This is a genomic window from Paenibacillus medicaginis (assembly GCF_042138635.1).
GTDB classification, from domain to species: Bacteria; Bacillota; Bacilli; order Paenibacillales; family Paenibacillaceae; genus Paenibacillus; species Paenibacillus medicaginis.
Map to the genome: position 1 here is coordinate 1 of NZ_JBHIRY010000038.1, position 45,968 is coordinate 45,968.

General features: G+C 47.5%; 35 protein-coding genes and 2 tRNA genes. 30 read left to right on the plus strand and 7 right to left on the minus strand.

Translation table 11 applies throughout. The annotated features are described in order from the left end of the window. Positions 1-93: 93 nt before the first annotated feature. The 9 genes from ACE5LO_RS24425 (at position 94) to glmS (ending at position 11,165) form a co-directional block, all read left to right on the plus strand. Positions 94-167: transfer RNA gene (locus tag ACE5LO_RS24425), tRNA-Pro, on the plus strand. A gap of 10 nt (positions 168-177) precedes the next feature. Continuing rightward, positions 178-251: transfer RNA gene (locus tag ACE5LO_RS24430), tRNA-Gly, on the plus strand. Between the two features lie 380 nt (positions 252-631). Further along, on the plus strand, positions 632-3,424 hold the full coding sequence (ppc, locus tag ACE5LO_RS24435) for a phosphoenolpyruvate carboxylase (protein WP_375522540.1): 2,793 nt from the start codon (positions 632-634) through the stop codon (positions 3,422-3,424). A 121-nt stretch (positions 3,425-3,545) separates the two neighbouring features. After that, the gene (gene sigW / locus ACE5LO_RS24440) at positions 3,546-4,112 is read left to right on the plus strand and encodes an RNA polymerase sigma factor SigW (protein ID WP_375522541.1); all 567 of its coding nucleotides are present in this window, start codon (positions 3,546-3,548) and stop codon (positions 4,110-4,112) included. A gap of 138 nt (positions 4,113-4,250) precedes the next feature. Next, a complete protein-coding gene (locus ACE5LO_RS24445; RefSeq protein WP_375522542.1) occupies positions 4,251-4,865 on the plus strand; it encodes a zf-HC2 domain-containing protein in 615 nt (204 codons plus the stop codon). Between the two features lie 227 nt (positions 4,866-5,092). Further along, the gene (gene cdaA, locus ACE5LO_RS24450; protein WP_375522543.1) at positions 5,093-5,926 is read left to right on the plus strand and encodes a diadenylate cyclase CdaA; all 834 of its coding nucleotides are present in this window, start codon (positions 5,093-5,095) and stop codon (positions 5,924-5,926) included. Further along, positions 5,923-7,371, plus strand: a complete 1,449-nt coding sequence (locus ACE5LO_RS24455) for a CdaR family protein (RefSeq protein WP_375522544.1) — start codon at positions 5,923-5,925, stop codon at positions 7,369-7,371. The genes cdaA and ACE5LO_RS24455 overlap by 4 nt, the downstream gene beginning before the upstream one ends. A gap of 41 nt (positions 7,372-7,412) precedes the next feature. After that, the gene (glmM, locus tag ACE5LO_RS24460) at positions 7,413-8,753 is read left to right on the plus strand and encodes a phosphoglucosamine mutase (RefSeq protein WP_375522545.1); all 1,341 of its coding nucleotides are present in this window, start codon (positions 7,413-7,415) and stop codon (positions 8,751-8,753) included. A 579-nt stretch (positions 8,754-9,332) separates the two neighbouring features. Further along, positions 9,333-11,165: a glutamine--fructose-6-phosphate transaminase (isomerizing) gene (gene glmS, locus ACE5LO_RS24465; protein WP_375522546.1), complete on the plus strand. Its 1,833-nt coding sequence runs from the start codon at positions 9,333-9,335 to the stop codon at positions 11,163-11,165. 96 nt (positions 11,166-11,261) lie between these two features. On the opposite strand, the gene ACE5LO_RS24470 is transcribed toward glmS, so the two are convergent. Next, a complete protein-coding gene (locus ACE5LO_RS24470; RefSeq protein WP_375522547.1) occupies positions 11,262-11,807 on the minus strand; it encodes a TetR/AcrR family transcriptional regulator in 546 nt (181 codons plus the stop codon). A 295-nt stretch (positions 11,808-12,102) separates the two neighbouring features. Between ACE5LO_RS24470 and ACE5LO_RS24475 the strand changes: the two genes are divergently transcribed. Further along, entirely contained in the window at positions 12,103-12,966 is an 864-nt protein-coding gene (locus ACE5LO_RS24475; RefSeq protein WP_375522548.1) for an aldo/keto reductase, read from the plus strand. 83 nt (positions 12,967-13,049) lie between these two features. Further along, positions 13,050-13,457 (plus strand): cupin domain-containing protein, encoded by a 408-nt coding sequence (locus tag ACE5LO_RS24480; RefSeq protein ID WP_375522549.1) that lies wholly within the window; start codon positions 13,050-13,052, stop codon positions 13,455-13,457. A gap of 218 nt (positions 13,458-13,675) precedes the next feature. Here the strand turns inward: ACE5LO_RS24480 and ACE5LO_RS24485 are convergent, their stop codons facing one another. Continuing rightward, positions 13,676-14,695 carry an alpha/beta fold hydrolase gene (locus ACE5LO_RS24485; protein WP_375522550.1) on the minus strand — a complete coding sequence of 340 codons (1,020 nt, stop codon included), beginning with the start codon at positions 14,693-14,695 and terminating at the stop codon, positions 13,676-13,678. Positions 14,696-14,839: 144 nt separating this feature from the next. Here ACE5LO_RS24485 and ACE5LO_RS24490 point away from each other — a divergent pair, with 144 nt between their 5' ends. Further along, positions 14,840-15,724: a LysR family transcriptional regulator gene (locus tag ACE5LO_RS24490; protein WP_375522571.1), complete on the plus strand. Its 885-nt coding sequence runs from the start codon at positions 14,840-14,842 to the stop codon at positions 15,722-15,724. Positions 15,725-15,784: 60 nt separating this feature from the next. Here the strand turns inward: ACE5LO_RS24490 and ACE5LO_RS24495 are convergent, their stop codons facing one another. Continuing rightward, complete coding sequence (locus ACE5LO_RS24495) at positions 15,785-18,088, minus strand: glycosyl hydrolase (protein ID WP_375522572.1); 2,304 nt, start codon at positions 18,086-18,088, stop codon at positions 15,785-15,787. Positions 18,089-18,291: 203 nt separating this feature from the next. Further along, entirely contained in the window at positions 18,292-18,837 is a 546-nt protein-coding gene (locus ACE5LO_RS24500) for a TetR/AcrR family transcriptional regulator C-terminal domain-containing protein (protein WP_375522551.1), read from the minus strand. Between the two features lie 187 nt (positions 18,838-19,024). Here ACE5LO_RS24500 and ACE5LO_RS24505 point away from each other — a divergent pair, with 187 nt between their 5' ends. The 12 genes from ACE5LO_RS24505 to ACE5LO_RS24560 all read left to right on the plus strand — a co-directional run bounded on the left by ACE5LO_RS24505 (position 19,025) and on the right by ACE5LO_RS24560 (position 34,384). After that, the gene (locus ACE5LO_RS24505) at positions 19,025-20,068 is read left to right on the plus strand and encodes an NAD(P)-dependent alcohol dehydrogenase (RefSeq protein WP_375522552.1); all 1,044 of its coding nucleotides are present in this window, start codon (positions 19,025-19,027) and stop codon (positions 20,066-20,068) included. Positions 20,069-20,592: 524 nt separating this feature from the next. Further along, a complete protein-coding gene (locus ACE5LO_RS24510) occupies positions 20,593-22,344 on the plus strand; it encodes an SgrR family transcriptional regulator (protein WP_375522573.1) in 1,752 nt (583 codons plus the stop codon). Positions 22,345-22,487: 143 nt separating this feature from the next. Beyond that, positions 22,488-23,525 (plus strand): autoinducer 2 ABC transporter substrate-binding protein, encoded by a 1,038-nt coding sequence (locus ACE5LO_RS24515; protein WP_375522553.1) that lies wholly within the window; start codon positions 22,488-22,490, stop codon positions 23,523-23,525. Next, positions 23,515-25,383 carry a cache domain-containing sensor histidine kinase gene (locus ACE5LO_RS24520; protein ID WP_375522554.1) on the plus strand — a complete coding sequence of 623 codons (1,869 nt, stop codon included), beginning with the start codon at positions 23,515-23,517 and terminating at the stop codon, positions 25,381-25,383. Before ACE5LO_RS24515 ends, ACE5LO_RS24520 begins: the two co-directional genes overlap by 11 nt. Beyond that, a complete protein-coding gene (locus ACE5LO_RS24525) occupies positions 25,352-27,007 on the plus strand; it encodes a response regulator transcription factor (protein WP_375522555.1) in 1,656 nt (551 codons plus the stop codon). The genes ACE5LO_RS24520 and ACE5LO_RS24525 overlap by 32 nt, the downstream gene beginning before the upstream one ends. A 111-nt stretch (positions 27,008-27,118) precedes the next feature. Next, a complete protein-coding gene (locus tag ACE5LO_RS24530) occupies positions 27,119-28,627 on the plus strand; it encodes a sugar ABC transporter ATP-binding protein (protein WP_375522556.1) in 1,509 nt (502 codons plus the stop codon). A gap of 23 nt (positions 28,628-28,650) precedes the next feature. Then, on the plus strand, positions 28,651-29,703 hold the full coding sequence (locus ACE5LO_RS24535) for an ABC transporter permease (protein WP_375522557.1): 1,053 nt from the start codon (positions 28,651-28,653) through the stop codon (positions 29,701-29,703). A gap of 4 nt (positions 29,704-29,707) precedes the next feature. After that, on the plus strand, positions 29,708-30,691 hold the full coding sequence (locus tag ACE5LO_RS24540; RefSeq protein ID WP_375522558.1) for an ABC transporter permease: 984 nt from the start codon (positions 29,708-29,710) through the stop codon (positions 30,689-30,691). A 50-nt stretch (positions 30,692-30,741) separates the two neighbouring features. Further along, positions 30,742-31,785 carry a rhamnose ABC transporter substrate-binding protein gene (rhaS, locus tag ACE5LO_RS24545; RefSeq protein ID WP_375522559.1) on the plus strand — a complete coding sequence of 348 codons (1,044 nt, stop codon included), beginning with the start codon at positions 30,742-30,744 and terminating at the stop codon, positions 31,783-31,785. A 203-nt stretch (positions 31,786-31,988) separates the two neighbouring features. Then, on the plus strand, positions 31,989-32,750 hold the full coding sequence (locus ACE5LO_RS24550; protein WP_375522560.1) for a GTP cyclohydrolase II: 762 nt from the start codon (positions 31,989-31,991) through the stop codon (positions 32,748-32,750). Positions 32,751-32,987: 237 nt separating this feature from the next. After that, positions 32,988-33,968 carry an aldo/keto reductase gene (locus ACE5LO_RS24555; protein ID WP_375522561.1) on the plus strand — a complete coding sequence of 327 codons (981 nt, stop codon included), beginning with the start codon at positions 32,988-32,990 and terminating at the stop codon, positions 33,966-33,968. A 26-nt stretch (positions 33,969-33,994) separates the two neighbouring features. Next, positions 33,995-34,384 (plus strand): MerR family transcriptional regulator, encoded by a 390-nt coding sequence (locus ACE5LO_RS24560; protein ID WP_445993915.1) that lies wholly within the window; start codon positions 33,995-33,997, stop codon positions 34,382-34,384. 175 nt (positions 34,385-34,559) lie between these two features. Here the strand turns inward: ACE5LO_RS24560 and ACE5LO_RS24565 are convergent, their stop codons facing one another. The 3 genes from ACE5LO_RS24565 to ACE5LO_RS24575 all read right to left on the minus strand — a co-directional run bounded on the left by ACE5LO_RS24565 (position 34,560) and on the right by ACE5LO_RS24575 (position 36,716). Next, positions 34,560-35,183, minus strand: a complete 624-nt coding sequence (locus ACE5LO_RS24565) for a GNAT family N-acetyltransferase (RefSeq protein WP_375522563.1) — start codon at positions 35,181-35,183, stop codon at positions 34,560-34,562. Positions 35,184-35,188: 5 nt separating this feature from the next. Beyond that, the gene (locus tag ACE5LO_RS24570; protein ID WP_375522564.1) at positions 35,189-35,341 is read right to left on the minus strand and encodes a hypothetical protein; all 153 of its coding nucleotides are present in this window, start codon (positions 35,339-35,341) and stop codon (positions 35,189-35,191) included. 490 nt (positions 35,342-35,831) lie between these two features. Next, positions 35,832-36,716: a helix-turn-helix transcriptional regulator gene (locus ACE5LO_RS24575; protein ID WP_375522565.1), complete on the minus strand. Its 885-nt coding sequence runs from the start codon at positions 36,714-36,716 to the stop codon at positions 35,832-35,834. Between the two features lie 125 nt (positions 36,717-36,841). Between ACE5LO_RS24575 and ACE5LO_RS24580 the strand changes: the two genes are divergently transcribed. The 6 genes from ACE5LO_RS24580 (at position 36,842) to ACE5LO_RS24605 (ending at position 45,561) form a co-directional block, all read left to right on the plus strand. Beyond that, positions 36,842-38,788: a glycoside hydrolase family 127 protein gene (locus tag ACE5LO_RS24580; protein WP_375522566.1), complete on the plus strand. Its 1,947-nt coding sequence runs from the start codon at positions 36,842-36,844 to the stop codon at positions 38,786-38,788. A 159-nt stretch (positions 38,789-38,947) separates the two neighbouring features. Beyond that, a complete protein-coding gene (locus tag ACE5LO_RS24585) occupies positions 38,948-40,687 on the plus strand; it encodes a sensor histidine kinase (protein WP_375522567.1) in 1,740 nt (579 codons plus the stop codon). A 6-nt stretch (positions 40,688-40,693) separates the two neighbouring features. Continuing rightward, on the plus strand, positions 40,694-41,827 hold the full coding sequence (locus ACE5LO_RS24590) for a response regulator transcription factor (protein ID WP_375522568.1): 1,134 nt from the start codon (positions 40,694-40,696) through the stop codon (positions 41,825-41,827). A 192-nt stretch (positions 41,828-42,019) separates the two neighbouring features. Then, the gene (locus ACE5LO_RS24595; protein ID WP_375522574.1) at positions 42,020-43,693 is read left to right on the plus strand and encodes an extracellular solute-binding protein; all 1,674 of its coding nucleotides are present in this window, start codon (positions 42,020-42,022) and stop codon (positions 43,691-43,693) included. Positions 43,694-43,770: 77 nt separating this feature from the next. Further along, positions 43,771-44,661: an ABC transporter permease gene (locus ACE5LO_RS24600; RefSeq protein WP_375522569.1), complete on the plus strand. Its 891-nt coding sequence runs from the start codon at positions 43,771-43,773 to the stop codon at positions 44,659-44,661. 15 nt (positions 44,662-44,676) lie between these two features. Continuing rightward, positions 44,677-45,561, plus strand: a complete 885-nt coding sequence (locus ACE5LO_RS24605) for a carbohydrate ABC transporter permease (protein WP_375522570.1) — start codon at positions 44,677-44,679, stop codon at positions 45,559-45,561. Positions 45,562-45,968 lie beyond the last annotated feature (407 nt).

A 45,968-nucleotide genomic window follows, 5' to 3' on the forward strand; every position in this document is an offset into this window, starting at 1 on the left:
TCCCCTTAGCTCAGCTGGATAGAGCGTTTGACTACGAATCAAAAGGTCGGGAGTTCGAATCTCTCAGGGGACGCCATATTTACTTCAAGTTATCGGGACGTAGCTCAGCTTGGTAGAGCACCTGGTTTGGGACCAGGGGGTCGCATGTTCAAATCGTGTCGTCCCGATACTTCATATGCGGGTGTAGTTCAATGGTAGAACTCCAGCCTTCCAAGCTGGTAGCGTGGGTTCGATTCCCATCACCCGCTCCATTGTGTACATACAAAGCCGTGAGGCTTTTTTTGTATTTTACTAAGAAATAAGCTGGAGAAAGCATGCGGTCTGTTTTGCGTTCTCCTTTTTCTGTATCCATTTATATATCCCTGTTTTAAGCCCCGGAATATGTATCCATAAAAAAGTATAAACTACAGATTGATGATTAAGGAAAATCATTTATAATATAGATGAAATTACCTTAAGCATAATTATTTTCTTTTCTGAATAAAAAATCATCCCAGTTATAAATAATAAAGTTCTTTTTCCTCGAAATTTTCCGTTTAAAATTAAAGCTTTTCACCGATTTTTATTGTATGATGTTAAGAAAGTGTCAATTTTTCGTGGTGTGAATATCGGATAAGATGGGAGGAAAAGCATGACTGAGCTTACGTTGACCGCAAATAAAAGCCAATCCAACAATCTCCTGCGGCGTGACGTTCGTTTTTTGGGTACGATTCTCGGGGAGGTCCTTGTACATCAGGGAGGTAATGAGCTTCTTGACATCGTAGAGAGAATAAGAGAAACGAGCAAATCCTTACGGGCCGAATTTTTGCCTGAGCTTTTCGATGATTTCAAATCCATGATCGGGAATCTGGAGCCGGAAATCCGGCATCAGGTTATCCGGGCCTTCGCCATATATTTTCAATTGGTGAACATTGCGGAGCAGAATCACCGTATTCGCAGAAAGCGTGACTATGAACGGTCTGCCGGTGAGGAGATTCAGCCAGGCTCTATCGAAAAATCTGTTCAGGAGTTGAAGGAGCAAGGATTCACGGCAGAGGATGTACATTCCATACTGGGGGAGCTTTCCCTGGAGCTCGTGATGACCGCCCATCCGACAGAGGCCGTGCGGCGTGCCATCCTGGATATTCACAAGCGCATATCTGATTATGTTATGCAATCGGATGATCCGACGCTGACCTTCCGTGAGCGTGAACAGCTTCGTCAGAATTTGTTGAATGAGGTCATTACACTATGGCAGACCGACGAGCTGCGGGACCGCAAGCCAACAGTATTGGACGAGGTCCGCAATGGCATGTATTTTTTCCATGAGACGCTGTTCCATGTTCTTCCTGATGTATATCAGGAGCTTGAACGTTGTCTGAATAAATATTATCCGGACACAAGATGGCATATTCCGACATATCTCCGCTTTGGTTCCTGGATTGGCGGGGACAGAGATGGTAATCCCTCTGTTACCTCTGATATTACGTGGGATACGCTTCAGATGCAGCGCAAGCTGGCTGTGCGGGAGTATCAGCGTATTCTGTTTGACCTGATGAACTCGCTGAGCTTTAGCACAAGCATTGTGACTGTGTCCGACGAGCTTCTGGCTTCCATTGAGCAGGACAAAACAAATGTTACTCTGAAGAAGATGGAAATCTGGCATAATGAAAAAGAACCGTACCGGATTAAATTAGCCTACATGATCGCCAAGGTGAATAACGTGCTTGATGATACCAAAAAGGGCACCAAAGAGCAGTATGCAAGCGCTGCAGAGCTTATTGCAGACTTAAATATCATCGACAGCAGCCTGCGTATACACTTTGCTGATTATGTGGCGGATACTTATATTCAAAAGGTAATACGTCAGGTCGAGCTATTCGGTTTCCATACGGCAACTCTGGATATCCGCCAGCACAGCCAGGAGCATGAAAATGCGATGACCGAGATTTTGGCGAAAATGAACATCACGCCTGATTACAAAGCACTTTCCGAAGAAGCGAAGATTGAGCTTCTGGGCACTTTGATGAATGATCCGCGCCCGATCACCTCCCGCTACCTGGATTACAGTGAAAGCACACGGGAATGTCTGAGCGTCTACCAGACCATCTATAAGGCGCAGCAGGAATATGGTAAACAATGCATCACCAGTTACCTGATCAGTATGACACAGGGCGCGAGCGATATGCTGGAAGTGATGGTACTGGCCAAAGAAGCCGGCTTGTTCCGCAAGGAAGTGGACGGCACGATCATCTGCAGCATTCAGTCCGTTCCGCTTTTTGAGACCATCGATGACCTGCATGCGGCCCCGGAAATTATGAGAAGGCTGCTGAAGCTACCAGTTTATCGCCAGTCGGTGGCAGCGATGAACCATATGCAGGAAATCATGCTTGGCTATTCGGATAGCAACAAGGATGGCGGGGTCGTAACGGCGAATTATGAGCTTCGCGTAGCCATGAACGAGCTGACCAAGATGGCGGGCGAGTTCGATATCAGGCTGAAATTCTTCCATGGACGAGGAGGGGCGCTCGGGCGAGGAGGCATGCCCCTTAACCGCAGCATTCTGGCTCAGCCGCCGGGAACGGTAGGCGGAGGAATCAAGATTACGGAGCAGGGAGAAGTGCTTTCGTCCCGTTATTCTTTAAAAGGCATTGCCTATCGCAGTCTTGAGCAGGCGACATCCGCGCTGCTGACCTCGGCCATGTACCGCCGCTCCGGCAAGGAAGAAAAAATGAATGAAGAGTGGGAAGAGATCATCGCGCAGATTTCTGCAGTTTCGCTGGAAAAATATCAGGACCTGATTTTCCGGGATCCGGATTTCTTTACCTTCTTTAAAGAGTCGACACCGCTTCCGGAAATTGGAGAGCTGAACATCGGCTCCAGGCCGTCGAAGCGCAAAAATAGCGACCGCTTCGAGGATCTGCGCGCCATTCCTTGGGTATTTGCATGGACGCAGAGCCGTTATTTACTGCCTGCCTGGTATGCTGCGGGCTCCGGACTGCAGAGCTTCTATCAGGACAAGGAAGAGAATATGCAGGTGCTGCAGACGATGTACCGGGAGTTCCCGTTCTTCCGTTCCTTGATTGATACGCTGCAAATGGCGATCGCCAAAGCGGATCTGCTGATTGCGAAGGAATACGCCAGCATGACGGAGGACGAAGAAGCGCGCCAGCGTATACTCGGACTCATCACTCAAGAGTATGAGCTGACCTCCAGCCTGATCCTGAAAATTACAGGACAAAAGGAAATTCTGGATAATGTTCCTGTTATTCAGGAGTCTATCAGGCTGCGGAACCCTTATGTCGATCCGCTTAGCTACCTGCAGGTACAGCTGTTGACTGAGCTGCGGGCACCAAAAGAACAAATTGGCGAAGACGCAGAGCTGCTGCGGGAAGTACTGCTTACTATCAACGGTATTGCGGCAGGGCTAAGGAATACTGGTTGATGCGTTGGCAGAGGATGTTTTAAAATACACAGTCGGGTGCTCTAACGAGGACCCGGCTGCTCTGTTATTGTTGACAGGATCATAATCATATCAGCCCATCAGCAAGTCTGGGGGAATAACGGTGGAAAACATGGACAGCCGCTTGGTCAGGCTGATTCTTAAAGGGGATCAGTGGGCTTTTGCGGAGTTAGTGGAGCTTTACAAGGATAAAATATTTCATCTGACGTACCGGATGCTGGGCAACCGTCATGAAGCTGAAGATATGGTGCAGGAGACATTTTTACGCGTCTACCGCAATTTGGATAAGTACGATCCCAATCAAAAATTCTCCACATGGATATACCGGATTGCTACCAATTTATGTATTGACCGGTTACGAAGAAGAAAACCTACATATTCACTGGATGCGGAATTCAATGAGCAGGAGGGAAGCGATGGGTATGCCATGCTTGCTAGCGATGAACGCACACCTGAGGGCGAAACTCTGCTGCAGGAGACGCAGACTCAAATCCGGGAAGCCATAGACGGCCTGCCGGCTAAATACAAATCCATTATGGTGCTCCGCTATTTACAGGATATGTCCCTCCAGGAGATCAGCGATGTGCTTAATTTGCCGGTCACGACAATTAAGACTCGGGTACACCGGGGGCGTGAATTTTTACGGAAAAAGCTTGAACACAAACTGTAGCGTTTTTATGAAACGTATCTGCTGCGGCAGCGTATGTAATGTTGTACGGACGGATCTTGCACCATGGGATGCGCGGACAATGATGTGTCTGCATCTGTTGGCTGCAAGTCGGAAGACTACAAGAAAGGATTGGCTCATATGGAATGCAAAGAGGCCGTCTCTTTGATGCACCTATACCTGGATGGCGATCTGTCCAAGCTGGAAAAGAGTGAGCTGCAGGAACATCTGCTGGAATGCCAGGATTGCCGGATGCGGTTTAAAGAGCTGGAGCGGACCGAAATGATGCTGTTCGGAATCCAGCATCCCCTGCCTTTTGTAACGGATGAGCTGACTGATCGGATTTTGAGCGTTATGCCAACACCGAAGCGGCAACAGCCATGGGTCAAATGGATAAAAAGGCATCCGGCTGCAACTGCTGCGGCTTTCTTTCTCGTTGTCATCCTAGCCAGTATTTTAAGTAATTGGGGCCAGAACAGTCAGCTTGTGGTCCGTGGAGACAATCTGGATCAGGTCGTCATCCATGGCAGCACGGTTATTGTGCCTGAAGGCAAGGCGATTGATGGGGATCTGACAGTGGAGAATGGAACTGCTCAGGTGTACGGGGATGTAGAAGGAAATTTGACAGTGATTGACGGCTCCTATTATCAGGCGTCAACCGCACATATATCGGGACAGGTAAAGAGCATTGATCGGGCTTTGGATTGGGTATGGTATAAAATTTCGAATTTGTTCACAGAAGTGGCATACCGATAAAGCTCGGCCGGAAGGATCTATTTAAAGCGCCTTTTTCCTCGAAAAGGGCGCTTTTTTGAGTCTAAATGTTCCAAAATTTTGCGAAAATAGCTGAAATACACCATTAAAAGCGGAGTTCGGCTTGCAACCTGACCGCGATCGTTATAACCTAGATAAAGAGACCATACTATATACATACCGACGTTTAAAAACAACCCACTTATTACTGACACTGCGGGGGCATGCGCATGCTGGAATATTTTACGAATATGACCTGGAAAGAGTCAATTAAGGACTTAATCGATATTTTAATTGTAACGTACATTATATATCAGATTATTTTACTGGTGCGGGGCACCAGGGCAGTTCAGCTGTTAAAAGGGATCCTCGTGCTGGTTGTCATATGGGCGCTCAGCACCTGGTTTGATTTGTATACGCTGAAATGGCTCATGAACCAGATGTTCACCTTCGGGGTGCTGGCGGTCTTTATTATTTTTCAGCCTGAGCTCAGGCGGGGACTTGAGCAGTTGGGCAGAGGGAAGCTGTTTGGCCGCTCGACTGCCGAGGATGAAGAGCTGAATAAACTGATCGGCGAGATTATCAAGGCGTTGAACTATCTTTCCCGCAGGAAAATTGGTGCCTTGATTGTCTTTGAACGCGAGACTGGTCTGAACGAATATACTGAATCCGGGATAAGAACCCAGGCAGTAGTGAGCTCGGAGCTGCTTATCAATATCTTTATTCCGAATACGCCTCTGCATGACGGGGCGGTCATTATTCAGAACAACCAAATCGCAGCGGCAGCATGTTATCTTCCTCTATCGGAGAATCCTTTTATCAGCAAGGAGCTTGGAACGAGACACCGGGCCGCGATTGGGGTCAGTGAGATGGCCGATGCGGTATCCATTGTCGTGTCTGAGGAGACGGGCCAAATTTCGCTTGCCATTAACGGTCAGGTTGTAAGGGATATTAAGGAAGAATCGCTAATCTCCAAATTGTATGAGGAGCTGCGCCCGGCCGCATTGATGAAGGAAAAGCGCAAGCCGTTCTGGAAGCGGGGGGGAGGCGCCACCAATTCATGATGGACAGATGGTTTAATAATGCAACTTTTTCCAAAATACTGGCTTTGTTGATCAGCATCCTGCTTTGGGCAATGGTCCATCTGGACAGCAGTACGACTTCACCGGGAATTACAACGGCTTATGATAATAAAACAATTAAAGATGTAGCGGTCCAGGCAACGGGACTGGATGACAATTATGTGCTTACCGCCATGAGTACGGACAGGGTGACGCTTCAGGTTAGGGGACAACGCTCATTGTTGACTTCATTTTTTACGGACGATTATAAAGTAACCATTGATTTATCTAATGTGAAGGCGGGGACGGAGACACTGCCGCTGAGAGCTGATCTGCCCTCCGGAGTTGAAGTGATGTCCATTAATCCGTCTATGGTTACGGTAACGGTGGAAGAGAAGAAAACGAAGTCCTTCAATGTAACCATTGCCACGGACGGAGAGCCTGCGGCAGGCATGAGGCTTGGTACTCCTTCCTTGCATCCGGCAGCTGTGGATGTCACTCTGGCGGAGAGCCGACTTGAAGCGGTAGCTTCTGTACGCGGTACCGTGGATGTAAGCGGAGCGAAAGAAAATGTGACCGAACGCAGAATACGGCTTAAGGCATATGATAAGAATGGCCAGGAAATTGAGGAAGCTGTGATTGAACCGGCTACGGTGTCCGCCGAAGTACCGGTTGTTCAGGGTTACAAAACGCTGCCCATAAAAGTTAGCTACACAGGCGACCTGCCTGACGGTCTGGTTCTGGCCAGTGTTAAGCCAAGCGTGACAGAGGCAAGTGTGTACGCTCCAACCTCTGCATTGTCAGGACTAACAGGAAATGTTACTGCGACACTGGATCTCAGCACGCTGACGGAAGCAGGGACCAAGAAGGTTGAGGCCAATCTGACTGTGCCTGTTGGGGCGAAGAGCGTAGCTCCGGCGTCGATTGAGCTGGAGGTTACGGTGGCCCCGGATGGGGAAGTACCCACTATACAAAGGACGATTGAGAACGTTCCGATCCAGACCAACGGAGCTGGCAATTCAGGCAGCATTACGATAGTCAGTCCGGATAGCCAGACTATGAATGTCAATATAAACGGACCTGAGGATCTAGTGAATGAATTGACGAATAACGATATTATATTGGTGGCTGACGTTGCAGGCCTGACCCCTGGGCAGCATGAGGTCCCACTCCAGGTAACGCTGCCGAAGTACATTTCACTTGCAGACGGAGGGGAGCAGTTAACGATTACTGTACAAGTGCAAGAGGGATCGGAACCTGCTGCTACAGACCCGGAAGGGGACACAGGGACGAATTCTGCGGGGCAGAGCAACGAGCCGCCTAATGCCGGAAGCGTTCAGGAGTCGGAGCCTGTGGATGGCCCTGCAGCAGGGGATGCGCCGGAGGGCGGACAGGATGCCAATCAGCAGGGCGGTCAGGATGATGCACCAGATGCAAGTCAGCCTTAAAATAAATAAAGCAGATATATATTAAAGAGGGAGTCATCATAATGGGAAAATACTTTGGAACAGACGGCGTCAGAGGCGTAGCAAATAAGGAGCTGACGGCGGAACTCGCTTACAGCATCGGACGCTGCGGCGGATATGTGCTGGCAGGAAATGTAGAGAAGCCCACGGTGGTGATTGGCATGGACACCCGGATTTCGGGTTTGATGCTGGAATCGGCACTTGTGGCTGGCCTGCTGTCCATTGGAGCGAATGTCATTCGGCTCGGGGTGGTTTCTACACCAGGAGTTGCTTATTTAACACGCATGCTTAAGGCGGATGCGGGCGTGATGATTTCTGCTTCCCATAATCCGGTGGAGGATAATGGGATCAAGTTTTTTGGGGGGGACGGCTTCAAACTGTCGGATGAGACGGAGCTGAAGATCGAAGCATTGATGGATGCTGACGAAGACCGACTGCCTCGTCCTGTAGGAAGTGGTTTGGGGGCAGTTACAGTGGATGATAAATCCCGTTACCTGTATCTGGATTACCTGAAGACGACGGTTTCCAACTCCTTTAAAGGGCTTAAAGTTGTCCTGGACTGTGCCAACGGTGCAGCTTACGAGCTTGCTCCCAAGCTTTTTGCAGAACTGGGCGCGGAAGTCATCGCAATCGGAGCGGGGCCAGACGGCTTGAATATTAACGACCACTGCGGGTCCACACATCCGGAGAAGCTGAAGGAAGAGGTTCTCCGCCAGAAAGCGGACATCGGGCTTGCTTTTGACGGGGATGCGGACCGACTGATCGCCATTGATGAAAATGGGGCAGAGGTAGATGGGGACTTCATTCTTTGCATTTGTGGAGATGCCATGAACCGTGCCGGCAAGCTGAAGGATAGCACGATTGTATCTACGGTTATGAGCAATATCGGCTTCTATAAAGCAACTGAGAAGCTTTCTCTGAAAACGGCGAAAACGGCCGTTGGCGACCGCTATGTCATGGAGGAAATGCGCCGCGGCGGCTACAATCTGGGCGGAGAGCAGTCCGGACACGTGATTTTCCTGGATTATAATACGACAGGCGATGGAATGCTGACCGCCATTCAACTGGTGGATACCCTTGTGGCGTCAGGCAAGAAGCTCAGTGAGCTGAAATCCTTGATGAAGCAATATCCTCAAATGCTGGTTAACGTCCGTGTGCAGGATAAAAGCAATTACCCGGGCAATGCGGCCATCGCGGAAGCGATTCAGAAGGTTGAGCAGAAGCTTGGTGACAATGGGCGCGTGCTTGTTCGTCCCTCCGGCACGGAATCGTTGATCCGGGTTATGGCAGAGGGGCCTGACAAGGCAGAGCTTGAGCGTTATGTCGAAGAAATTGCTGAAGTTGTGAAAAAAGAGCTTGTATAAAGGTACATGTAAGTCTGTGCCCGAGCGCTGCAGAGCATCCTTTTGATTTGAGCGATACGGGCACGGGTATCCATGTGAAAGTAATTCGGTTTCGGAAGGGTACAAAAACCATTGCCAAATCGACATAGACATGCATATAATGTATTAGTATTTTGACTTAAGAAATAGAAAGCGAGGGCAGTGAGGTTTACAACCACTAAGCGCCAGAGCTTGCATTTATGCGCGGGGGAACTGAGGTTCACGGCATAGCAAGCTGACGAGGTGGAGGTGTTCGAAATGTTCGGCGGGGACCTCCCGGTGATGCATCCAACCGTAAACCGGTTTTCGGAAAAGAGATGGGCGACCATTTTTACAACGAACCGGTAAGATGCCACTAAATTATAAAATTATGAATTCATTTCATGAATGTGCGGCCATCAGCAGCTGTGCAGTCCGGGAAAACGTGACATTCGTGAAGATTTTTATTTGTCGATACCGGTTTTCTTTGACGACTTCATAATGAACTCTTTTTCCCGCATGCACCGTATGCTCTTTTTCTTGCTCCCATTCTGTTGAAATGATGATCGGAGGAAATCGAACATGTGTGGTATTGTAGGGTATATTGGAGATAAGAATACACAGGAAATTTTGCTGGATGGCTTGAGCAAGCTGGAATACCGCGGGTATGATTCGGCGGGAATCGCTGTATTTACGAACGAAGGTCTCAAAGTTGCCAAGTCCAAAGGACGCCTCGCCAACCTGGAAGCCAAGCTGGAAGGAACTCCGCTGATCGGCAGCGCCGGTATTGGACATACACGCTGGGCTACACACGGTAAGCCTTCTGACGTAAACTCTCATCCGCATATGGATGAAAGCCGGAAGTTCTCGGTCGTTCATAACGGGATTATTGAGAATTATCTGGAGCTGAAGGAGGAACTGATGAAGGAAGGACATGCGTTTTTGTCCGAAACGGATACGGAAATCGTATCCCACCTGATCGCACGTGAATACCAGGGTGACATCGTCAAAGCGGTACAGAAAGCTATCACCCATATGCGGGGAGCATTTGCGCTGGGGGTATTGACTGAATACGAGCCGGACAAACTGGTTGCAGTTCGCCAGGCAAGCCCGCTGGTCATCGGTGTAGGGGAAGGCGAAAATTTCATTGGTTCTGATATTCCTGCTATTTTGAAATATACACGTAATGTATACATTCTCGAAGACGGTGAGATGGCTGTGCTTACGAAGGATGCTGTCGAACTGTTGACGATTGAAGGGAACTTTATTGCTCGGGAAATGATTCATGTCGATTGGGATGCCGTGACTGCTGAAAAAGGTGGCTATGAGCATTTCATGCTGAAGGAAATTCATGAGCAGCCACGAGCTTACCGGGACACGATGCTTGGACGTATCGATCATGCCAATCATCAAGCCGTTCTGCCGGAGCTGAAGCTGTCTAACGAGCAGATCAAAAATATCCGCAACATCCAGATTGTCGCCTGTGGCACAGCATATAATGCCGGTCTGATCGGCCGTACAGTAATTGAGCAGTTCGCCCGCATTCCGGTTGAGAATGATGTGGCATCCGAATACCGTTACCGTTCGCCAATCATCACGCCGGAGACGCTTGTGATCGTGGTCAGCCAATCCGGTGAAACGGCCGATACACTGGCAGCGCTGCGTGAAGCGCAGGCTAACGGTGCGCATGTGCTCGCTATAACTAATGTGGTTGGCAGCTCCATCGCCCGCGATGCGGACGACGTGCTTGTCACGCTGGCCGGACCTGAAATTGCGGTAGCATCGACGAAAGCATATACTTCCCAGCTCATTGCTTTCTATCTGTTTGGCCTGCACCTTGCGCAAGTTCGCGGTACGATGACTAAAGAAGAAGTTGCTCATGTACTGGCGGCAATGGAAGCTCTGCCTGAACAGGTGGAAGCGATGCTGGGCCAAGCCGATACGATTAAGTCTTATGCTGAGCAAATTGCGAAGCACAAGCATCTGTTCTTCATCGGCCGTGGTCAGGACTACGCTGTAGTACAGGAAGGTTCTCTGAAGCTGAAGGAGATCTCCTACATTCATTCCGAGGCTTATGCTGCTGGTGAACTGAAACACGGCACGCTGGCGTTGATTGAAGATGGCGTACCTGTCATCTCTCTGCTCACCCAGGAAGCCGTGATGGAGAAAACGTTGAGCAACATCAAGGAAGTGAAAGCACGCGGCGCCGAGGTTCTTGCGATTTCTTATGAAGAGCACGCTGCCGAGCTGCTGAAATCCGTGGACCATGTGATTACGATTCCGAAAACTTTGCCGATTTTGACGGCTGCGCTTTCGGTCGTAACGCTGCAATTGTTGGCTTACTACGCTTCGCTCGCTCTGGGTCATGATGTCGATAAACCGCGTAACTTGGCGAAGAGCGTGACGGTGGAGTAATTATAACTGCAAAATAGAACGTGTACCGTATGTTACTTTCAAGGGTTGTTCTGATCATCAGAGCAGCCCTTTTTATTTTTCGTTAAGTAGTATCGACTACAAATTCCTATCTAGCAACACCCCTGTTTGTTCTGCCATGACACGAGGTGGTAAAGGCATATCATTCCTGAACCACCATTCCACAGCCCCCACGACCGCTGCCCCAAAAAATTGAAGAATAACATCTTCACTTAACTCTTGATTTTTTCCTTTAGTTACATCCACTTCAACCTTGTACTCTTCAACCACTAGATCAAGGAACCGACTACGAAAATATGCTGCACTTTTCGTGTTTAACATTGTTGAAAAGAAAATATGATTGTTCGCAAAGTATTCAAACCATACATAGTTCCCTTCTTTAAAAGTCATTTCAGACGCAGATTGACATAATTCTCGGAGATTACTTATATGCTCTTCGATAATCTTAGCAAGTAAGTCAAATTTATCTGTGTAATGGAGATAGATCGTCCCTCGATTAAGATTTGCTCGATCAGAAATATCACGAATTGTAATGTTATCGAAGTCTTTTTCAGCCATTAGCTCAAGAACTGCTTTCTTTATTGCTTCTTGTGATTTCAGTATCCTTCTATCCACTTTAGCCATTTTATAAGCTCACCTTTCTTGGATGATCAACAAATATTTATTACTTGTTGAGTAATCAGCACATCACATAAAATTGCCGATTGAAAGTATCCTGTTCTTGATTAAGAATTATAGATGAGAGTTGATTAAACAATCAATGTTTAATATGTCGAAAAAACATTGGATAACTATGACGAGTTTAGAGGAGGATACATTCATGGATAAATGGTCGAAAGACGAACTGCACAGGATAGCTGAAGCTGATGACTTGCAATCAACACTACCAAAAATATAACCATGCAAAGGAGACAAAAACATGTTTAACGAAACTTACAAATTATCAAATGGTGTTGAGATTCCCAAATTAGGTCTTGGTACCTGGCTGCTTGACGATGAACAGGCAGCACAGGCAGTGCGTGATGCGGTATCACTTGGATATCGCCACATTGATACTGCTCAGGCTTATATGAATGAAGCTGGTGTAGGCGAAGGAATCCGTTCCTGTGGTGTCGCAAGAGAAGAGCTTTTCATTACGACAAAGGTTGCAGCAGAAGCAAAGAACTATGATGCAGTTACGCAGTCCATTGATGAATCTTTAGCCAAAATGGGACTGGATTACATTGACCTTCTGATTATCCACAGCCCACAGCCTTGGAAGGAGTTCCGTGAGGAGAACCGTTACTTCGAGGAAAACAAAGAAGTATGGAAAGCAATGGAGGATGCTTATAAGACAGGCAAAGTAAAGGCAATCGGTCTTTCTAACTTCCTTCAGGATGATATAGAGAATATTTTTGCAAGCTGTGAGATCAAGCCTATGGTAAATCAGATATTGGCACATGTGAGCAATACTCCTTTGCAGTTAATTGAATTCTGCCAGAAGAATGACATCCTGGTAGAGGCATATTCACCAATTGCACACGGTGCGATCCTTGATAATACTGAGGTTAAGGCAATAGCTGATAAGTACGGAGTATCTGTTGCTCAGCTTTGCCTGCGTTATGGTATCCAGTTGGGCCTTGTAGTCATCCCTAAGACGGCAAATCCAGATCATATGAGAATCAATGCAGAGCTTGATTTTGTTATCAGTGATGCGGATATGGAAACTTTGAAGAATGTAGAGCACATCCAGGATTATGGTGAGCATAGCTTCTTCCCGGTATTTGGCGGGAAATTAAAGTAAATCGGTAATGAATAGGGACTTTTTTAACAATGGGTCAGCCCGAGGGATACAAATATTAATGATGTTTTATTGGAGGAACCAAAATGGCAAAACATGAAGAAGTGCAAAATGGCGTGATTTTCCCCGTGGGAGAGAAGAATGAAGCATTTGCAAAGTATTTTGTGGGACAAAGTTACCTAAAAACGTTGGTTGCCGATTCTAAAGTTAATGTTGGAGTTGGGAATGTGACCTTTGAACCGAGTTGCCGGAATAACTGGCACATCCATCGAAATGGGTATCAAATTTTATTAGTAACTGGCGGTGAAGGGTGGTACCAGGAAGAGGGGAAAGCTGCCCAATTGTTGAAAGCCGGTGATGTTATTGTTATCCATGATGGTGTAAAACACTGGCACGGTGCAACAAAAGACAGCTGGTTCGAACATATTGCAATCACTGCAGGTACACCGGAATGGCTGGAGCCAGTGTCAGATGAAGAATATACCAAACTTTAAGTGATAAAAAAACAGTAATTGGCGTTAAAAATAGCCACTATCCCTAAGCTAACAGGCAGCTATACTTAAGACGACACCGATGTACTTGTACGGTGTCGTCTTTTTGTTCGCTGTCCATTTAGTTGTTGAAGAGTTGACCCTGTTCAAGATCCGCGATGAGCCCGGGGTGCAATGCTCTCACATTGCCTGAAAATGTTCAATCCAATACTAATGATGATCTATCCGTTTGTACCAAGCGCTAACAGCCGTTTTAGGTTGTCATCAATAAATTGATTATCGGTACTGTTGATTCCACGACCGGCAAAATGGCCCCAGATCGACTCGATAGGACTAAAAACAGCATTAGGTATACGCTTAGCCTCGTATTCGTTATCGTCCGCCTTGCAGAAGAGATCCGTGCTCCCAGGCATGATGCAGGCGAGCGCTTTAATGCTTTTGAGCGCCTTATCGAAATCTCCGTTATAGGAGGGGTTTGCACTAATATCTGCATTTTGTCCTGTCCATAACATGGCCAGGACATTGTGCGGATCCATCTTCATAAAGCTATCTTCCCAGACACCTGCCACAAAACCTGCCAATGAGTCGAATCCCAGCTCACGATAAAGTTCCTCTCTATAAAACGCATCCGATAAACCCCATCCCGCATAGACACGGCCAACGGCGCGCATGTCTGCAGAAGTCAGCTGGTTTAGTTTACTTGAATCGAAGCGGACTGCAGCCATGAGCGCAGCTTTCATTCCGTCCAGGACCAGATATGTTTGGGGCCAAGGCTTGGCAACTCCGGCGAAAGGCGCAATTCGTTCCACCATATCCGGATAACTTGCCCCCCATTGGAAGGCTTGAATACCTCCCATTGACCATCCTACCACGAGAGCGATCTTGTGAATGCCGAATTTTTCGGTCACCAGCCGATGCTGGAATTGAACGTTGTCATAGATCGTTACCTGCGGGAAATTAGCCCGGTCGAATGGGGGAGGCGTGTTACTGGGAGACGAAGATAATCCGTTGCCCAGCAGATTGGGAACGATAATGAAATATTTCTGCGGATCCAGTGCCATACCATTTCCAATCAACCATTCATTCTGAACATGCGTGTCGCCAAAAGCAGTTGGATAGATGATGACATTATCTTTCTTTTCATTCAATTTTCCATAAGTCTTATAAGCAAGAAAAGCGCCCGGTAACGTCACTCCTGATTGCAAGGTTACGTCACCCAAATCAAAAATCTCATAATCCATCGTATTGTCTCTCCCTTCATCATGAAACTACACATTTTAAAATGTATTTCTTGTACTTAGTATAGGGCTGTGGTACCCTCAATAAAAGTGAATAGAATTCAAAGTAGTCTTCAATAATATTGAAAGTAAAAGGGGGACCGTATGATGGAATTGCGTCAACTGAATACGTTCCGCATGGTTGCATCAACGTTAAATTTCAGTCGGGCTGCGGAAGTGCTGGGCTATGTTCCCTCCAACGTCACGATGCAAATAAAAGCATTGGAGGATGAGCTTGGTGTTCGTCTCTTTGACCGCTTGGGCAAGCAGCTCGTTCTTACAACTGCGGGTAAAAGCTTTTTAACTCATATTCAAAGCGTTCTAGATAAATTGGACGAAGCTCGCAGTGCCGTTCATGACAATGAAGTTCTAAGCGGCACTCTAACGATTAGTGCCAATGAGGTTATTTGCGCCTATCGGCTACCCGTTGTCTTTCGCCTGTTTCGTTCGTGCTATCCGGGAGTGCGTCTCATTTTTCGCTCTGTTTCTAATCAAGAGCTCAAACAATCACTCTTTGAGGGAACCGCAGATATCGTCTTTATGTTGGACGAACCCATTCGCTCAAGCGGACTTGCCGTGGAACCGTTGGTGGAAGAGACTTTCCGCCTTTTCGCTGCTCCGGACCACCCGCTGGCACAACGAACTGAGCTACAGCTGGAGGATTTTCATGGAGAAGTGTTCCTGACGAACGAAAAGGGTTGTCCCTATCGCACCATGTTTGACCGGTCATTTGAGAAAGAGGGTATTGATAGCATTACGTATTTGGAGTTTCAAAGTGCTGAAGCCATTAAACAATGTGCAATTTCGGGAATCGGTATTGCCTTTCTTCCTGAAATCGTAGCGGAAGCTGAAGCTGAGCGGGGCGAACTTGTTGCTCTTCCATGGCAAATTCCGGACTTGCACGTGTATACACAGATGTCATGGCATAAAGACAAGTGGCTTTCACCAATCATTTTATCTTTCATAGAGGCGGCAAGGGAGGTCATGGTCTAACACAACAAAAAGGGCTGGAGCAGGGGACACCCCCCGATCCAACCCATTTTTCTTACTCCTTTACGGCTCAATCCCCCATACAAGCTGACCGTTCATATACCCGGTAACCTGTTCATTGTTTACGAACTGAGTGTTGGAAGCTTTAAATGAGTAATCGTCAGTCTGGTTGTAATTGGACCAGTTGGTTTTGGAGAACCGTGCTTGAATTTCTGCGCTTTCGCCGGGATTAAGCGTTCCAGCCGAACTCGTAAAGCCCATTTCCAGAACATAATCGGCTCCAGCAACCGGAGTCGCCAGTTTAACGAATTTGCTGGTTACATTCGCACTCCCGATGCTGGCCCAGTCGCACCAGAAGCTCTGTGCGTTTTCCCCGTCAATCGTATAGTAATACCGGAGTTTTACGTCACTTAACTGAATCGCCGAATCACCGGTGTTGATTACTTTGAATTTGGGTGAGATTCCGTTGGTGGAGGCACTCGTGCTGCCGTTAAAGGCTTGGACCGTCAAGTCTCCCGCGGGTAAAGGAACACTGCCGCCCACTACATTTACTGTAAGAACAGCGTTTTTTCCTCCGCTGAAATGAAAGGTTAGCGCATTCTGGCCCAGCGGCAGTGTAGAAAGATAGGATTTGCTCAGAACGACAGCAGCGCTTGATTTCGTATAATCCTGTCCCGGTTTAAGTGTATAATTTCCATTCGTTATGCTTGCAAGCTGATGTCCGTTTAAAGTAAGGGATACGGAAATATCCTGCCCTGGATTCTCCGCTTGATCATATGTCGCATTCACGGGCGTAATCGCAGCGCTTGGGGTAGGATTGTCACCCTTTAAATCGGGCAGCTCATCCAACGTGATGACATAGTTGCTTTGATATAGCGTTTTCAGAGTGGCCGGATAATTAAAGGCAGAGCTCATGAGATGCTCGCCATACCAGGGGCAGAAGTAGAGCCAGCCTGCTTTTTCCTCTGTCAGATTCTGTACGCTTGGGACGGTGTCATTCTCCGTCATGGCTACCATTTTCGTGCCGTCGGTTAAATCAACAAGCTGATAGAAAATCGAGGTAATGGCATCCTCATTGGGCACGCCGGACAAACCGTCATGGCGGTTGTAGATTGTATTGTATTTATCATAACCGACAATATCTACCTGATCGTCGCCGGGATACCATGCGGGAGAAGTGTTATACACGTAGCTGTTGTAGGTCCAGATCAAGTTGTGCAAGCCATACGTCTCTGTAAGTTCGGTATAGAGCAGGTCCCACAGCTGTTTGTACACCTCCGCACCTGCCGAAGCCCACCAGAACCACGCGCCTTCCCCATTCAACCCGCCGTTGCCCTCCGCCTCATGATAAGGACGGAAAATAACCGGCACATTGTTGTTTTGCAGAATCTGCAGCTGTTCCGCCAAATCCTCAATGGTCATCATGACGTATTGATATTCTTTCGTACCAGGAACCACCGCATTGGCTGTATTAAAATTGGTTTCCGTCGGCTTGTAGGTGGCATTCTTCCAATCTACAAACTCCCCGAGCTGATAGGCGTTGAAATCTCGTGGCACATTGATATGCCAGCTGGCAGTCGCGATCCCGCCCCGGTTATTCACCCAATCGATCATCCGCTCGGTTGTGCCGTCCTCCCAACCGTAGAGCGGATTATAGTTCATTAAATCGAACCCGCGGATTGCCGGATACTTTCCGGTTAAATTGTGAATCCAATCAAACTCCAACTCGTAATTGCCGTTATTTCCGCCGCCATAAATCTCCTGCTGGCCGGAGATCATATGGTTGCCGTAAACCTCTGTTAAGTAATTCATCAAAGTCTGCGTTTCAGGTGTAGCTTGAGGATCGGTGAGGACAGGCTGCACATCCAGGGGATCAAGATCGGCATAATCCACAGTGAAGGTGTCAAAATAAGCGAATCCCCAACCGGCCTTCAGTTGGATGGTGTTGCTTCCTTGCTTCAGCTTCTGAAAGCCAAAATCGAAATTCGACCACTCGGTCGTGTAGGGCAGCATATACGAACCCTTGGTAACGCCGTTAACTGTTAAATATTGTAGCCTGCCGTCAGGACTCAGCTCCTGCATATAGCGGGTGGAGATCGCATACATGCCGGTTTCCGGGACAGTTACTGTAAAAGTGATTGTGCCGGAATTCTGCATCCAGACAAATCCGCTTCCGGAGAATCCGGGCTTGGGTTGTCCATAAATTTCAGTCACCACTTGAAGATCGGAGGTGAGCTGAGCGTTTTCGCCTTCAATCGTGAAAAGTGCGGTGTCTGCATGAGCGGGCGCTGCCATCAATCCAAACCATCCAAACAGCAGAGTAAATGCCAGCATTATTGCACTTGCCTTTTTGAACCCATTTTTCATTTCCATCCTTCCTCTCCATGTGAAATAGGATAAACAATTACATAATGTATTTCGTGGCAGCGCTTACAAAGTAAACATAGCACATGCACCAAATTTTGTAAATATTTCGACATCGAAAAATTCACAGGTATCATTCAGTTAGTCAGATCAGCATTACTCATCATCGGTTACTGGTATGCAGGGGGGGCGCATAGGCTCCTATATTATAAGTTCCTTTCTAAAAGTTCCCCCACTTTTTGTGCTATTTCCTGCGGTGGATAAGGCATCCCATTTTTTAGCCACCATTCCACTACACCAACATAGGCATTTGCTACAAATTCAACAACGACATCTTCGTTTTGCCCTGAGTTTTTACCTTTCGTTACATCCACGTCTTTTTTGAACTCTTCGATATTATGTTGAATAAACCGGCTGCGAAAATAGGGAGCCCCTCCACTCGCCAGCATCGTCGAAAAAAACAAATAGTTGTTTGCCAAATATTCCATACAGTGCACAGTCGATTCGATCCAATCCGTATCGGCTTCTGCCTCACACAAATCACTCATATTTTTGATATGTTCTTCAATGATTTTATCCAACAGATCAAATTTATCCAGGTAATGAAGATAAACCGTCGCGCGGTTAATATTGGCCCTGTCAGAAATATCCTGAATGGTTATGCTGTCAAAGCTTTTTTCTGACATCAATTCAAGAAATGCTTTTTTAATGGCTTCCTGAGTTCTAACGATTCTTCTATCCACTTTGGCCATGTTATGAACACCATACCTTTCTTGAAATAGTCGACAATCTTTCTTGATTAGTTGTTTAAACAATAAAATTGATTTAATTAACGATTTATATGCCTTGTTTCGCTCATCTTTATATTATAAATTATAGACAGATGTCGAAAATACATCAATCGTAGCTTTTATTCTACCATGTAGGAGGATTTATATAATGATAACTGCCAAAGCAAGAGCTGTTGATGGTCCAGACAAACCGTTTCGAGCTGCAGAAATTAATAGACGTGATCTTGATTCGCATGATGTACTGATTGAAATTAAATATGCAGGCATATGCCATTCTGACATCCATACTGCGCACGGCGAATGGGGACCTGTGAACTATCCGCTCGTACCTGGACATGAGATTGCGGGAATTGTCACGGATGTAGGAGCAGAGGTCACGAAGTATAAAGTTGGTGACCGGGTAGGGGTCGGATGTATGGTTGATTCCTGTGGCGAATGTGTGAACTGCCGTAAAGGAGAAGAACAATACTGTCTTAAAGGAAATATCCAAACATACGCTGGTGTTGACAAATACGGAGAGCCTACTCAAGGTGGCTATTCTACTCACATTGTCGTAACCGAGGGTTTCGTAGTCAGAATTCCAGATAACATTGAGCTTGATGTGGCCGCTCCATTACTTTGCGCAGGTATTACGACATTTTCGCCGCTAAACCATTGGGGAGCTAGTCCGGGTAAAAAAGTGGCGGTTATTGGTATGGGCGGACTTGGTCATATGGCTGTTCAAATTGCACATGCCATGGGTGCGGAGGTCACCGTTCTGTCACAATCATTAAAGAAAAAAGACGATGGCCTGCAATTGGGCGCAGACCACTACTATGCCACAAGTGATCCAGAGACATTCGAGAAACTTGCTGGCTCCTTTGACTTAATAATTAACACGGTAAGTAGCGCAAAAATCGACATGGATGCTTATTTCGCACTGCTCACTCTCGATGGCACCTTGGTTAATGTGGGTGCTCCAGGGGAGCCGTTGTCACTAAACGTGATGTCTCTCATCGGTCATCGCCGTTCGTTCGCTGGTTCAATGATTGGGGGTATTCGTGAGACGCAGGAGATGTTGGATTTCTGTGCAAAACACAACATTTTCCCTAAAATCGAAGTGATTTCAGCCGACCAAATTGACGAAGCCTACGAACGCGTACTAGCTTCAGATGTGAAATATCGATTCGTAATTGATACTAGCACGATCTGAGATATTGGCACGGCAATTACAACTACACCTTCTCAACAACTTTCTGGATAACATATAAATTCTCCGGAGCTTTCCCTGCTGAAATGCTAACGGAAAAACCGTCTTCTCAGATGGACGGTTTTCCGCTTTTCCGTGTCCCCAGGCTCGCCCATATCGATAAAACCCATGAAGTTCGTTTTGTGGGGAAAAGCTTATGAGGTGTGGCTTCGCTCAGTGCTGGCTCCCCGGTTAAGCCGTATTCTCGTGTCCGCCGGGCTTGGCGGTATTGCATCAACTTTTCGTTTATATAATCTTGTTCAAGCATGCTGATCCTCCTCGAACACCAGTTCCTATGATGGCTTTTTTTGTTTGTTTTCTGTCTAATCACATTATGTGCTATTCAAAAGGGGATAAAAAGCGTATACTTGCTCCAATGGATTTCCTCTTTTATTGAAGATGCGGTTTTTTCTTCTGTGAAAGTACATCGATATAGACGTTTTTACATGTGAACGAAGGGGGGAAGCACGCTGCTGGAAGAGAGATACCTGCTGCTGTTCGAGCATTTTGGTAAAGATACGGAGCTGGGAAATCCTGTAGAAGTGAAGCTGGAGCAGCTGTCCGAAGCACTTTATTGCACCCCGCGTAATGCCAAGCTCATTCTTGCAAAGCTCCAGAGTGAGCAGCTTATCGTTTGGTTACCTGGTCGAGGGAGGGGAAACCGGTCCAGAATTGCTTTTAAGGTGGACAAAGAGGCCTACTTGATCGAGTTTTCACAAAGCCTGATTGAAGAGGGGAATTATAAGCGGGCATTTGATCTGATCGGAACCCATGCCACTGGAACGTTGGCCAAACCCAAGTTTCTGGAATGGCTGGATAAGCAATTCGGTTATAAAAAAGGGGAAGCGGGAGAAGGTCAGCATCCCCAGGATACACTCGTGTTCCCGGTATTGAAACCGCCGCTGACGCTTGATCCTGCGGAGCTTTTGGATTCGTTTGATTCGCATTTGATCCGCCAAATTTTTGACCGTTTACTCAGATTTGATGTGCGGCAGGGCTCCATTGTGCCGATGTTAGCCCATGCTTGGAGCTCCAATAGCTGTGCGACGGAATGGACGTTTCATCTGCGCAAAGGGGTGCGTTTCCATAATGGTCAGGAACTGACTTCCCGGGATGTAAAGTTTACACTGGAGCGGCTTCAGAGCGGAACGGCCAACAGTTGGCTGATGCGGGGAGTCGAGAGTATCGAGACGATGGGTCCCCGCGCACTTCGCGTGAAGCTTAGCCGGCCTAACCGGATCTTTGACCGCTTCATGTGCTCGGCGGCAGCTTCCATTCTTCCCTACGGATTTGCCGGCATAGAGGAGGCGAATTATTGGAGCCTCCCGCTGGGAACAGGAGCCTTCAGGCTGATCTCCTGGTCAGCAGGACAAATCGAGCTTGCCGCTTTTGATGCTTATTTTCAGGGCCGGCCTTATCTGGATAGCGTAGATATCGTGATTTTACCGGATGACTGTGCCCTGGAAATGGAGGGAAATGCAAAGGTTCATCACAGCATGGATACGATGCGGATGTACTCCTATGCTAAGGGGGAGGCTTGGCAGGAAATCGAGAAGTTATGTCAGGGATGCACCATGTTGATCTGGAACGTCTCCCGCGAGGGTCCCCAGCAGTCGGAAGCCTTGCGGAGAACGGTGAAAATGATACTTCATCCCGGAGAAATGGTCGCGGAGCTCGGCGGCGAACGGGTGCTTCCCGCTTTCGGGTTCCGTCCCGAAACCAGCAGTTCCCATACGGTTGAACCCATGCGGCCCGAACGTATTCGCAGGGCATTGGAAGAGTCGGGCTACGCCGGGGAGGTTCTACGTTTTGCCTGCCACCCCAAATATAGCGAAGATAGTTTATGGATCATGAACCGGCTCTCCGAATGGGGAATCTCTGCCGAAGCGGCAGATTATGAATCATGGCCCGCTGCCGATTTCTGTATTTCGGGGCTCGTATTCCCGGAAGACGAAGTATGCGAAATCGAAGCTTACGAGCACCGGGATTACATTATGAACTTTTATTTCGACGAAGAGCGAAAGAAATGGATCACTGGCCGGATCGATGAGGCGGTTGCGGCCGAAACCACGGAGCAAAGACGCATGTATTTGAAGGAAATTGAAGACCTTGTTCGGGATGAGGCAACGGTGATCTTCCTGCACCACCGCCGGATAAGTACCTTTATGCATCCTTCCGTTCGAGGCGTAAGCCTGAACTCGCTTGGCTGGATCGACTTCCAGAACGTTTGGCTGGAGTAGGCTAACCAAAAATGCGACAAAACCACCAAGGACTTAACCCTGGTGGTTTTATGTAATGCCATATATGAAGTACATTGGCTGTGCATATATTTTGTGGATTGCTTATAAGATCAAAACATCATAATTGATGTGAGGGGGTAAATATGCTTCGAAAATTGTTGTTACCCATTTTAGTCTTTATTTTTGTAAGCGCTTGCCAAGATGGGGATGGAATTCAATATGACATCATTTATCGGATGAAGGAAGCGAAGCCTCCAATGGAAATAGAAGAAACGCAGCGTAAGTATACGATCGGTATCGTTCCCAAAGTGATGGAAATTCCATATTTCAATGTAGCAAAAGATGGGGCCATGGAAGCTGCACAAGATTTAAATGTGAATATCATTTACGATGGTCCGCCGATCGCTGATGCAGAACAGCAAATTCATGTGATTAAAGAATTGATTGAGCGTAAAGTTGATGTTATTGCGGTCTCTGCTAATGATCCCTTGAAGTTGATTCCTGTGTTAACAAAGGCAAAGCAGCAGGGAATTCGAGTGATAACATGGGACGCTGACACTCTGCCGGAGGCTAGAGAGATGTTCGTAAATATGGTCGATTCGGAAACACTTGGCCGTCATCTTTTGGATACACTGGCGTGGACGATGGGAGAAAAAGGCGAGTATGCGATTATGACGGGATCACGGTCGGCAGCAAACTTAAACGAGTGGATCAACTGGATACAATATCAGCAGGAACAATTTTATCCAAAATTAAAATTAGTGGATATCGTCACAACAGATGATAACCCTCAAAAAGCTTTTGAGGTTGCACAAGGATTAATGGAAGCGCATCCTAATTTGAAAGGAATTATCGGAAATTCATCTGTAGGACCGCCAGCGGCAGCCCAGGCCGTGAAAGAAGCAGGCAAAAGCGGTGACATTAAGGTGGTTGGGTTATCCACTCCGAACCTCATGAAAGCCTACCTGCATAATGGTTCTGCACAGATGGCTACACTTTGGAGTCCCAAGAAACTAGGCTATTTAACGGTTGTTCTGGCCAAAAACATACTGGAAGGCCATATGCCTTTTGACGGTCAAGAAATAGATAATGTCGGGAATATCAGGGTGGCGGGGGATGTAGTTATTATGGGGGAACCTGTTGATTTCACTAAGGAAAATGTTGACCAATATGATTTCTAAGCTGCTTAGGCGATTTCAGTACATCAATTACCGGCTAAGCTCAAAGCTGATCATAGCTTATATTATTTTGACGGTCATACCGATGGCGCTCCTGGGATATTTCTCATTTGTGCAATATAAAAAATCTATTGAAGAACAAATTGGTGAATATATGCCGCGATTTTTAAGGCAGGCCAATGCAAATATTGAAAAGCAGGTTGAAGAAGTGATGGCACTGCCTAAGCTGCTTCTCAATTCGGAGAGTACTTTAGCCATTTTGCGAAAGGATTCTTATCAAAGCCGTGCGGACCAAAATAAAGACAGGTTCACGGTGAACAATTATTTGGCACGAACATATTTGAACGGCATGAATGAGGATGTTATCGGTGTGTTTGTCTTGTCTAAAAACCGGCTGTTTTATAGTTCCAAAATCAAGTTTACCGGTCTGGATTGGGAAAAGCTGCTCATCCCCTATGGTCAAGACATGGATCTTCGTGGGAAAGAGAAAATAACTCTTCCGAATGAAACCAAACTTCGTTTTGAAGGGGGTGTACCGTATGTGCTATTCATGAAGCAGATCCAGGACGTTGATAACCGAAAGGATTTGGGCACGATGTTTATCGCGGTGAAGCTGACGTTTATTGACCGGATCCTCATGGATTTCGAACAGAACAACAATGCGAAAATGTGGATTGCAAATCGTAGGGGCAACATTATTTATCATACTGACCCTAACGCTATCGGCACGACAGATCCTTCAGTCCGGGATTACCCCATTTGGAATGGGAGCTTCCGGGTTAGCAAAGGGAAGGAATTACAGCTTATTAGTGTAACGGAGTCCAAAAGCTTCGATGGGATACTCGTACACAGTATTCCCCTGCAGGATTTAACTGCACGAACAGATATGACTCGAAAAATCACGATCCTTATTTTTATCTGTTTTGTTATGATCACAACCCTATTTGCGGTTATGTTTGTTCTGCGTGTAACACGTCCGATTAAGAGGCTGATCCGGCTGATGAAAGAGGCAGAGAGGGGCAAATTCCAACTTGATCTGAAAACCCACAGCCGTGATGAGGTGGGTACGCTGGCACGCAGCTTTAACTCCATGATGACAACGATCCGAGATTTGATCGAGAAGAATTACGATATCAAGATTCGCCAGCAGGAGGCGGAGCTATACGCCCTGCAGTCTCAAATCAATCCGCATTTTATGTACAATACCCTGGAGACGATCAGTATGGCGATCGAAGAAGGGGAGGCGGACATGGCCGTTGATATGGTCACCCAGCTTGGCCGAATGCTCAGATATTCGGTAGAGAATACATCTAATTTTGTACCCGTTTCTGAAGAGCTCCAGCATGTTGTGGATTATTTGACTATTCAGAAATTCCGTTTTGAAGACCGTCTAGTTTTTGAAATTATACGGAAATCTGATCCAGGTTTCTTTTATATGCCAAAGTTTATTCTGCAGCCGGTCGTAGAAAATGCGATTAAATATGGATTGGAATCACGTGAGAGACTTGACATAGAGATCAGTATCAGCAAAGAATCCGGCACACGCTCAGGTGATACGGCTATCGTCTTCAGGGTACGGGATAACGGACCAGGAATTAAGCGGGAACGTCTCGAGGAAGTGGAGAAGTCTTTGAAAACCGGGACGTTGTCAGGTAAGAAATCCCAATTCGGACTTGGAAACGTGAATGCCCGGATCGTTATGATTCATGGTCCCGAATATGGTTTGCAGCTGCATAGTGTTGATGGCAAAGGTACTGAGGTTACAATACGCATACCGCTAATTACAATGATGGATAGGTTCAATTTGGAGCAGGGCGAGGAGGACAACCATGCAAGCAATACGGACGTTAATTGTGGATGATGAGGCTCGTATTCGGCGAGGAATTGAACGCATGCTTGCTTCATGCGAAGGTAATTGGCAGGTGGCAGCGGTCCTTTCCAATGGTAAAGATGCGTTGGAATACATCCGCCAGACACAAGGAGCCATTGATTTACTTCTAACGGATGTTAAGATGCCGGAGATGGATGGTTTAACGCTCATTAAGAAAGCCAGACAGCACGGTTCCTTTTACCCTATAGTTATCAGTGGACATAATGATTTTGTCTTTGCTCAGACAGCGATCCGGGAAGGCGCCGTTGACTATATTTTAAAACCGATAGACCGTGAACAATTTCGCCAACGAATGGCAGAAGTAAGGAACATTATCGAAAAAAACAGACATGAGCATCAACGATGGAATGAAATGCACCGTAAAGAATTGGAACTGAAACGATCTCGTCAGACGCAAACACTTAGCTATATTACTTCCGCAGGGCTCGATATATCCAGACTGGGGTATTGGGTAAATGATTTTCCGAAAGGTCATTATCTCCTGCTTTATATTAGTTTGGATCCACCGCCAGTTAAAGCTAGAAATTATACCAAGAAGGATTGGGAAGCGTTCGATTATGCTTTGGAAAATATGATTTCCGAGGTGACAGGCAATTTTGACATTGCGCAGGTGAAGCAGGCTTGGTGCTGGAAAGGGGGAAATGCCGACTTTTGGGTACTGATTTATGCTCCGGGAGAGTCATCGGGAACAACGATGGAGGCTGTCGCAAATGAATTATCAACGCGAATTCGCTCAGTCATCCAGTTTCATACGCCATTCACCGTATCGGTATCCTTTGGGAATTGGATGCAAAATCTCTACACATTGCCTGAGGCAAAGCAAAAAGCATTATCCTTAATGAATTATCGTTTGTTGTACGGCAGCAATCAAACATTTCATGATGATACGGCAGAGCGGTTTGTAGAAAAGATGGACATTGATCTTGCAAAATTTGCCCACCGTCTGCGGAGGGCCGTTGAACAAGCGAACAGTCAAGAAGCGAATGATCTGTTGAAACAACTGTTTCAACAACTGGAGCATATTCATTCGCCGCAACCCATACAGCTTGCTGTACAGAATGTATTCATTCAGATTCACTCTGTTGGAATAGAATACATGAGCGGCGTATTTGAACCCATCTCCCTGGAAAAGGGGCTGCAGGCCCTGCACCGTGCGGCCAATCTTCATGAGTTGAAGAGTGAGGTGAGTGCACTCATCCAATCTGTCATCGAATTGATTCGTCATACTCGGCAAAGTGGAAGAGTGAAGCCTGTAGAGCTGGCTAAAGCATGGATTGCCGAGAATTTGAGCAAAGACTTGACAATCCAGGCCATTGCGGACCATGTTTATATGAATCCTTCCTATTTTATGAGATATTTCAAGATGCACACCGGGCTGACCATACTTGATTATGTGACGAAACTCCGAATGGAGAAGGCTAAGGAACTCTTGGTTAATACGAACATGAGGGTACAGCATGTTAGTGAACAGGCTGGTTACCAAAACGTGAAATATTTCAGCCGCCAATTTAAACAACGCTTTGGCTGCACACCTGCTAAGTATCGTGATCAAGTTCTAAAGAATATTGAAGAAACAACCCCCAAAAGTCATTAATGCCCCCCTTCAAGTCATTATTGTACCCTATTATGAAAGCGTTTTAATTAGTAAGCTGTGAATAGAGAACGGCGCTGCCGTTAAATCGATCACAGAATCGGAGGGAAGCTGATGGAGACGGAGTACATTCTGGAGCTAAACGGGATTACAAAGATTTTCCCTGGAATCAAAGCACTGGACAACGTGTACTTCAAGCTAAAGCCGGGAGAAATTCATGCGTTGATGGGCGAGAACGGAGCAGGCAAGTCGACATTCATTAAAGTGATTACTGGCGTTTACAAGCCGGACGGGGGAGAAATTCTGCTGAATGGCCAGCGTGTTGATTTCAAAACTCCGAATGATGCAAAGCATAGAGGGATCGCAGCAATCTATCAGCATGTGACCTGTTTTCCGGATTTGAGTGTAACGGAAAATATATTCATGGGCCATGAAAAGATTCACAAGGCCACCAAGCGGATTCTTTGGAAGGAGATGCATGAAGAGGCCGACAGATTGCTGAAGGAGCTCGGGGCAGGCTTCAGTCCAAAGACGCAAATGGGTGCGCTGAGCGTTGCCGAGCAGCAAATCGTCGAAATCGCCAAGGCGCTTTCGACGGATGCGAATATTATCATTATGGATGAACCGACGGCTGCCCTGACGAACCGTGAAAGCGAAGAGCTGTACCGGATTGCGGAGCAGCTCCGTGACAGAGGCACGGCAATTATTTTCATCTCACACCGTTTCGAAGATATGTACCGGCTTGCCAGTAAGGTCACGGTATTCCGGGACTCCCAATATATCGGGACATGGGATGTAAATGCAATTTCGAATGCCGATCTTATTGTCGCCATGGTCGGCCGTGAAATTACACAGCTGTTCCCAAAGAAGAAGGTTGTGTTGGGAGAAGAACTGCTGCGGGTGGAAGGCTTGGGGAAAACCGGTTATTTTGCCGACGTCAGCTTCACGCTTCGCAGGGGTGAGATTCTTGGTTTGACCGGGCTTGTCGGAGCAGGTCGGACGGAAGCGTGTCAGACACTGTTTGGTATCGAGTTGTACGATAAGGGGAAAGTGACCTACAAGGGGAAGAAAATACGGATACGCTCTCCGCTTGATGCCATGCGGCAAGGGATCGGCTACTTGCCGGAGGACCGTCAGAAGCAGGGACTGGTGCTCGATTGGAGCATCGGCCGCAATATTACGCTTCCAGCCCTGGAACTTATCACGAAGAAAGGCGCAATTCGTGCTTCGGCAGAAGCGGAAATTTCCAAGCGGCTGGCGGAGAAGGTCGGCGTCAAAGCGAAAAGTATCTTTGATTTGGCCAGCTCACTGTCGGGTGGAAATCAGCAGAAGGTCGTTTTTGCGAAGCTGCTTACTGTTAATTTAGAAGTAATTATACTCGATGAGCCGACAAAAGGGGTTGATGTCGGCGCAAAGTCAGCGATCTATGAAATCATTAGCGAACTGGCCTCTCAGGGCTACGGAATTATCATGGTATCGTCGGAAATGCCCGAAATCATCGGGATGTGCGACCGTGTTGCCGTTATGCGTGAAGGAAGGATTACGGCATTTCTCGACCGCCAGTCGATGACGCAGGAAGCCATTCTCCAGGCGTCTATGAGCGAGGAAGCTCTCCTTTATTAAACAAGTTTAGAAGGTGGATACACATGGAGGATAGAGGATTTAACACGCCCGCAGTGGCCGCTGAAGCATTGAAAGGCGCAGCGCTCAAGCAGCGCTCGTTAGCTGCCAGCTTCGCCAAATTCAGAGAGATCGGGCTGCTCGGGTTTATTATTCTGTTGTCTGTTGCCGTTCAGCTGCGCAATCCAAGTTTTCTAACGCTGGAGAACATCAGCGATTTGGCCACGAATACCGCAATCTTAAGCATTCTGGCTGTTGGCATGATGCTCGTCATTGTGACACGCGGAATCGATTTGTCCATCGGGGCGACACTCGCACTGTCGGGGATGATCGCGGCTCTGACGGTTGGCGCGTATCCGGAGCTGCATCCTATCGCAGTTGTTTTGCTCGGTACGGCGTCCGGGCTTGTCAGCGGACTCGTGCTGGGCTTTCTTGTAGCCAAGATCGGTATTCTGCCCATTATAGCGACTCTTGGGATGATGAACGTATTCCGCGGGCTTACGTATATGGTAAGCGGTGGCAAATGGGTGAGCGCCCATCAGATGCCGGAAAGTTTTAAGAACATGGCGACAGGATCGATACTTGGTGTTAATAACCTGATTCTCATCGCAATTATTATTTATGCCTTGGCATACTGCTTCGTACAGCATACACGGACCGGAAGGCAGATTTATGCAGTAGGCAGTAATCCTGAGTCGGCGAAGATCAGCGGCATAAACACAGATAGAATTTTATGGCTGGTTTACTCGATTATGGGCGCGTTGTCTGGTCTCGCGGGTGTCCTGTGGGTGGCCAAGTACGCTTCAGCCCAAGGCGATACGGCGTCAGGCTATGAACTGAGCGTTATCGCGGCCTGTGTACTCGGCGGGGTCAGCATTGCAGGCGGTTCAGGCAAAATTTCGGGGATTATTCTCGGGTCCATACTGCTTGGAATTCTGAATAACGCACTGCCGCTAATCAACGTCTCCCCGTTCTGGCAAATGGGCATTCAGGGAGGGATTATCCTCTTCGCCGTTCTGGTAAATGCGATTGTGAAACGCGGAGTTGACCGCAGTAATCTGATGAGGAGGAACGTCTGAGACTATGGAGACACGAATCATTGCGAACAAACAGGATTTCTCACTGAAACGTTTTTTTCTCCAATGGGAGTGGATGCTGGTTGTCCTCTTTATCGCCATAAATGTTATAAATATGAACTTGTCGGAGTACTACTGGGACCCGGTCAATCTGCGCGATGCGACGATGGGTTTTCTGGATAAAGCATTCATTGTTCTGCCGATGGTTTTCATCATCATTTTGGGCGATATCGACATTTCCGTCGCATCGATTGTGGCTCTGTCGTCGGTCGTCATGGCTGACCTGTATAACTTGGGAGTACCGATGCCGGTCGCCGTCCTCATCTGTTTGGCTGTGGGCATCATTTGCGGATTTATTAACGGCCTGCTCATCGTCAAATACAAAGAATTATCGTCGGTTATCATTACCCTGGCGACCATGATTATTTATCGTGGCATCGCGTACATCATTCTGGAGGATCAAGCATCAGGCTCGTTCCCGCAGTGGTTCAACTATCTGGGATGGGGCTATGTCGGCAGCATACCTTTCATTCTGGTTGTATTCATTGTCTTTGCCGTTCTGTTCGGGCTTCTGCTGCACAAAACGATGTTCGGTCGCAGGGTGTACGCGACAGGCAGCAACATTACGGCAAGCCGTTTCTCCGGCGTCCAGGTGGATAAAATCAAAATCATTGTATTCACACTCGCTGGGCTGATGTCTGCTGTAGCCGCGCTGTTTCTGACTTCACGAATGGGAAGCACGAGACCGAATATGGCTAACGGGTATGAACTGGATGTCATCGCCATGGTCGTGCTTGGCGGTATCAGTACAGCTGGCGGTAAAGGAAGAATGATTGGCGCGGTTCTGGCGATCTTCCTCATCGGGTTTCTGCGATACGGGTTAGGGCTTGTCAATGTGCAGGCGCAGGCTTTGCTCATTATTATCGGTCTGCTGCTGATCTTCGCTGTCGCTGTTCCGAAGCTTAAGCTGGGTCAAGGGAAACGGCACTAACTGCCGGATTGTATATATGAGAAGGTATCGATTAAAGGAGGAAACAGGACGTGAAGAAGCTATTTCAAATTTGTTTGGTAACGGCTCTAATGATCACAATGCTTGCTGCATGCGGGGGAGGAAACGGAGCAGGCGAAAGCGCTCAGTCTAATACCAGTTCAGGGAATAAGAGACATGCAATTATTTTCAAAAATACGGGTAACCCGTACGGCGAGAAATTAATGGAGGGATTCAAAAACGCAGTAGAGGCTCAGGGCAACGAAGCTATTATAAAGGCGCCAGACCAACCAACGGCTGAGGCACAGATTCAAATGATTGAAGAACTCATTTCACAAAAGGTGGATAGTATAACGATTGCCGCAAACGATCAGGATGCGCTGCAGCCTGCTTTGATGAAGGCAATGAATTCCGGCATTCAGGTACTGTCTGTTGATTCCGCTTTGAACGCGGCGAGCCGTAAGGTACATGTTAACCAAGCCGACCCAGAGCGTATCGGCCGGACACTGATTCAAGGAATTTCTGAAATGATCGGCGGTGAAGGCCAAATTGCGATTCTGAGCGCAACCAGCCAGGCGACAAACCAGAACACCTGGATTGAGTGGATGAAGAAAGAGCTGGAGGACCCCAAATACAGCAAAATTGAGCTGGTGAAAGTAACCTATGGCGACGATCTTCGCGACAAGAGCGTATCCGAGACGGAAGCGCTGCTGAAATCGTACCCGAATTTGAAAGGGATTATCGCCCCAACAACTGTAGGTATTGCTGCAGCCGGTAAAGTATTAACGGATAAAGGACTTCAAGGTAAAGTACAGCTTACAGGTCTTGGTCTGCCAAGCGAAATGGCCGAGTATATCGAAAGCGGCGTTAGCCAATGGATGTACCTGTGGAACCCGATTGATGTCGGGTACATGGCGGGTTATACGGCAAATGCACTTGTAAACGGCGAAATTACGGGAGCGGTTGGCGAGAAGTTTACAGCAGGCGACCTTGGCGAGAAGGAAATCGTAGCAGATGGAGATGGCACACAAATCATGCTTGGCGATCCGTTTAAGTTTGACGCATCGAATATTGGAGAATGGAAAGATGTGTATTAGAATCACCGAAAAAAACAGAAAAAGTGTTAGCCCCCGGTTGCAACCGGGGGCTTAAAGGCGGTTGTCTGCTGTGGATGTACGTCGTTAGACGTTTTTCTTCTAGTTGTAAAATAAACTGCATACCAGGGCGTTTTTTGTGCAATATACTACTACATAAGTTGGTTGTTGGAAAATCCAATTCAGACTAACAAAGGAGTATTGTCATGCCGATGGTACAGAACTTTGATCCTGGAATGATTTCGCTTTTACAAAAGAAAATAAAAATGATCAAAACGGACGAAGGGGGCATATATCTTGTCGGCCCCATTAAACTGCCGGTCAACCTACTTGGGGAAACCGCTGAATTCAAGTGGTACTGCTGGCTTAATTGCGACGAGGTGACAGAAGATTTTGAGCGTATTATCGGTAAATTATCGTCTGCCAACTTGGCGGAATTTCAACAATCAAGTGTACTCGTCCAGGGAGATTTTCAAAATGCAGATCATGCGTTGATCCGGTTCCATTCTATCTGTCACACCGGTGATATCTTCGGCAGCAAGCGATGTGACTGCGGATACCAGCTCAAACAGTCGATGAAGCATATTGCTGAGTATGGCAACGGAGCGTTATTTTATTTGGCAAACCATGAAGGAAGAGGCATCGGGCTCTTTAGCAAAGCTCTTGCCTATATTCTGCAGGAAAACGGATATGATACGGTGGATGCTAATCTTAAGCTTGGATTTGTTGATGATTCCCGGGATTATAGTGATGCGATAAAGGTGTTAAAGGCACTGCGGACTAAGCCGGTCACACTGATGACCAACAATCCAAGAAAATTAGAGGCGCTTAGTCAGGCGGGTCTGGATGTAGAAGAACGGGTGCAGCTGTGGGGTGATGTCTCCGAGTATAACGAGAAGTATTTGAAAACGAAAATCGAACGGTCCGGACACTTGAATGAAGGGGAAGGCTGTTGTAACAATGACTAATATTTTAAAAAAGTGATTGTAATCGCTTTATTTCAAGTTTACATTAACTGTGTTCGAAGGATTGTGACCGGTGAAGCGGGCAATGCCTGAGTTTATTTTAGCGTCATGAGATTCATGATGTTTTAATAAGCTCAGGCATTATTTGTTCATCAAAATTTGTATTGACTTGGAGTTAACTCCAGACATTAGACTCTTGGTGTAAGGTGACCCCATTTAAGCAAAGGAGTGAATCGAAGAATGGAATATGTAAAACTCGGTAATACAGGCTTGGACGTATCACGGCTTTGTCTTGGCTGTATGGGCTTCGGTGTAGCAGAGCGGTGGGTGCATCCATGGGTGCTTAATGAAGAGAACAGCCGGCCCATCATCCAAAAAGCGCTGGAGCTGGGCATCAACTTTTTTGATACGGCGAATGTTTATTCCGACGGAACGAGCGAAGAGATCGTTGGACGCGCATTAAAGGATTTTGCGAATCGGGATGAAGTTGTGCTCGCGACAAAGGTCTATTTCCCTATGCATGAAGGTCCTAACGGTGCAGGACTTTCGCGCAAGGCCATTATGAGTGAAATTGACAAGAGCTTGAAGAGACTGGGGACCGATTATGTGGATCTGTACCAGATTCACCGCTGGGATTACAATACACCCATCGAAGAGACGATGGAAGCCTTGCATGATGTAGTAAAGGCAGGCAAAGCGAGATATATTGGAGCTTCCGCCATGTATGCATGGCAGTTCCTGAAGGCGCTGCATACAGCGGAGAAAAACGGATGGACCCGGTTCGTATCGATGCAGAATCATTATAACCTCATCTACCGTGAAGAAGAACGCGAGATGACGCCGCTCTGCAAGGCCGAAAAAATCGGCGTGATTCCTTACAGCCCGCTCGCATCCGGAAGATTGACACGGGATTGGTCGGAAAAAACGCATCGTTCCGAAACGGATCAGGTACAGAAATCGAAATACGATGCCATGGCGGATGCGGACCGGTTGATCGTGGAGAGGGTTGCGGAAGTCGCAGAAAAACGCGGCGTTCCGCGTGCCTACATTGCCCTTGCCTGGCTGCTGCAGAAAGAGCCGGTCACTGCTCCTATTATCGGTGCCACAAAAATATCCCATCTCGAAGATGCAGCAGCTGCCCTGTCGATCAATTTAACTCCGGAAGAAATGGCTTCGCTGGAGGAGCCGTATATTCCTCATCCCGTAGTGGGCGCTCTGTAAACAGGAAAGACGGTGACGGTATGTCGATGACGATTGCGGAAGTAAGTGAAAAGTTCAAGCTGTCACAGGATACGCTCCGCTACTATGAACGTATTGGGCTGATTCCGCCTGTGAACCGTACGAAAAACGGAATCAGGTCCTACACGGAAGAGGACTGCAAGTGGGTCGATTTTGTCAAATGCATGCGGCAAGGCGCCGGCCTTCCCGTAGAAATGCTGATTGAGTATGTCGGGCTGGTGCAGCAGGGGGATGACACCCTGCAGACACGTAAAAATCTCTTGATCGAGCAGCGTAACCGGCTTGCGGACAAAATCGAAGAGATGACGAGCACGCTGACACGGCTTGATGGAAAAATCGTCGGATACGAACAGACGATTTTGCAAAAAGAAAAAACACTTAAAACGCCGGTGGAGTAATATCTGATGAATACGGGTGGGCGCCTCCGTTTCCGTATCGGTATCTTGCCTCCTGTTTGATTGAATTGGTTTACTATTTTTCAGAAAGATGCAAAATCAAAATAAAAAGCCACTCGTAAATGAGTGGCTTGCTATGTACTACAGTTGAATGTATCAAAAAGAGAGGGACACTGGACTATATTTTCTCCAGCTTGTCCAAGTAGTCATCAATATCAAGCCTAAGACTAATTGGTTTCTGATTGTTACTATGATTTACTTGCTCTTTATTTTTTATAAACCCAATTCTTTCATTTGTATAGTATGAGTAACGATGTGAAAAGCAATCTAAGGTTATGAACCTGACTCCTCCAACTTCTTCTCTCATAAGAAGAGCTTTAAACACAGCGTAGTTAATAAGCATTTTCCCAATCCCGCATTTTTGAAAATCTTTATGTACAGCCAGCCTTGCTATTTTTAAGGCAGGGAAAGTTTCATAGCCTATAACTCCTGTATTGCCTCTGTTCCTAATACGTCTCTCACTATAGTCTAACCTGATTGCATCTGAGCACAAAGACATATAACCGATAATTTTCTCATCTTTCTTAACTAAGAAGGTGGTATTATAACCTTCATTTTGCTCTTCTAGTGCTTCATTTTTCAAAAAGTAATTCATATCCTCTGAATGTCTTATTAGTCTCTTTCTTGATCGAGGTGAGATAGCAGTAAACTCACTATGATTTACACAATCAAAATGGGCCAGATTATCTCGATCATCGTGGGACAACCTAGCCAGGATATAACCATCAGTATCAGCAAACATACTTTCTATTTACCTCTTTCTTCAAGAGCCTTAAAATAGTCGATCAGCATTTGCCCATTTTTTTTAGATTGCATAGTTGGTTTTTTTTTCAATGAATTAATCAATTTTTGAGCATCTCTTCCCTTTAATGTTGGGGTGGCTGCAATTTGAGTAGCCATCTTTCTTCCTCCCTTTCTACTAGCCATCATCTATCATCTCCTATAAAAGTCATTGATAGAATGTATGGTGAGATAGGCTAGAGTATTCCAGTCACTTTGAAAATTCACTCAAAGTTTTTTCTAGGAATATTATACCATGAGAAATTCTATCATTTCTACAGAAAATTAAACATTCCGAAGATATTTAAAGCTATCAGGAGATAATTTGATGGATTTCACTAGTTTGAACTGACCTATTAGCTGAAATAGTATGCAATATCAATATAGTCTATACAATAGTTAGATTAACACGTATCTAGAACTTTAATTTACATCCATACCCCTTCCCTGCAGTAATTTTTTCAATACCTTAGCATGTCCATCTGTTCTTCTAAGTTCGTTTGCTGTATTCTTCATAAATGGTCTTGGCTGTACAATGCAAAACAGAAGCCTCCAGCCCCCTTTATAGGTGGTTTGGAGGCTCTCTTTTTTACATGAATAAACGCACTCGTCAATTCATATATTGCTTGCGAAACTGCAGGGGAGACAGGCCTGCGCTATGTTTGAAACTGGATGAGAAGTAAGGCGCATTGCGATAGCCGACCTCTTCCGATATGCGCTCCACGGACCAATCCGTAGTAATGAGCAGCCGCTTGGCCCGCTCCAACCGATAATCGTGCAAATAATCGGTGGGAGTGCGGCTGTACTTCATTTTCATACAACGAATAATGTAATTGGGATGAAAGTGAAAAACAGCGGCCAAAGTTTCGCTGGTGATTTTGTCCCTGTAGTTTTGCTGAATATAAGCTGCGACCCGTTCCGCCAATCGGGCCGATGCTGATCTTACGCCGTTCAACCCTCCTTCCTCTTCCAGCATAGCCAGCAGTTCGGCCAGCAAACGCTGCTCCTCCCAGAAAGAGTGATCCATCGGCAGCGCCAATAACTGCTGTACGAGGCTGAAGGCCGCCTGCGGGTTGGAAAGTTGTGAATGCTTTGGGAGGCGCAGTGTGTAAGGATTGCCAAATGGCCGGGACGAGTGGGATGAATGGAACACCCCCTCGTTACAGGTATTCGTTGCTGGTGAACTTTCATATCTGCCCGCATGCTCAAAATGAACCCAGTAAAACACCGTATCCTGCTCGCAGGGCTTGACCGCATAATGTTCGCCGTTCGGCAGCAGGAGCAATGTATCCCCAGCCGTCAGTGTCCATCGCTGACCATTCTCTCCGATGTGCAGTTCCCCCTTGACCATGATCAGTAAATCGTAAATGCCGAGCTTTCTTCGATTCGGGTGATGATCACCGATTCGGAACTCGGTCAGACCTGATCCCAAATAATAGGGAAGCGGCGGGGTATTCAGTTCAATCACCGCATCTCCAACCGTCTCTCCGCTCATGCAGCTCACTCTTTTCTTTTGTGTCATTTTTTATAAAAAAAGGTTCAATCCTTTTCTATTTCGCCCATTGATCAAAGCATATAATTGAAATTGAAAAGGGTCAAATTCTATAGGAGGAATTTCATATGCAGAAAACGCAAGTTTACATTCAGGATGATTTCTGGGAAGATTATTCCGAACTGATTCGCAACACCGTCATCCCTTACCAATGGGAAGCGCTGAATGACAGAATAGAAGGGGCGGAGCCGAGCTACGCCATCCGGAACTTTCGGATTGCAGCGGGTCTGGAGGAAGGGGGATTTGGCGGTTGGATATTTCAGGACAGTGATCTTTATAAATGGTTGGAAGCGGTTTCCTATTCTCTTCGCGATCGCCCGGATCCGGAACTGGAGCGGATTGCTGATGAAGCCGTTGACCTCATCGGTCAGGCGCAGCACGACAACGGTTATCTGAACACCTATTTCACGATTAAAGAACCCGGAAAGCAGTGGACAAATCTGTACGAAGCCCACGAGCTTTATTGCGCAGGCCATTTGATTGAAGCTGCGGTTGCTTATTACCAGGCTACAGACAAGCGCAAGCTGCTCGATATCTCCTGCCGTTTCGCTGACCTGATTGAAAGTTTGTTTGGCACGGAGCCGGGGCAAATGCGGGCTTATTGCGGGCATCAGGAGATTGAACTGGCCCTGGTCAAGCTATATGGGGTTACGGGAGAAGAGCGTTATTTGAACCTGAGCCGCTACTTTATTGATGAACGGGGAAGCAAGCCAAACTATTTTGTTGAAGAATGGGAACGCCGCGGCAGGACGAGCATTTGGAATCGCGGAACACCTAATCTTGAAATGTATCAAAGCCATCTTCCTGTACGTGAACAAACGGTTGCTGTCGGTCATTCTGTCCGTGCTGTCTATATGTATACCGCGATGGCTGACCTGGCACGCCTAACGGGGGATGACAGTCTGCGCGAAGCTTGCGAGCGTCTATGGGCAAATGTGACCCGCAAGCAGATGTATATCACCGGCGGTATTGGCGCGACTCATCTTGGCGAGGCTTTCACGTTCGACTACGATTTGCCCAACGATACGGTGTACGCGGAGACCTGTGCATCCATCGGTTTGATCTTCTGGGCGCGTCGTATGCTGCAATTGGAAGCGAAAAGTGAGTACGCCGACGTTATGGAGAGAGCGTTGTACAACAATGTGCTCGGCAGCATGTCCAGGGACGGCAAGCATTTCTTTTATGTGAATCCGCTCGAAGTATGGCCGGAAGCAAGCCGGAAAAATCCCGATAAATTCCATGTGAAGCCTGTGCGCCAGAAATGGTTTGGCTGCTCCTGCTGTCCGCCGAACGTGGCCCGTCTGCTGAGTTCGCTTAGCGATTATATTTACGATGTATCCGCTGACGGAGCGACGGTATACGTTCATTTGTACATCGGCAGCGAGATCGGCTTTGCAGCCCCTGACGGCTGCCTTGTGACGTTGCATCAGCGGTCCCAATTACCTTGGCAGGGACGGACCGAATTCTCGGTTTCGCTTGCGAACGGTGCTGGTGCTGCCGGCACTGCATTTGAGCTCGCACTTCGAGTCCCCGACTGGTTCCAGAACGGACGTCCTGTATTGAAAGTAAACAGGGAAATTCAAGATTATCGCATGGAAAATGGTTATGCGAAAATTGAACGAACCTGGTTAGAAGGAGATACTTTGGAATGGCTGCTCCCCATGGAGGCAAAGCTGATTGCTGCTCACCCGCAAATCCGTGCAAACGCCGGTAAAGCCGCTATTCAGCGCGGGCCGCTCATCTATTGTGTCGAAGAAGCGGATAACGGGGCACCGCTTGCTTCGCTGTCAATGGCGGGGGAGCCGAAGCTGTCAGAACGTCTGGTACCAGACCTGTTCGGCGGCTGTATTGTTGTCGAAGGGGACGGACTGGCTGACGATTCTGCTTCGTGGCCTGAAGGCCAGCCCTACCAGCCGCTTAACAAGCAGACGAAGCCTGTTCGTTTCAAGGCGATTCCTTATTATTTATGGGGCAACCGTCAGCCAGGGGAAATGAGCGTCTGGCTGCGCTGCTGAAGTCAGACCGCTTTTTTTGCACCTGATCCAGCGGGATAATCGTACAAAGCCATCGGACAGCGAGTGCACATATCTTGCTATAAAGGTTTATCTTAAAAAGAGCCTGAAGGTTTTTGGGTAAAATTTCCCGGATCCTTCAGGCTTGTTGGGGATGAAAACATGAAACCGGACCATAAACGAAAGTCCCGCATCGAACGAATGACGTTGAAAAACCGGATTCTCCTGCTTTTTGTGGCATCAACGCTGATCCCTTTTATCTGCACCTGCTATCTATCCTACAAAACGATTAATTCCATCCTGAACACGAAGCTGCAGTCCGGCATTCAAGGCAATCTGAAGCAGGTGACATTGTCACTTGAGAACTCATTGAACAACCTGAATCATGTTTCGCAGCAGCTCGCCTTCGAAGGCAATATCGGCCAACAGCTGGAGCAGTTCATGATGGCCGATCAGCCCTATGAGCGCAGCTATCTGACGGATCAGATCAAGTACCAGCTCAACCTGGTTACATTCACCAATCCCAATATCGGTCTGACGATGTATTACTTTCATAATGACAGGTCTTTCCTCTTTGAGACCACGGGCGTGAAGGAATCCTTTAATATTGACCGTCTTCCCGTCATCGCTTCCTATTACGGCATCACTTATTACGGGCCGCATCTCAGCAACGACCAGTTCAATAATCAGTATGTGCTCTCTGCATTGCGCAAGGTCGAACTGCCGGAGCGGGAGGATGCATATGTCTACATCGAATCCGGCTTTAAGCTGACACAGAGCATTCTCGACCTTGACGGTGTCAGCAAAAACGCGAATCATCTGATCCTGGACAACAATGGACGGATCTCATACAGTGAATTAAAAGACGTTTTTCCTGAAAACACAATGTTCCCGGGTTTGACATCTCCGTCCCTGGGCTCCGGTGAAACTTCCGAATATTATTGGTACCGCCAGATCAGCAATCAGGGCTGGAGTGTGGTGTCCCTGATTTCCAAAGCCGATTACAACCGGGAGAAAAACCGTTGGATTGTACAGATGCTGGCGTTGTTCTTGCTGTTTACCTTGGTCAGTCTCGTTTTTGGCTGGCTTTTGTGGAAGATGGTATATCGGCCGCTGGCGAGATTCAATAAAGAAATGAAGCGCATGGCCAACAGCAATTTCGACGCTGTAACGATGCAATCACGCATCCCGGAATTTGAAATGCTGTTAACCCAGTTTCAGCATATGAAGTCGCAAATTGCCCAGTTGTACTTGGAGGTGCAGACGAAGGAAAAACGCAGGGCGGACCTTGAAATTGAGAAGCTGCTTTATCAAATTAACCCGCATTTTCTGATGAATACGCTGGATACAGCCCACTGGCTTGCCGTAATGAACGGCCAGGAGGAAATTGACCGTCTTGTCACTTCATTGAACAAACTCCTGTATTACAACCTTCGTAAAGGCAATCAGGTTGCGACGATTCGGGAGGAGATCGACTCGCTCAAGCATTATCTTACTTTGCAGCAAATCCGGTACAACTTTCAGTTTGATGTTCGTATACGAGTAGACGACGAACTGTTGGATGTAAGCATTCCCAGATTTATTCTGCAGCCTTTGGTTGAGAATGCCCTATATCACGGGCTTGATGATGAAGGCAGGATTGAGGTCGAAGTTAGTAAGAACGAGCGGCTTGAGATTGCCATTCAGGACAACGGCGCGGGCATTTCCGAGGAAACGATCTCGGCATTGCTCGAGCAGGAACAAGTGGAGCGCCAGCGGGCGGGGATGGGGATCGGATTGAATTATGTGAAGCGTATGCTGGAATCTTACTATGACGGGAATGCCAGTCTCACGGTATCCAGTGAAATGGGCAAGGGCACCCGGATCGTCATCCGGCTGCCTATCCACAGAGAAGGAGAATAATGCAGCATGATTGATGTGCTCATCGTTGATGATGATAAGCTGGTGCGCAAAGGGCTCATATCCGCCATGCCATGGGACTCCTTCGGCATGAGAGTGATCGGTGAGGCGGCGAATGGCGAGAAAGCGCTTGAATTTCTGCAGCATAACCGGGTAGATCTATTGATGACTGATGTGGCCATGCCGGTCATGTCAGGCATCGAATTGATCCGGATCGTTCGCAAACGTTATCCGGATATAGCCATCGCCGTGTTAACTCTGCACCAGGATTTTGAATACATTCAGGAAGCGCTGCGTTTGGGTGCCGTCGATTACATCGCCAAGGTTCAGCTTGAAAAGGAGCGGTTCGAGCAGGTGCTTGGCCGCATTCATGAACTCATCCTGAATCAAAGACGGAGGCCGTCGAATGAACCGGATGCCGTCTACAAGCAAAGGGATTTCTTCTATGATAGCGACGAATTTGAGCCAAATTCAATCGAGAAATTCGCTCAGGAATTGCAGGCTGAGCAGCCGGGGCTGTCTGAACGAGAGGTAGAAGCCGTGAAGGAAGCGCTGCATGCCTTTCGCTGGGTTCATGATGATTCGTATTTTGCTGAGCTGTGCAACCAGCTGAGGGGGCTGAGGCTGCCAGCTCCGAAACTGATGCAGCTGCTCTACGGTGTCATTGTGGATTGGAACCGGCTTTTTAAAGCCCTGACGCAGACCGGGATCACGCTGCCCGACACATTCTCGTGCTGGCGGGAGGTCGTAGAATGGATGGGAGGCTTCAGGGAGAAGGCGATCATGTTGTCCGGTCACCAGCAGGTTAGCAAGGAGGTGAGTGCCAGCATCATGTCGGCCGTAAAGATCGTTCATGATGAGCTGGATTTTCCTTTGTTTGCGGTGGACGTAGCGAAACGGGTCAATCTCAGCCGCAGTTATTTTAACCAATGCTTCAAGGCGATTGTCGGTTATTCATTCAACGAATATTTGCGCAAGGTGCGAATAGACAAGGCGCGGGAATATCTTGCACAGACAGCTAAACCGATTGTGTGGATTGCCGAACATACCGGATACGCAGACGAGAAATATTTCAGCAGAACCTTTCGTGAACAGACAGGCATGCTGCCAAGTGAGTATCGGCAGCAGCACAAGTCAAGATAGAGTAATGAACGGCATATAGGGGGAGAAATGAATAGTAAGCGCTATCATTTTCGTTCATTTATCCCCCTGTGTCTCGTTCTCTGCCCTATCCATGAATCTATTTAAGCCATGCTATATTGATGTTGCTTGACAATACCGACAACGTGACAGAAGGGGGAAATCAGCTTGGCCAAGAAATTTATCCTGATTGCAATGACTTTGCTGCTGATCATGTTAAGCGCTTGCAGCGGCACGAATGGCAAGGAGAATGAATCTGCTGCGGAAAGCACAACGCCTGGTGCTGCAGACGGAGGCAGCGAGCCCGGCGATCCGTTTGGTAAATACCCTGAGACGATTACCCTTACGTACGGCAAATCCGTGGATCCTACGGACAAAAGCTTGCCTGCCGGAGATACACCGGAAACGAATCAGTACTCCCGCTATGTCAAGGAACACTTGAATATCGACACCAAGGTGACCTGGCAGGCCGCAACCGGTACGAACTATGACCAGAAAGTAAATCTGGCTATCTCCAGCAATGACCTGCCGGACGCGCTCGTAGTCAAGGACACCCAGTTAAGGGCGATGGTGAAATCCGGCCAGCTGGCTGATCTTACAGATGTATTCAATAAATACGCTTCCCCGGCGATGAAAAGCTATATGGAGAAGACCAACGGTGTCTCGACCGGGGCGGTCACCTTTGACGGAAAAATGTATGCGATTCCAAGCATACAGGTGCAGTCGGATGGCGTCCATCAAATGTGGATCCGCAAGGATTGGCTCGACAAACTGGGTCTGCAGCCTCCGAAGACGATGGAGGAGCTCGAGAAGGTCGCCAAGGCGTTTGTGGAGCAGGACCCGGACGGCAACGGTCAGAAGGATACGATTGGCATTGCCGGACAGCAGAACGGGGACCGGTTGTATGCGAATTTTATCGAATCGACGAATAATACGTATGGTCTTGATCCGATCTTTGGCGCTTATAAATCCTATCCCGGCTTTTGGGTCAAGGACGCTTCAGGCAATCCTGTGTACGGCTCCATCCTTCCGGAGACGAAGCAGGCGCTGGCCAAGCTGCGCGATATGTACGCGGGCGGGCTGATTGATAAAGAAATCGGCATCCGGAAAAGCGCTTCTGAAACCGTTGTCAACGGCAATGCCGGCATATTCTTCGGCCCATGGTGGATGGGGTATGGCCCGCTGGGGGATGCGATTAAGAACGATCCCAAGGCGAACTGGCAATCCTATCTGCTGCCGCTTGACGCAGACGGACAGTTCAATGCCCACATGGGTGCGCCGTCCACAGTATTTGTAGTGGTCCGCAAAGACTACGAGCATCCCGAGGCAGTTATTAAAATGATGAATTTGCTGATCCGTGACGAATCGAAGTTCGATATCACCGTTCCTATCGGTCACTATCCGCTCCGTGTCCCCATGTCTTATACGGACGAAAGCGAATATTCCGCCAAAGCGCTGCAGGACTTTTTATCAGGGGCGAAAAAACCGGAGGACTTCACAGATCCGGGCTATAAGCTGCTCGCGGCTGACATTGAGAACGTGAAGAAGGTCAAAAAAGAGCCGTATGACAATATGGACATTCAGTATTGGGATCCACAGACCGATCTCGGGATCTGGAGCCGCATTTACTCGCTGCTCGTTGGAGCCGCTCCGCTGCAACAGGACTACAACAAAGTATACAGTGTGCTGTACTCACAGACCAGAACGATGGAGAGCCGCTGGTCCAACCTCAAGAAGCTGGAAGATGAGACCTTTTTGAAGATTATTATGGGCGCCGCGCCGATCGATGATTTTGACAAGTTCGTTGACGATTGGAAAAGGCAGGGTGGCGACAGGATTACGGAGGAAGTGAAGGAGTATATGAAATAAAAACGATGCTGGCAGAGACGCGGCGGGCCAATCCGGCGCGTCTTGCTGGTCATACAGACTGAAGGAGGAGCGCAAAGGTGAGAAACAGAGGTTTTACCAAGCATTATTACATCATGCTTCTGCCCGGTTTCGTCTGGCTGCTGCTGATCAATATCATCCCCATGTTTGGGATTGTCATCGCTTTCCAGGACTTTAATCCCGGACAGGGATTCTTCAAATCGGAATGGATCGGACTTGAAAATTTCGATTATATGTTCAGCCTGAACGACACACGAGTCATTTTCTTTAATACCGTCTTTATTGCTGTCATGAAGATCGCGGGCAACCTGATTGTGCCGCTTGTATTCGCCATTATGCTGAATGAGCTTCGTCTCATGGTGGTAAAACGGTGGATTCAGACGATAGTGTACCTGCCGCATTTTTTATCCTGGGTTATATTGTCGGGCATTCTGCTTGATGTATTCTCCTATACAGGCCCTGTTAATGGATTGTTAAAGCTGTTTGGCGTGGAGCCGGTGCTTTTTTTCGCCCGCGCGGACCTGTTTCCCTTTATCGTGGCAGGCAGCGATGTGTGGAAAGAGTTTGGTTTTAACACCATTATTTATTTGGCGGCATTGACGGGAATCAATCCCTCTCTCTATGAAGCTGCCTCCATTGATGGGGCGTCCCGGCTGCGCCGGATATGGCATGTGACGCTTCCAGGGCTGAGAACGACCATTGTGCTGCTTGCCGTATTAAGTCTCGGTAATGTTTTGAATGCGGGATTTGATCAAATTTTTAACATGTACAATCCGCTGCTCTATTCGACAGGTGACATTATCGATACATGGGTATACCGCGAAGGGCTGCTGAATATGCAATACGGGCTTGCGACAGCGGTCGGCCTGCTGAAGTCGGTAGTCAGCTTTATCCTGATTATCGTGTCTTATGTGCTGGCATCGAAGTTTGCGAATTACCGGATATTCTGACAAAGGAGTAACCCTATGATAAGAGAAAAGACACTGCGATCCAGGCTGTTCGATACCCTTCTGCTGATCGTATTGCTCCTGATTGCATTCGTTTGTATTCTGCCGCTGTGGTATACGCTGGCTGTCTCCCTCAGCGAGAAATCGGCCGCAGCGGCGGGGCAGGTGTGGCTATGGCCAGTAGGCTTTAATTTTAATTCATACCGGCAAATTATCGGTGACAGCTCTTTTTTTTACTCCTTCTGGATCTCCATCCAGCGCGTTGTGCTGGGGGCTTTGATCACCTTTGTCGTCACCACCTTGATGGCATACCCGCTGTCCCGCAGCACCCGGGAATTTCGGCTTCGCAACGTGTTCATGTGGATTCTCGTCTTTACCCTGCTGTTTAATGGAGGTTTAATTCCCTGGTATATGACGGTAAAGGCGCTTGGGCTGTATGATACGATCTGGGCGCTCGTGCTTGGGGGCGGTGTTCCGGTATTCAATGTCATCCTCATCGTGAACTTCTTCCGCAATTTGCCGAAGGAACTGGATGAGGCGGCGCTCGTTGACGGTGCTGGCCCGTGGCGGATGCTGATCATGATGTATATTCCTTTGGCGGTGCCGGTGCTGGCCACCGTTACGTTGTTCACCATCGTATACCATTGGAATGAATTTTTTCACGGTCTTGTGTTGACTTCCGGGCAGGATCACTACCCCTTGCAGACGTTAATCCAGCAATTCGTTGTAGTCATTGATTCTGCCAATATGACGGAGGATCAGTACAAGCGCTTAAACGAGCTTTCCAATCAGACACTTAACGCGGCGAAAATTTTTATTGCCATGGTTCCCGTACTCGTTGTATACCCGTTCCTGCAGCGGTTTTTCATTCATGGCATTACATTGGGATCGGTTAAAGAATAATGGGGAGGCTTCAAGAGGTGACAGAAGCATAAATGCTTAAGAGGCCGCAGCACTGCGGCTTTTTGACATACCAGAATTTATAAAATTCGGGATGGGAGAGTGTCTCCGCATTTTGGGTTAATCTGGATTTTTAATGTTGACTTCACAGCAATTGTGGGATACATTTTTCTATATAGTGCTCAATTTTTCTATAGTAAACTCAGAGGTAATCGTTATGAAATCTATCGCCAAAATCGCAATGACTGCTTTGGTTGCTATTGCTATCATTACCGTGCCCCAAGCATTGGCTGCTGTTGTAAAACCAGTGAAAACGACAATATCGGTTCATGAGTGAACGTCAAATAGCCCCCACCTATCGGTGAGAGCCGACTTGGACTATATTATTGTGGAATCTTGTTCATCCGGCA

Excerpts from the sequence above, each read along its gene's own strand:
- ACE5LO_RS24520 (WP_375522554.1), top strand. The coding sequence starts at position 23,515 with ATGATTTCTAAGCTGCTTAGGCGATTTCAGTACATCAATTACCGGCTA.
- ppc (WP_375522540.1), top strand. The coding sequence starts at position 632 with ATGACTGAGCTTACGTTGACCGCAAATAAAAGCCAATCCAACAATCTC.
- ACE5LO_RS24565 (WP_375522563.1), bottom strand. The coding sequence starts at position 35,183 with ATGTTTGCTGATACTGATGGTTATATCCTGGCTAGGTTGTCCCACGAT.
- ACE5LO_RS24560 (WP_445993915.1), top strand. The coding sequence starts at position 33,995 with ATGACGATTGCGGAAGTAAGTGAAAAGTTCAAGCTGTCACAGGATACG.
- ACE5LO_RS24530 (WP_375522556.1), top strand. The coding sequence starts at position 27,119 with ATGGAGACGGAGTACATTCTGGAGCTAAACGGGATTACAAAGATTTTC.
- ACE5LO_RS24590 (WP_375522568.1), top strand. The coding sequence starts at position 40,694 with ATGATTGATGTGCTCATCGTTGATGATGATAAGCTGGTGCGCAAAGGG.
- ACE5LO_RS24575 (WP_375522565.1), bottom strand. The coding sequence starts at position 36,716 with ATGAGCGGAGAGACGGTTGGAGATGCGGTGATTGAACTGAATACCCCG.
- ACE5LO_RS24475 (WP_375522548.1), top strand. The coding sequence starts at position 12,103 with ATGTTTAACGAAACTTACAAATTATCAAATGGTGTTGAGATTCCCAAA.
- ACE5LO_RS24515 (WP_375522553.1), top strand. The coding sequence starts at position 22,488 with ATGCTTCGAAAATTGTTGTTACCCATTTTAGTCTTTATTTTTGTAAGC.
- glmM (WP_375522545.1), top strand. The coding sequence starts at position 7,413 with ATGGGAAAATACTTTGGAACAGACGGCGTCAGAGGCGTAGCAAATAAG.
- ACE5LO_RS24580 (WP_375522566.1), top strand. The coding sequence starts at position 36,842 with ATGCAGAAAACGCAAGTTTACATTCAGGATGATTTCTGGGAAGATTAT.
- ACE5LO_RS24570 (WP_375522564.1), bottom strand. The coding sequence starts at position 35,341 with ATGGCTACTCAAATTGCAGCCACCCCAACATTAAAGGGAAGAGATGCT.
- ACE5LO_RS24550 (WP_375522560.1), top strand. The coding sequence starts at position 31,989 with ATGCCGATGGTACAGAACTTTGATCCTGGAATGATTTCGCTTTTACAA.
- ACE5LO_RS24535 (WP_375522557.1), top strand. The coding sequence starts at position 28,651 with ATGGAGGATAGAGGATTTAACACGCCCGCAGTGGCCGCTGAAGCATTG.
- ACE5LO_RS24470 (WP_375522547.1), bottom strand. The coding sequence starts at position 11,807 with ATGGCTAAAGTGGATAGAAGGATACTGAAATCACAAGAAGCAATAAAG.
- ACE5LO_RS24455 (WP_375522544.1), top strand. The coding sequence starts at position 5,923 with ATGATGGACAGATGGTTTAATAATGCAACTTTTTCCAAAATACTGGCT.
- ACE5LO_RS24445 (WP_375522542.1), top strand. The coding sequence starts at position 4,251 with ATGGAATGCAAAGAGGCCGTCTCTTTGATGCACCTATACCTGGATGGC.
- ACE5LO_RS24490 (WP_375522571.1), top strand. The coding sequence starts at position 14,840 with ATGGAATTGCGTCAACTGAATACGTTCCGCATGGTTGCATCAACGTTA.
- glmS (WP_375522546.1), top strand. The coding sequence starts at position 9,333 with ATGTGTGGTATTGTAGGGTATATTGGAGATAAGAATACACAGGAAATT.
- ACE5LO_RS24505 (WP_375522552.1), top strand. The coding sequence starts at position 19,025 with ATGATAACTGCCAAAGCAAGAGCTGTTGATGGTCCAGACAAACCGTTT.
- ACE5LO_RS24555 (WP_375522561.1), top strand. The coding sequence starts at position 32,988 with ATGGAATATGTAAAACTCGGTAATACAGGCTTGGACGTATCACGGCTT.
- ACE5LO_RS24540 (WP_375522558.1), top strand. The coding sequence starts at position 29,708 with ATGGAGACACGAATCATTGCGAACAAACAGGATTTCTCACTGAAACGT.
- ACE5LO_RS24585 (WP_375522567.1), top strand. The coding sequence starts at position 38,948 with ATGAAACCGGACCATAAACGAAAGTCCCGCATCGAACGAATGACGTTG.
- ACE5LO_RS24485 (WP_375522550.1), bottom strand. The coding sequence starts at position 14,695 with ATGGATTATGAGATTTTTGATTTGGGTGACGTAACCTTGCAATCAGGA.
- ACE5LO_RS24480 (WP_375522549.1), top strand. The coding sequence starts at position 13,050 with ATGGCAAAACATGAAGAAGTGCAAAATGGCGTGATTTTCCCCGTGGGA.
- ACE5LO_RS24500 (WP_375522551.1), bottom strand. The coding sequence starts at position 18,837 with ATGGCCAAAGTGGATAGAAGAATCGTTAGAACTCAGGAAGCCATTAAA.
- ACE5LO_RS24605 (WP_375522570.1), top strand. The coding sequence starts at position 44,677 with ATGATAAGAGAAAAGACACTGCGATCCAGGCTGTTCGATACCCTTCTG.
- ACE5LO_RS24495 (WP_375522572.1), bottom strand. The coding sequence starts at position 18,088 with ATGAAAAATGGGTTCAAAAAGGCAAGTGCAATAATGCTGGCATTTACT.
- ACE5LO_RS24595 (WP_375522574.1), top strand. The coding sequence starts at position 42,020 with ATGACTTTGCTGCTGATCATGTTAAGCGCTTGCAGCGGCACGAATGGC.
- cdaA (WP_375522543.1), top strand. The coding sequence starts at position 5,093 with ATGCTGGAATATTTTACGAATATGACCTGGAAAGAGTCAATTAAGGAC.
- ACE5LO_RS24525 (WP_375522555.1), top strand. The coding sequence starts at position 25,352 with ATGCAAGCAATACGGACGTTAATTGTGGATGATGAGGCTCGTATTCGG.